41 protein-coding genes and 1 pseudogene are annotated in these 46952 nt (G+C 70.8%); 17 read left to right on the top strand and 25 right to left on the bottom strand.

Going from position 1 to position 46952, the window contains the following annotated elements:
- The 16 genes from ABZ297_RS26090 to pyrR form a co-directional block, all read right to left on the bottom strand.
- The coding region (locus tag ABZ297_RS26090; RefSeq protein ID WP_355350966.1) for an AAA family ATPase at positions 1-375 on the bottom strand (375 nt) is incomplete at its 3' end.
- A complete protein-coding gene (locus ABZ297_RS26085) occupies positions 372-2702 on the bottom strand; it encodes a LuxR C-terminal-related transcriptional regulator (RefSeq protein WP_355350964.1) in 2331 nt (776 codons plus the stop codon). The genes ABZ297_RS26085 and ABZ297_RS26090, both read right to left, overlap by 4 nt.
- A gap of 147 nt (positions 2703-2849) precedes the next feature.
- Complete coding sequence (gene metK, locus ABZ297_RS26080; RefSeq protein ID WP_355350962.1) at positions 2850-4037, bottom strand: methionine adenosyltransferase; 1188 nt, start codon at positions 4035-4037, stop codon at positions 2850-2852.
- A gap of 142 nt (positions 4038-4179) precedes the next feature.
- A complete protein-coding gene (locus tag ABZ297_RS26075) occupies positions 4180-4542 on the bottom strand; it encodes a hypothetical protein (RefSeq protein ID WP_355350960.1) in 363 nt (120 codons plus the stop codon).
- Positions 4543-4793: 251 nt separating this feature from the next.
- Complete coding sequence (gene coaBC / locus ABZ297_RS26070) at positions 4794-6113, bottom strand: bifunctional phosphopantothenoylcysteine decarboxylase/phosphopantothenate--cysteine ligase CoaBC (protein WP_355350958.1); 1320 nt, start codon at positions 6111-6113, stop codon at positions 4794-4796.
- A gap of 8 nt (positions 6114-6121) precedes the next feature.
- Positions 6122-6391 carry a DNA-directed RNA polymerase subunit omega gene (rpoZ, locus tag ABZ297_RS26065; RefSeq protein ID WP_214327606.1) on the bottom strand — a complete coding sequence of 90 codons (270 nt, stop codon included), beginning with the start codon at positions 6389-6391 and terminating at the stop codon, positions 6122-6124.
- A gap of 5 nt (positions 6392-6396) precedes the next feature.
- Positions 6397-6969: a guanylate kinase gene (gene gmk, locus ABZ297_RS26060; protein ID WP_355350970.1), complete on the bottom strand. Its 573-nt coding sequence runs from the start codon at positions 6967-6969 to the stop codon at positions 6397-6399.
- A gap of 140 nt (positions 6970-7109) precedes the next feature.
- Positions 7110-7433 carry an integration host factor, actinobacterial type gene (mihF, locus tag ABZ297_RS26055; protein ID WP_020541698.1) on the bottom strand — a complete coding sequence of 108 codons (324 nt, stop codon included), beginning with the start codon at positions 7431-7433 and terminating at the stop codon, positions 7110-7112.
- 764 nt (positions 7434-8197) lie between these two features.
- Positions 8198-8896 carry an orotidine-5'-phosphate decarboxylase gene (gene pyrF / locus ABZ297_RS26050; RefSeq protein WP_355350955.1) on the bottom strand — a complete coding sequence of 233 codons (699 nt, stop codon included), beginning with the start codon at positions 8894-8896 and terminating at the stop codon, positions 8198-8200.
- Positions 8893-9858 carry a dihydroorotate dehydrogenase gene (locus ABZ297_RS26045; RefSeq protein ID WP_355350953.1) on the bottom strand — a complete coding sequence of 322 codons (966 nt, stop codon included), beginning with the start codon at positions 9856-9858 and terminating at the stop codon, positions 8893-8895. The genes pyrF and ABZ297_RS26045 overlap by 4 nt, the downstream gene beginning before the upstream one ends.
- Positions 9859-9956: 98 nt before the next feature.
- Positions 9957-10823: a dihydroorotate dehydrogenase electron transfer subunit gene (locus tag ABZ297_RS26040; RefSeq protein ID WP_355350968.1), complete on the bottom strand. Its 867-nt coding sequence runs from the start codon at positions 10821-10823 to the stop codon at positions 9957-9959.
- Positions 10824-10845: 22 nt separating this feature from the next.
- Positions 10846-14133, bottom strand: coding sequence for a carbamoyl-phosphate synthase large subunit (carB, locus tag ABZ297_RS26035; protein ID WP_355350951.1), 3288 nt, complete (start codon positions 14131-14133; stop codon positions 10846-10848).
- Positions 14120-15226, bottom strand: coding sequence for a glutamine-hydrolyzing carbamoyl-phosphate synthase small subunit (gene carA / locus ABZ297_RS26030; protein ID WP_355350949.1), 1107 nt, complete (start codon positions 15224-15226; stop codon positions 14120-14122). The genes carB and carA overlap by 14 nt, the downstream gene beginning before the upstream one ends.
- A complete protein-coding gene (locus ABZ297_RS26025) occupies positions 15223-16527 on the bottom strand; it encodes a dihydroorotase (RefSeq protein ID WP_355350947.1) in 1305 nt (434 codons plus the stop codon). The genes carA and ABZ297_RS26025 overlap by 4 nt, the downstream gene beginning before the upstream one ends.
- Positions 16528-16547: 20 nt before the next feature.
- Positions 16548-17468: an aspartate carbamoyltransferase catalytic subunit gene (locus ABZ297_RS26020; RefSeq protein WP_355350945.1), complete on the bottom strand. Its 921-nt coding sequence runs from the start codon at positions 17466-17468 to the stop codon at positions 16548-16550.
- Positions 17465-18010 (bottom strand): bifunctional pyr operon transcriptional regulator/uracil phosphoribosyltransferase PyrR, encoded by a 546-nt coding sequence (gene pyrR / locus ABZ297_RS26015; protein ID WP_355350943.1) that lies wholly within the window; start codon positions 18008-18010, stop codon positions 17465-17467. The genes ABZ297_RS26020 and pyrR overlap by 4 nt, the downstream gene beginning before the upstream one ends.
- A gap of 378 nt (positions 18011-18388) precedes the next feature.
- Between pyrR and ABZ297_RS26010 the strand changes: the two genes are divergently transcribed.
- From ABZ297_RS26010 to ABZ297_RS25985, 6 genes are all read left to right on the top strand, one after another.
- On the top strand, positions 18389-19804 hold the full coding sequence (locus tag ABZ297_RS26010) for an amino acid permease (RefSeq protein ID WP_355350941.1): 1416 nt from the start codon (positions 18389-18391) through the stop codon (positions 19802-19804).
- The gene (locus ABZ297_RS26005; RefSeq protein ID WP_355350939.1) at positions 19801-21045 is read left to right on the top strand and encodes an arginine deiminase; all 1245 of its coding nucleotides are present in this window, start codon (positions 19801-19803) and stop codon (positions 21043-21045) included. Before ABZ297_RS26010 ends, ABZ297_RS26005 begins: the two co-directional genes overlap by 4 nt.
- Positions 21046-21057: 12 nt before the next feature.
- Positions 21058-21993: a carbamate kinase gene (arcC, locus tag ABZ297_RS26000; RefSeq protein ID WP_355350937.1), complete on the top strand. Its 936-nt coding sequence runs from the start codon at positions 21058-21060 to the stop codon at positions 21991-21993.
- Positions 21994-22003: 10 nt separating this feature from the next.
- Complete coding sequence (locus ABZ297_RS25995) at positions 22004-23425, top strand: amino acid permease (protein WP_355350935.1); 1422 nt, start codon at positions 22004-22006, stop codon at positions 23423-23425.
- Positions 23425-24291 (top strand): universal stress protein, encoded by an 867-nt coding sequence (locus tag ABZ297_RS25990; protein ID WP_355350933.1) that lies wholly within the window; start codon positions 23425-23427, stop codon positions 24289-24291. The genes ABZ297_RS25995 and ABZ297_RS25990 overlap by 1 nt, the downstream gene beginning before the upstream one ends.
- Positions 24292-24594: 303 nt before the next feature.
- A complete protein-coding gene (locus ABZ297_RS25985; protein ID WP_138711987.1) occupies positions 24595-25089 on the top strand; it encodes a transcriptional regulator in 495 nt (164 codons plus the stop codon).
- A gap of 114 nt (positions 25090-25203) precedes the next feature.
- Here ABZ297_RS25985 and ABZ297_RS25980 read toward each other — a convergent pair whose 3' ends face one another.
- From ABZ297_RS25980 to ABZ297_RS25965, 4 genes are all read right to left on the bottom strand, one after another.
- A complete protein-coding gene (locus tag ABZ297_RS25980) occupies positions 25204-26064 on the bottom strand; it encodes an NAD(+)/NADH kinase (RefSeq protein ID WP_355350931.1) in 861 nt (286 codons plus the stop codon).
- Between the two features lie 436 nt (positions 26065-26500).
- A complete protein-coding gene (locus ABZ297_RS25975; protein ID WP_355350929.1) occupies positions 26501-26824 on the bottom strand; it encodes an SAV_6107 family HEPN domain-containing protein in 324 nt (107 codons plus the stop codon).
- An 814-nt stretch (positions 26825-27638) separates the two neighbouring features.
- Positions 27639-27830, bottom strand: coding sequence for a ferredoxin (locus ABZ297_RS25970; RefSeq protein ID WP_355350927.1), 192 nt, complete (start codon positions 27828-27830; stop codon positions 27639-27641).
- A gap of 7 nt (positions 27831-27837) precedes the next feature.
- Entirely contained in the window at positions 27838-29034 is a 1197-nt protein-coding gene (locus ABZ297_RS25965; protein ID WP_355350925.1) for a cytochrome P450, read from the bottom strand.
- Positions 29035-29129: 95 nt separating this feature from the next.
- Here ABZ297_RS25965 and ABZ297_RS25960 point away from each other — a divergent pair, with 95 nt between their 5' ends.
- Entirely contained in the window at positions 29130-29732 is a 603-nt protein-coding gene (locus ABZ297_RS25960) for a helix-turn-helix domain-containing protein (RefSeq protein WP_355350923.1), read from the top strand.
- Positions 29733-29760: 28 nt separating this feature from the next.
- On the opposite strand, the gene ABZ297_RS25955 is transcribed toward ABZ297_RS25960, so the two are convergent.
- Positions 29761-31833 (bottom strand): alpha-galactosidase, encoded by a 2073-nt coding sequence (locus ABZ297_RS25955; RefSeq protein WP_355350921.1) that lies wholly within the window; start codon positions 31831-31833, stop codon positions 29761-29763.
- Between the two features lie 137 nt (positions 31834-31970).
- Between ABZ297_RS25955 and ABZ297_RS25950 the strand changes: the two genes are divergently transcribed.
- Both ABZ297_RS25950 and ABZ297_RS25945 read left to right on the top strand, forming a co-directional pair.
- Positions 31971-33137, top strand: a complete 1167-nt coding sequence (locus ABZ297_RS25950) for an ROK family transcriptional regulator (protein ID WP_355350920.1) — start codon at positions 31971-31973, stop codon at positions 33135-33137.
- Positions 33134-34885: a glycoside hydrolase family 36 protein gene (locus tag ABZ297_RS25945; RefSeq protein WP_355350918.1), complete on the top strand. Its 1752-nt coding sequence runs from the start codon at positions 33134-33136 to the stop codon at positions 34883-34885. Before ABZ297_RS25950 ends, ABZ297_RS25945 begins: the two co-directional genes overlap by 4 nt.
- On the opposite strand, the gene ABZ297_RS25940 is transcribed toward ABZ297_RS25945, so the two are convergent.
- Positions 34882-35496, bottom strand: coding sequence for an HNH endonuclease family protein (locus tag ABZ297_RS25940; RefSeq protein WP_355350916.1), 615 nt, complete (start codon positions 35494-35496; stop codon positions 34882-34884). The genes ABZ297_RS25945 and ABZ297_RS25940 overlap by 4 nt on opposite strands.
- A gap of 57 nt (positions 35497-35553) precedes the next feature.
- On the opposite strand from ABZ297_RS25940, the gene ABZ297_RS25935 reads away from it, so the two are divergent.
- Positions 35554-35742: a hypothetical protein gene (locus ABZ297_RS25935; protein ID WP_355350914.1), complete on the top strand. Its 189-nt coding sequence runs from the start codon at positions 35554-35556 to the stop codon at positions 35740-35742.
- On the opposite strand, the gene ABZ297_RS25930 is transcribed toward ABZ297_RS25935, so the two are convergent.
- The 3 genes from ABZ297_RS25930 to ABZ297_RS25920 form a co-directional block, all read right to left on the bottom strand.
- Entirely contained in the window at positions 35739-37325 is a 1587-nt protein-coding gene (locus tag ABZ297_RS25930) for a hypothetical protein (protein WP_355350912.1), read from the bottom strand. The genes ABZ297_RS25935 and ABZ297_RS25930 overlap by 4 nt on opposite strands.
- Before the next feature lie 61 nt (positions 37326-37386).
- Entirely contained in the window at positions 37387-38634 is a 1248-nt protein-coding gene (locus ABZ297_RS25925; RefSeq protein WP_355350910.1) for a hypothetical protein, read from the bottom strand.
- Complete coding sequence (locus ABZ297_RS25920) at positions 38631-40376, bottom strand: glycoside hydrolase family 97 catalytic domain-containing protein (RefSeq protein ID WP_355350908.1); 1746 nt, start codon at positions 40374-40376, stop codon at positions 38631-38633. The genes ABZ297_RS25925 and ABZ297_RS25920 overlap by 4 nt, the downstream gene beginning before the upstream one ends.
- 240 nt (positions 40377-40616) lie before the next feature.
- Between ABZ297_RS25920 and ABZ297_RS25915 the strand changes: the two genes are divergently transcribed.
- The 7 genes and pseudogenes from ABZ297_RS25915 to ABZ297_RS25885 all read left to right on the top strand — a co-directional run bounded on the left by ABZ297_RS25915 (position 40617) and on the right by ABZ297_RS25885 (position 46863).
- Positions 40617-41858 carry an alpha-L-fucosidase gene (locus tag ABZ297_RS25915; RefSeq protein WP_355350906.1) on the top strand — a complete coding sequence of 414 codons (1242 nt, stop codon included), beginning with the start codon at positions 40617-40619 and terminating at the stop codon, positions 41856-41858.
- A 16-nt stretch (positions 41859-41874) separates the two neighbouring features.
- Positions 41875-43302: a sugar ABC transporter substrate-binding protein gene (locus tag ABZ297_RS25910; protein ID WP_355350904.1), complete on the top strand. Its 1428-nt coding sequence runs from the start codon at positions 41875-41877 to the stop codon at positions 43300-43302.
- The gene (locus tag ABZ297_RS25905) at positions 43299-44213 is read left to right on the top strand and encodes a sugar ABC transporter permease (protein ID WP_355350902.1); all 915 of its coding nucleotides are present in this window, start codon (positions 43299-43301) and stop codon (positions 44211-44213) included. The genes ABZ297_RS25910 and ABZ297_RS25905 overlap by 4 nt, the downstream gene beginning before the upstream one ends.
- A gap of 10 nt (positions 44214-44223) precedes the next feature.
- A complete protein-coding gene (locus ABZ297_RS25900; RefSeq protein WP_355350900.1) occupies positions 44224-45117 on the top strand; it encodes a carbohydrate ABC transporter permease in 894 nt (297 codons plus the stop codon).
- 51 nt (positions 45118-45168) lie between these two features.
- Positions 45169-45699 (top strand): annotated as a pseudogene (locus tag ABZ297_RS25895) (aldo/keto reductase); the annotation flags it as partial.
- Complete coding sequence (locus tag ABZ297_RS25890) at positions 45692-45991, top strand: cupin domain-containing protein (protein ID WP_355350898.1); 300 nt, start codon at positions 45692-45694, stop codon at positions 45989-45991. The pseudogene ABZ297_RS25895 and the gene ABZ297_RS25890, both read left to right, overlap by 8 nt.
- A complete protein-coding gene (locus ABZ297_RS25885; protein ID WP_355350896.1) occupies positions 45988-46863 on the top strand; it encodes an aldo/keto reductase in 876 nt (291 codons plus the stop codon). The genes ABZ297_RS25890 and ABZ297_RS25885 overlap by 4 nt, the downstream gene beginning before the upstream one ends.
- Positions 46864-46952 lie beyond the last annotated feature (89 nt).

Below are 46952 nucleotides of genomic sequence, written 5' to 3'. Positions count from 1 at the left end.
ATCGAGAACCCGGCCACCAAGCACGCCCACTTCGGCGGGTCGGCGTTCCCGCTGGCCAAGCTGGGCCTCGACACCAAGATGACGACCCTCGGACGTGCTGACCTCCGGCCTGCCGAGCGCGCCCGCCACCTGCCCGACCAGCGCCCGCTCCCCGGTCACGGACGACAGCTCCGCGTACCAGAGGCCGCCGGGGAAGCGCCGCCTGGACTGCCTGGCGATCCTGGCGGCCAGCCTGCTCTTGCCCACCCCTCCGGGGCCCGTGACGGTGAGCAGCCTGCTCTCCGAGAGGGCGGCCAGGCCCTCGGCCACCTCGGACGCGCGTCCGACGAAGCTGCTGTACTCGGCGGGCAGGTTGCCCTTCGCCCGTCCCGTCATGCTTCCTCCCTCCGGAGGGCGCCGGGCCGCCGTCGCCTGATCACCCAGGCGGCGATCTGGCTGCGTCCGGAGAAGCCGAGTTTGGTGAGGATGTTCTCCACATGCGTGTCGACTGTGCGGCGGGCCACGACCAGGCGCTGCGCGATGAGCCGGTTGGTCAGCCCGTCGGCGACCAGTTCGGCCACGTCCGTCTCGCGAGGGGTGAGCGGCGCCCAGATCGACACATCCGCCGTCTCGTCCTGGCCAGGGCCGGACGACAGCGCGTAGGCGATCGCCTCCTCCGCGGGCATGGCTCTGCCCGCCTCGGCCTCCCTGGCGTACTGGGCGCCGAGCGCCGCGCGCAGCTCCCGGTGGTAGCGGGCGCCCTCGGCCGCGAAGTACGGCGAGCCGAACAGCGGGTTCACCTCGTACCCCCACAGCCGGTGCGCCGCGCTGAGCAGCCGCACCGCGCGCGACGGGTCACCCTGGTCGGCGGCCAGCCAGCCGAGCACCTCGACGCAGAACGCGCGGCCGAACGTGGCCTGCAGCGACGCCTGGGTGCGCAGCGCCGCCCGCGCCATCTCCTGCGCCGCCTCCAGCTCCCCGCACAGGCGGCGGACCAGCGCGAGCGCCAGCTCCGCCCACGCCGCCGTACCGCCGTCGCCCGCCTCCAGGCTGAGGGCGCGGGCCCGGGTGAGCACCTCGTCCGCCTCGCCGGTGCGCCCCGCGAGCAGCAGCGTGAGCCCGAGTTCGACGGTGGCGTTGCGCAGGAACATCCCGCCGCGCGGCGCCAGCCCCTCGACGCTCTCGCGCAGGTGCCGCTCGGCGGCCTCCAGGTCGCCCTCGCAGAAGCTCAGCGTGCCAAGCATCTTGGACGTGTGCAGCCCGCCGAGCGCCCCCAGGCGGGCCGCGGGCTCCTCGGCCTCGTCCAGTGCCCTGCGTGCGGCGGGCAGGTCGCCCTGCCCGAGCGCCAGGTGGGCCAGTTGCAGCCAGGCGCCGAGCCGCACCGGGCCGGAGCCCTGGGTGACGGGCAGCAGCCGTTCCAGGTAGCGCCTGCCGTACCCGGCCATGCCGCCGAACATCCACAGGTACCCGAGGCGCAGGCTCATCTCCAGGCCGCGCTCGCGGCTCTCCGGGTCGGCCGCGTAGGACTCCAGCGCGGCACTGAAGTTGGGCCAGTCGGCCCTGATCCGCGCGACCTCCTCCACCCTGTCGTGTTCGCCCCCGTCGCGTTCGCCCCCGTCGCGTTCACGCCCGTCGCGTTCGCCGCCGTCGTGTTCGCCGCTGTCGCTGCCGAACGTTCTGGCCAGTGCCGCGTAGTGGTCGCGGTGGCGGACCCGCAGCCGGTCCGCCTCCGCGGTGCCGTCAAGGCGGGCGGCGGCGAACTCGCGGACGCTGCCGAGCATCCGGTACCGGGTGCGCTCGCGGTCGGGCTCCCTGTTCACGATGGACTTCTCCACCAGGGCCGCCAGCGTGGGATACACCTGGGGGTCGGGCAGCGCCTCGTCCGAGCAGACGAGCTCTGCCGCCGCGAGATCGAACGTGCCCGCGAAGACGGTCAGCCGCTCCCACAGCAGGCGTTCCGCGGGCGTGCACAGGTCGTGGCTCCAGGCGATCGCGGCCTGCATGGTCGAGTGCCTGCCCCTGCGCCCGTCCGCCGGGCCGAGGGGTCCGCCCTCGTCCATGAGCTTCAGCAGCCGCTCGACGGGCAGCAGCCTGACGCGCACGGCGGCCAGCTCGATGGCCAGCGGGATGCCCTCCAGGCGGCGGCAGAGCTCCGCCACGTGCGGCGCGTTCTGCCCGGTCAGCTCGAAGGACGCCTCGACGGCCGTGACCCGGTCGAGGAAGAGCGCCACCGACTCCACGTGTGCGAGATCGGCCGACGGTTCGGCCCCCGGCACGGCCAGCGGCCTGACGATGACCGAGTGCTCCCCGGGGGCGCGCAGCGCGTGCCTGCTCGTCACCAGCACGTGCAGGCCCGGCGCGGCGGGCAGCAGCGCCTGCACCAGCGCCGAGCACTCCTCCGTCAGGTGCTCGCAGGTGTCGAGCACCAGCAGCAGCCTGCGTTCCGCCAGGTGCCCCGCCAGGTCGCCGGTGACCTCAAGGGCCTGGGCTACGGCCTGCTCGGGGTCGTTGTGCCCGGCCAGCTCGACGAAGTGCACGCCGTCGGTGAAGGCCCGCCGCATCAGCTGCGCCGCCCGGACGGCCACGCGGGTCTTGCCCACCCCGGCGATGCCGGTGATGGTGACGAGCCGGCTGCGCTGGAGCATCCGCCGGACGTCGGCGATCTCCTGGCGGCGTCCCACGAAGCTGGTCGTCGCGGTGGGCAGCGTGGCACGCCATGGCATGGTCCCAGTCCCTCGAACGCGTCTGCCTACCTCGACGATAGGCGCGGACTGATCCACGTTATAGGGATCTTCGGGGTGAAAGCACTTCCGGGAAAAGCACAGATGCCGCATCCCATCAGCGGGACGCGGCACCTGTAGGGGTGAATGTCACAGACCGGCGGCGGCCCTCAGCGCCTCGGCGCGGTCGGTGGACTCCCAGGAGAAGCCCTCACGGCCGAAGTGGCCGTACGCGGCGGTCTCGGAGTAGATCGGACGCAGCAGGTCGAGATCGCGGATGATCGCAGCCGGGCGCAGGTCGAAGACCTGGAGCACGGCCTCCTGGATCTTCTCCACCTGCACCTTCTCGGTGCCGAACGTCTCGACGAACAGCCCGACCGGTTGCGCCTTGCCGATGGCGTAGGCGACCTGCACCTCGCAGCGGTCGGCCAGCCCCGCGGCCACCACGTTCTTGGCCACCCAGCGCATCGCGTAGGCCGCGGAACGGTCGACCTTGGACGGGTCCTTGCCGGAGAAGGCGCCGCCACCGTGCCGCGCCATGCCGCCGTAGGTGTCGATGATGATCTTGCGACCGGTGAGGCCGGCGTCGCCCATCGGGCCGCCGATCTCGAACCGGCCGGTCGGGTTGACCAGCAGCCGGTAGCCCTCGGTGTCGATGTCGAGGCCGGCGAGCACCGGGTCGACCACGTGCTCCTTGATGTCGGGCGTCAGCATCTCGGCGAGGTCGATCTCGGCCGCGTGCTGGGTGGAGACCACCACCGTGTCGAGCCGGACCGGCGTGTCGCCGTCGTACTCGATGGTGACCTGCGTCTTGCCGTCGGGGCGCAGGTACGGAACCGTGCCCGACTTGCGGACCTCCGACAGGCGCTGCGCCAGCCGGTGGGCCAGCATGATCGGCAGCGGCATCAGCTCGGGGGTCTCGCGGCAGGCGTAGCCGAACATCAGGCCCTGGTCGCCGGCGCCCTGACGGTCGAGCTCGTCGATGTCACCGTCGACGCGGTGCTCATAGGCGTCGTCGACGCCCTGGGCGATGTCGGGCGACTGAGCGCCGATGGACACCGACACGCCGCACGAGGCGCCGTCGAAGCCCTTGTGCGAGGCGTCGTAGCCGATCTCAAGGATCTTCTCGCGGATGACGCCGGGGATGTCGACGTAGGTCTCGGTCGTGACCTCGCCTGCGACGTGGACCTGGCCGGTAGTGATCATCGTCTCGACGGCGACCCGGCTCTTGGGGTCGTCCTTGAGCATCGTGTCGAGAATCGCGTCACTGATCTGGTCGGCGATCTTGTCCGGGTGGCCTTCTGTGACCGACTCGGAGGTGAACAGGCGACGTGACAACTCAGTGGCTCCTCATGCAGCGGCTGCTGACGGATGTGCGGCTCGGACGGGCAGGACACGCCAGGGCCTCGCCGAAGTCTAGCCCTACCGGCCGCCAAGTCGCGAAACCATCCGCTATCCGACTTTATTAAAGATCCCTTTCTCAAAGATCGGGGAGTGGATCGGGAGGCAGGGTCTCCGGCGCGAAGATCTCCGCGTCGGCGGCCGCGACGACCGCGGCGTACTCCTCGTCGAACTCGAACGCCATCACCCCCAGCTCGATGACCGGGCCCGGCATGATCGGCCCGAGCCTGGTGTGGCGCGGGAACGTCACGTGCACCGAGACCGGGCGGTCGCTCCTGAGCGTCCTGGTGGCGAGGACCGAGATGGCCCTGTCGGTCACCACGACCAGGAAGTTCGCGGCCCCCGGCGGCCCCATGGACACCGCGGGGAAGACGTACCTGATCTCCCCCTGGCCTCCGAGCAGCGTCCTGCAACGATCCCTGACAGCGGAACTCACCGGCATTCCGTCCCCCTTCGAGCCCAGTATCAGCAGGCATCCGGGCTTGTCGCAACAGTCGATCTGGTACGACTCACCTCAAAGCGATCAGCCGGCCGGGGGGACGGAGAAGGACCTGGTGGATCGGCCGACGCAGAGTGACGAGAGCGAGCCGCGTGTCGTGGTCACGCGCGACCACGGCACGCCGAAAGCCGCACATGGCAGAGGGGGCGTTCAGGCCGGTCGGACAAGGCGGCCGGGGTGATCGTCGGGGCCGGTCAGGCGAGGCGGCCGGCGACCAGGTTCCAGACGGCGTCGGCGACGTCCTCCTTGGGGCCGCGCGGCACCTCGACCGGCTCCCCTCCCGCGACGAGCACGGTGGCCGCGTTGTCGGGCGTACCGAACGCGAGCCCGCGCCCGACCTGGTTGACGACGAGGAGGTCGCACCCCTTGCGGGCGAGCTTGGCCTGGCCGTTGGCGAGCACGTCGTCGGTCTCGGCCGCGAACCCGACGATGACCCGGGGCCCGGCGACCACCTGCGCCTCGCCCTGCGGCGGCGCGCCCCCCTCAGCGGGCGCTCCGGCCTGGGAGTGCACCCCGGCTCTCGCGTCCGCTCCGGCCTGCGGGCCCGCTTCAGCCTTCGCGGACGCCCCGGCTCCGGCGGCCCTGCGGCGCTCGCCGAGCTCGGCGAGGATGTCCGGATTCTTGGCCAGATGGATGGGCTCGGGCTCCCCATCCGTCTTCTTGATCTTGGAGTCGTGTGACGTCGCGGGCCGGAAGTCGGCCACGGCCGCCGCCATGACCACGACGTCGGCGTGGGCGGACGCGGCCAGCACCGCCTCACGCAGCTCCGCCGTGGACTCCACCCGCACCACCTTGGCCCCGGCCGGATCGGGCAGCTCGACGTTGGCGGCCACGAGGGTCACCTCGGCCCCCCGCGCCACAGCCGTACGAGCCAGGGCGTACCCCTGCAGCCCGGACGACCGGTTCCCGATGAACCGGACCGGGTCGATGGCCTCGCGGGTGCCGCCCGCGGAGACGACCACCCTGCGCCCGGTGAGGTCGCGCGGGCTCCCCCGCATCACCCGCCGGCACACCTCGAAGATCTCGGCGGGGTCGGGCAGCCGCCCGGGGCCGGTGTCGGCGCCGGTGAGACGCCCGACGGCGGGGTCGAGCACGACGGCGCCGCGCTCGCGCAGGGTCGCGACGTTCGCGCGGGTCGCCGGGTGCTGCCACATCTCCGTGTGCATCGCGGGCGCGAACACCACCGGGCAGCGCGCAGTCAGCAAGGTGTTGGTGAGCAGGTCGCCGGCGAGCCCGTGGGCGGCCCTGGCAAGGACGTCGGCCGTCGCGGGCGCCACCACGACGAGCTCGGCCTGCTGGCCGATGCGCACGTGGGGCACCTCGTGCACGTTCTCCCACACCTCGGTCGTCACCGGGTTGCCCGACAGAGCGGCCCAGGTGGGCTCGCCCACGAACCGCAACGCGTCGCGGGTCGGGACGACCCGCACCTCATGCCCGGACTCGGTGAACAGGCGCAGCAGCTCACACGCCTTGTAGGCGGCGATGCCGCCGCTGACACCCAGGACGACCTTCATCGAAGGGGTCAGACCGCGCCTTCGATGGGCTCGGCGTTGAGCAGGCCCTCGGAGACCTCGCGCAGCGCGATGGACAGCGGCTTCTCCTGGGCGTGCGTCTCGACCAGCGGCCCGACGTACTCCAGCAGGCCCTCGCCGAGCTGGGAGTAGTAGGCGTTAATCTGGCGAGCCCGCTTGGCGCCCATGATCACCAGGGAGTACTTGCTGTCGACGATGTCGAGCAGCGAGTCGATCGAAGGGTTGGTGATGCCCTCTGCGGCGGGGGCGATTCCTGCCACGATTGTCAGACCTCCCGGTTGGTGGTTGTCGTGACCCCCTGAGGGTCAGTCATCAAGGCTATCAGCCGGGCGCACACTTCTTGGACGCTCGTGTTCACCAGCGAGAGGTCGAACTCTTCCTCGGCCGCCATCTCGACACGCCCCGCGGCCAGGCGGCGCGCGATGACGTCCTCAGGCTCGGTGCCGCGTCCGCGCAGCCGCTTCTCGAGCTCCTCCCAGCTAGGGGGAGCCAGGAACACCAGCAGGGCGTCGGGCATGCTCTGCCGCACCTGCCTGGCGCCTTCGAGGTCGATCTCCAGGAGCGTGGGGACGCCCCCGGCGAGCTTCTCCTGGACCGGCTCGCGTGGCGTGCCGTACCTGTTGCCCGCGAACTCCGCCCACTCGAGCAGCTCTCCGGCCTGGACCAGCCGGTCGAACTCGGCGCCGTCGACGAAGTAGTAGTGGACCCCGTTCACCTCGCCGGGCCGGGGTCGCCTGGTGGTCACCGAGACCGACAGCCACACCTCGGGGTGTGCCCGCCGGAGCTCGGCGACGACCGTGGACTTGCCGACGCCTGACGGCCCGGACAGGACCGTCAGCCGTCGCTCGCTCGAGGGGAGGAAGTCGCCGACCTTCGTTCCAGGCCCAACTGCCTCGTAGGCCCTAACACTGCCGGACCGGGACCTGTCGGTCACTTCCTACCCCCCGTTTGAACCCGCGTTTTCGTGTGGAACCGAGACTAGCTCTCGTTGCCACCGAACTCGCGCTCGAGGGAGGCCCTCTGGTTCGCACCGAGACCCCGCACGCGGCGGGACTCGGCGATGGCAAGCCGCTCCATGAGCTGCTTGGCGCGGACCTTGCCCACGCCAGGGAGCGACTCCAGAAGCGCCGACACCTTCATCTTGCCGATGACGTCGTCGGTCTGCCCATCCTTGAGCACCTCAGCCAGAGAAACCGCACCATGCTTGAGCCGGTTCTTGACCTCGGCACGCTCTTTACGGGCCTTGGCAGCCTTCTCCAGGGCTGCGGCGCGCTGCTCAGGGGTCAGGGGAGGAAGAGCCACGCCGGGTCACCTCGAATTTCTGTCGATGTACTCGGACGGGAAGGGAAACTAGCTGGTCATCGCCCCCTAAGCAACGTCAATGGCGGTTTCTCTCATCACAAAGTCCACTTCATCACTCTCCGTGACCGTAAAACTACCTACTGCTGATCAAATCGCCCTCACTTCCCGCTTCGTATTGCCGCGCGTCGGGCACCGAACGGCTACCGTGGAGATCGTCGCCGCGTCGGCAGCAGTCGTCCGAAACCGTGCCGTCGCGGAGTCCGAAACCCTTGCTGGAGCGGGGATTCCGCCGTTTCGCGGGGTCCGCACGTGGGGTATTGTGGATCTTGTACGGCGCGGGACGGCGCCACCGGCGAGGCCGCCAACGCCTGGCTTCGCCGCTACGGCTTCTGACGCGTGCGCACGGCACCCCCGGCCCCGCTCGCGACCGATCCGGCGTCCCGCCCGCCGCGCACACTCCAGGCACAGCCGTCCGCTCCCGCGAACGGCCGGCAGCCGTCCGTCCCGCCGCAACCCGGCGCGCGTACGCATGCACGCCCGCGACAGCGAGCGGCACGCCGACGGCGCAGGCCGAAGGCCCTCACCGCGGGCCTCATGACGCGCCTCATGACGGAGGACATCGGCGACGGACCACGGAGGACGAGACGGGCTCAGCGCCTTCCCGGGAGCTCAGCGCCTTCCCGGGACGATCCGCCGCCCGCGGGGTCGCCTCCGGCGGCTCCGGCCGTCCACGACGCCGGAGCCTGAGCGCGCGGGACGGCGGCCTAGGACGGTGTGGTGCGGCGGAGGGAGGCGGCTATGGCGGCGGCCGTGGCTCCCGGGTCGGGGCTGGCGGTGATGGGGCGGCCGATGACCAGGAGGTCGGCCCCGTCGGCCACGGCCTGCTCCGGGGTGGCCACGCGGGCCTGGTCCTGGCTGTCGGTGCCCGCAGGGCGAACGCCCGGGGTGATCAGGGTGATGCCGGGGCCCACCTCCGCGCGCACGGCCGCCACCTCGTGGGGAGAGCAGACCAGCGCGGTCGCCCCCGACTCCACGGACATGGCCGCCAGCCGCCGGACGGCGTCGTCGGCCGGGCCCGCCAGGCCGATGCGGTCGAGGTCCGCCTCCGACAGGGACGTGAGGACCGTCACGGCGGCTATCTGGGTGTGCGGGGCCGCGTCCACGGCCGCGCGGATCATGGCGGGCCCCCCGGTGGCATGGACGGTGAGGATGGCCGGGCGCAGCCGGGAGACGGCCCTGGCGGCCCCTGCGACCGTGTTGGGGATGTCGTGCAGCTTCAGGTCCAGGAACACCTGGACGCCGCTGGCCCCCTTGACGGAGGCGATCACGTCCGGGCCGTAGCGCAGGTAGAGCTCCAGCCCTACCTTCACCGTGCTGACGTGCGGAGTCACCAGCCCGGCCCACCTGGCGGCGGTCTCCAGGTCGGGGGCGTCGAGGGCGACGGCGATGGGTGCGAGCGTCAAGGCGAGCTCTCCTCGGAGTCGACGAGCAGGTGCCGGGGGGCGCTCCCCGGCGGGCGGTGCGCCAGGCCGACGGCGTCGGCCAGCCGCTGGAAGCCGCGCGCCTGGAGCAGGTCCTCGAGCTCACGCTCGATGCGCAGGCACGCGTAGGGGTCGTGGAACAGCGCCGTGCCCACGCCGACGGCGCAGGCGCCCGCCAGGATGAGCTGGAAGGCGTCGCGGCCGGTCATCACGCCGCCGACGCCGATCAGCGGCACGCCGGGCAGCGCGGCGTGGACCTGCCACACGCACCGGACGGCGAGCGGGAGGATCGCGGGCCCCGAGAGCCCGCCCGTGACCGCGGCCAGCGACGGCCGCAGCGACTCGGTGTCGATGGCCATGCCCAGCGGGTTGTTGATCATGGAGAGGGCGTCCGCGCCCGCGTCCACGCAGGCCCTGGCGACCGAGACGATGTCGGCCACGTCGGGGGCGAGCTTGGCGACGACCGGGACGTCGTAGCGCATGATGGACCGCACCGAGGCGATCACCTCGGCCGCCGCGCTGCCTTCGCGGGCGAACACACGGCCGCGGTCCTCGATGTTGGGGCAGGACAGGTTGACCTCCAGCGCGGTGACGCCGGGCGCGTCGGCCAGCCTGCGGGCCAGTTCGGAGTACTCGGCGACGGTGCCGCCGCCGACCGAGACGATGGTCCTGATGCCGCGCTGGGCCAGCCAGGGCAGCTCGCGCTCCAGGAACGCCTCGATGCCCGGCCCCTGGAGGCCGACCGCGTTGAGCATCCCCGAGGGGGTTTCGGCCATGCGCGGCGTGGGACGTCCGGCGCGGGGTGCCATGGTGATCGAGCGGGTGGCGAGGGCGCCGAGGCGGTGCAGGTCGAAGAACTGCGCGAGCTCCCGGCCGGAGGCGGCGCAGCCGGCGGCGGTGGTGATCGGGTTGGCCAGCTCGACGTGCGCCAGAAAAGTCCGCATATCCACTGACACGTCACCCCACCCCCCGAGCGCGCGCAGCCACGCGCTCCCCGGAGGCAGCCGACCCTTCGGATGGACGGGAGACGAGCGCGGGTGGGTCAGCCCGCATGGCGAGCACCGCCTCCGGGGGCGCCCAGGGCGTCGAACGGGATCGTTCCTACGTCCTCGAACCGCACCCGCTCCCCCCTGAACACCGGCCCCTCGGCGCAGGCGCGGACCATCGTGGTCACCCCGTCGTCGCCGATGACCGGCAGCACGCACGTCATGCACACCCCGATCCCGCAGGCCATCGCCTCCTCCACCGCCACCTGCACGGGGATGTCGAACTCGATTCCCACCGCAGTCACCGCCCGCAGCGTCTCCATGGGCCCGCACGCGTAGACGGCGTCGGCCCGGGTGTCGGCCACCACGGACGGCAGCGCGTCCGTCACCTTGCCGCGCAGCCCGAGCGAGCCGTCCTCGGTGGTCAGGGTGGTGGTCTCGGCCATGCGCCTGGCCCGCATGGCGCCGAAGACGCGGTCGGCGCTGGCCCCGCCGAGCACGAAGTCCACCCGGCAGCCGCGCTCCATGAGCTGGTCGGCCAGCGGGAACAGCACGGCGGACCCGTACTCGGAGCCGACCAGGACGCAGTGCGCGGGGTCGCGCGGCAGCGGGAAGGGACGCCCGAGCGGCCCGACGAGGTCGAGCGTGTCGCGGGCGCGGCGCTCGGCCAGCCAGGAGGTGCCGGGGCCGCGCACGGTGAAGACGAGCTCCACCGTGCCGCCGTAGTCGGCCTTGACGTCGTGGATGGCGAGCGCGCGGCGTGTCACCATCGACGTCCGGGCTCCCCCGATCGCCACCGAGACGAAGTGGCCGGGACGGTAGCGCTCGGCGATGCCGGGCGCCACCACCGTCAGCGCATGGTAGGCGTCGACCCGGCGCGTCGTCAGCACCGTGCCCGTCACCTGCACCGGAGTGCCGGCCAGTCTTCTTCACCTCCTGCGGGAGCTAGCCCCGAAGTGCCTGCGCGTGCTCCTGGAGGGACCGTACGCCGACGTCGCCCCGCACGATGGCCTGGATGCCCGCCGCGGCGGCGGCCAGCCCGGCGACCGTGGTGATGCACGGGACGCCGCGCAGCACCGCGGCGGTGCGGATGTCGTAGCCGTCGAGCCGCGGCCCCGACTGCCCGGGGCTGCCGAACGGCGTGTTGACGATCAGGTCGACCTCGCCGTCGAGGATGCACTGCACGATCGTGGGCTCACCTCCCGGCCCGGTTCCCTCGCTCTGCTTTCGCACGATCTTGGCATGGACACCGTTGCGGCGCAGCACCTCTGCCGTGCCCTCGGTGGCCAGGATCTCGAAGCCGAGGTCGGCCAGCGCCCGCACAGGGAAGATCATGGCCCGTTTGTCGCGGTTGGCCACGGACACGAACGCGCGCCCGCTGGTGGGCAACTCTCCGTACGCGCCGGCCTGCGACTTGGCGTAGGCGACGCCGAAGAACTCGTCGATGCCCATGACCTCGCCCGTGGAGCGCATCTCGGGGCCGAGCACGATGTCGACGCCGCGGAACCGGTTGAACGGCAGCACCGCCTCCTTGACCGCGATGGACGCCTCCAGCGGCAGCGTGCCGCCGTCGCCGGTGGCCGGGAGCATGCCCTCGGCCCGCAGCGAGGCGATGGACGCGCCGAGCATCACCCGGGCCGCCGCCTTGGCCAGCGGCACGGCGGTCGCCTTGGACACGAACGGCACGGTGCGGCTGGCCCGCGGGTTGGCCTCCAGCACGTACAGGACGCCCGCCGACATCGCGTACTGGACGTTCAGCAGCCCGCGCACACCCACCCCGCGGGCGATGCCCTCGGTGGCGGCGCGGATGCGCTTGATGTCGTGGCCGCCGAGCGTGATCGGCGGCAGCGCGCACGCCGAGTCGCCGGAGTGGATGCCGGCCTCCTCGATGTGCTCCATGACGCCGCCGAGGTAGAGCTCCTCGCCGTCGAACAGCGCGTCGACGTCGATCTCGATCGCCTCGTCCAGGAACTTGTCGACCAGCACCGGGTGGCCGCCCTCCTGGGCGGCCATGTAGGTGGCGAGGGTCTGGTCGTCGTAGACGATGGCCATGCCGGCCCCGCCGAGCACGTACGACGGGCGCACCAGCACCGGATAGCCGATCTCCTCGGCGACCTGGAGCGCCTCGGCGACGGTGGTGGCGGTGCCGTGCTTGGGCGCGGGCAGGCCCGCCTGGGCCAGCACCCGGCCGAACGCGCCGCGCTCCTCGGCCAGGTGGATGGACTCGGGCGAGGTGCCGACGACGGGCACGCCCGCGTCCTTGAGCGCCTGCGCGAGCCCGAGCGGCGTCTGCCCGCCGAGCTGCACGATCACGCCTGCGACCGGGCCGGTCTGCTGCTCGGCGTAGACGACCTCCAGGACGTCCTCCAGGGTGAGCGGCTCGAAGTAGAGCCGGTCGGAGGTGTCGTAGTCGGTCGAGACGGTCTCGGGGTTGCAGTTGACCATGACGGTCTCGAACCCGGCCCGCGACAGCTCGAACGAGGCGTGCACGCAGGCGTAGTCGAACTCGATGCCCTGGCCGATCCGGTTCGGCCCGGAGCCGAGGATGATGACCTTCTGCCGATCGCCGCCGGGTACCTCGGTCTCCTCGTCGTAGGTGGAGTAGAGGTACGGGGTCTTGGCGGCGAACTCGGCGGCGCAGGTGTCGACGGTGTTGTAGACGGGACGCAGCCCGAGCGCGTGCCGCAGGTCGCGGACGCGGGCCTCGTCGATGCCGCGGATCTCGCCGATCTGGACGTCGCTGAAGCCGTGGCGCTTGGCCCGCTCGAGCACGTCGGGGCCCAGCTCGGGCGCGTCGCGCAGGGCCCGGGCCTCCTCGTCGAGCAGGTAGAGCTGGTCGAGGAACCACGGGTCGACGCTGGTGGCCTCGTACAGCTCGGCGGGGGTGGCGCCCGCCCTGATGGCCTGCTGCATGGTGCGCAGCCGGCCGTCGTGCGGGGTGCGGCACGCCTCCAGCAGCTCCTCCTTGCCGGCGACGTCGCCGGCCCAGGAGAACGACGAGCCCTTCTTCTCCATCGACCGCAGCGCCTTCTGCAGCGCCTCGGGGAAGGACCGGCCGATGGCCATGGCCTCGCCGACCGACTTCATGTGCGTGGTGAGGGTCTGGTCGGCGCCCCTGAACTTCTCGAAGGCGAACCTCGGCACCTTGACCACGATGTAGTCGAGCGTCGGCTCGAAGCTCGCGGGCGTCTCGCGGGTGATGTCGTTGGGGATCTCGTCGAGCGTGTAGCCGATGGCCAGCTTGGCGGCGATCTTCGCGATCGGGAAGCCGGTGGCCTTGGACGCCAGCGCGCTCGACCGCGACACCCGCGGGTTCATCTCGATGACGATCATGCGCCCGGTGCGCGGATCGACGGCGAACTGGATGTTGCAGCCGCCGGTGTCGACGCCGACCTCGCGGATGACCGCGATGGCGACGTCGCGCATGTTCTGGTACTCGCGGTCGGTCAGGGTCAGCGCGGGCGCGACGGTGACGCTGTCGCCGGTGTGGACGCCCATCGGGTCGATGTTCTCGATGGAGCAGACGATGACCACGTTGTCGGCCTTGTCGCGCATGACCTCGAGCTCGTACTCCTTCCAGCCGAGGATCGACTCCTCCAGGAGCACCTCGGTGGTCGGCGAGGCGTCGAGCCCGGCGCCGGCGATGCGCCGCAGGTCGGCCTCGTCGTGGGCGAACCCGGACCCGGCGCCGCCCATGGTGAACGACGGCCGCACCACCACGGGGTAGCCCAGCTCGGTGGCGGCGGTCAGGCACTCGTCCATGGTGTGGCAGATGGCCGAGCGGGCCGACTCGGCGTTCAGCCCGTGCTCGCGGGCGACCTTGGCGACGATCTCCTTGAACCGCTCGCGGTTCTCCCCCGCCTGGATCGCGTCGAAGTCGGCGCCGATCAGCTCGACCTGGTACTTCTCCAGGACGCCCGCCTCGTGCAGGGCGACCGCGGTGTTGAGCGCGGTCTGGCCGCCCAGCGTCGGCAGCAGCGCGTCGGGCCGCTCCTTGCTGATGATCTTCTCGACGTACTCGGGGGTGATCGGCTCGACGTAGGTGGCGTCGGCGAACTCGGGGTCCGTCATGATCGTCGCCGGGTTGCTGTTGACGAGGATCACGCGGAAGCCCTCGTCGCGGAGCACCCGGCAGGCCTGGGTGCCGGAGTAGTCGAACTCGCAGGCCTGCCCGATCACGATCGGCCCGGAGCCGATCACCAGGACCGACCTGATGTCCTCACGCTTGGGCACGGCTCATGACCTCACAGAACTCGTCGAAGAGATAGGCGGCGTCGTGCGGCCCGGCGGCGGCCTCGGGGTGGTACTGGACGCTGAAGGCGCGGCCGTCGATCAGGCGCAGGCCCTCCACGCAGCGGTCGTTGAGGTTGACGTGGCTCACCTCGGCGGGCCCGTACGGGGTCTCGAACGGCCCGCCGAGCGGCGCCTCGACGGCGAAGCCGTGGTTGTGCGCCGAGATCTCCACCTTTCCGGTGCGGACGTCCTGGACCGGCTGGTTGACCCCCCGGTGCCCGTAGCGCAGCTTGTAGGTGGACAGCCCGAGGGCGCGGCCGAAGAGCTGGTTGCCGAAGCAGATGCCGAAGAACGGCACCCGGGCCTCCAGCACCGCGCGGAGCGCCGAGACGTCGGCGGTGGCCGGGTCGCCCGGCCCGTTGGAGAAGAACACGCCGTCGGGGCGGACCGCCATGATCTGCTCGAACGTGGCGGTGGCCGGCAGGACGTGCACCTCGCAGCCGCGCTCGGCCATCCGGTGCGGCGTCATGCCCTTGATGCCGAGATCGACGGCGGCCACGGTGAACCGCTTCGCGCCGATGGCCGGCACGACGTACGGCTCGTCGGTGGCGACCTCGGCGGCCAGGTCGGCGCCCTCCATCGGCGGCGCCTGACGTACCCGCTCGACCAGGTTCTCGACCGGCTCGGACGGGGCCGTGAAGATGCCCGCGCGCATCGCGCCGCGCTCGCGCAGGTGGCGGGTGAGCGCGCGGGTGCCGGCGATGGCGATGCCGACGACGCCCTGCTCCTTGAGATAGTCGTCGAGCGAGCGGTTGGCGCGCCAGTTGGAGACCACGCGCGACGGCTCGCGCACGACGTACCCGGCGACCCAGACGCGACCCGACTCGGGGTCCTCGTCGTTGACGCCGGTGTTGCCGATGTGCGGGGCCGTCATCGCGACGATCTGGCGGTGGTAAGAGGGGTCGGTGAGGGTCTCCTGGTAGCCGGTCATGCCGGTGTTGAAGACCATCTCGCCGAACGTCTCCCCTTCGGCGCCATAGGGGGTTCCGTGGAAGACACGCCCGTCTTCCAGGACGAGCACCGCTTGATTCACACCAGCTTCCCTTCGAGGACGGTGGCCTTGCCACGCAGGAACGTCGCCGTTACCCGGCCGGGCAGTGTCATGCCCTCGTAGGGCGTGTTCCTGCTCTTGGACGCGAAGCCGGAAGGATCCACCTGAGTGCGGACGGACGGGTCGTAGAGGGTGAGGTTGGCCGGGGCGCCCACCTCCAGGGGCTGCCCATGAGCGGAGAGGCGGCCGATGCGGGCGGGCAGGTACGACATGCGTTCGGCGACACCCTGCCAGTCGAGCAGCCCGGTGTCGACCATGGCCTCCTGAACCACGCTGAGCGCGGTCTCCAGGCCGACCATGCCCATGGCCGCGGCCGACCACTCGGTCTCCTTGTCCTCGACCGGGTGGGGGGCGTGGTCGGTGGCGACGACGTCGATCGTGCCGTCGGCCAGCGCGGCGCGCAGCGCCTCGACGTCCTCGCGGGTGCGCAGCGGCGGGTTGACCTTGTAGATCGGGTTGTACGCGCCGACCGGCGACACCTCGACCAGCTCGTCGGTGAGCAGCAGGTGGTGCGGCGTGACCTCGGCGGTGACGTTCCAGCCCTTGGACTTGGCCCAGCGGATGATCTCGACGGAGCCGGCGGTGGAGACGTGGCAGACGTGCAGGCGGGAGCCGACGTGCGCGGCCAGCAGGCAGTCGCGGGCGATGACGGCCTCTTCGGCGACGGCGGGCCAGCCGGTCAGACCCAGCCTGCCGGACACCACGCCCTCGTTCATCTGCGCGCCCTCGGTGAGCCTGGGCTCCTGGGCGTGCTGGGCGACGACGCCGTCGAACGCCTTGACGTACTCCAGGGCGCGGCGCATCAGCACCGCGTCGGACACGCACTTGCCGTCGTCGGAGAAGACCCGGACCCCGGCGGCGGAGTCGGCCATCGCGCCCAGCTCGGCGAGCTGCCTGCCCTCCAGGCCGACGGTGACGGCGCCGACCGGCTGCACGTCGCAGTGGCCGAACTCGCGGCCGAGCCGCCACACCTGCTCGACCACCCCGGCAGTGTCGGCGACGGGCGAGGTGTTGGCCATGGCGTGCACGGCGGTGTAGCCGCCGCGGGCGGCCGACTGGGTGCCGGTCTGGACGGTCTCGGCGTCCTCGCGGCCCGGCTCGCGCAGGTGGGTGTGCAGGTCGACCAGGCCGGGCAGGGCGATCGCGCCGCCGCCGTCGACGACGTCACCCAGCCCCTGGTCGCCCGGCCCCTGGAGGCCGGGGCCGATCTCGGCGATGACGCCGTCGGCGATGCGGATGTCGGCCGGCTCGCCGCCCAGGACGCGGACGTTCCTGATGATCATCGTTCGCTCGTTTCGCTCGCTCACTGTGCGGTCTCTCCCCCGAGGAGCAGGTACAGGACGGCCATGCGGATGGTCACGCCGTTGGCGACCTGCTCGACGATGGTCGAGCGCGGGGAGTCGGCCACCTCGGCGGCGATCTCCATGCCCCGGTTCATCGGCCCGGGGTGCATCACGATGGCGTCGTCCGGCATCTTGGCGAAGCGGTCGCGGTCGAGGCCGTAGCGGCGGGAGTACTCGCGCTCGCTGGGGAAGTAGGCGGCGTTCATCCGCTCCTTCTGCACCCGCAGCATCATCACCGCGTCGGACTTGGGCAGCACCGCGTCGAGGTCATAGGAGACCGCGCACGGCCAGGTGTCGACCGAGACCGGCATCAGGGTGGGCGGTGCGACCAGGGTGACCTCGGCGCCGAGCGTGTGCAGCAGCAGCACGTTCGAGCGGGCCACCCGGCTGTGCAGGACGTCGCCCACGATCGCGACCCTGCGGCCGTCGAGGCCGCCGAGGCGGCGGCGCATGGAGAAGGCGTCGAGCAGCGCCTGCGTGGGGTGCTCGTGAGTGCCGTCGCCCGCGTTGACGACGCTGCCGTGCACCCAGGTGGCCAGGCGGTGCGGCGCGCCGGACGCGCCGTGCCGGATGACCACCGCGTCGGCGCCCATCGCCTCCAGCGTCAGCGCGGTGTCCTTGAGCGACTCGCCCTTGGACACGCTGGAGCCCTTGGCGGAGAAGTTGATCACATCGGCCGAGAGCCGCTTGGCCGCGGCCTCGAAGGAGATGCGGGTGCGGGTGGAGTCCTCGAAGAACAGGTTGACCACGGTGCGCCCGCGCAGGGTCGGGAGCTTCTTGATGGAACGTTCCGAGACTCTCGCCAGCTCCTCGGCGGTGTCGAGGATGAGCAGGGCGTCGTCCTTGGCGAGGTCGCCCGCGGAGATCAGGTGACGGTTCACTTGGCGGACTCCTTCATCAGCAGCACGGCGTCGCGCCCGTCGGTCTCGCGCAGGTAGACCTTGACCTTCTCGCTCTTGGCGGTGGGCAGGTTCTTGCCGACGTAGTCGGCGCGGATGGGCAGCTCGCGGTGGCCCCTGTCGACCAGCGTGGCGAGCTGCACGGCGATCGGCCTGCCGAGGTCGCTGAGCGCGTCGAGGGCGGCGCGGACGGTGCGGCCCGAGAACAGGACGTCGTCGACCAGCACCACGATCCGGTCGTCGACGCCGTCGGGCGGGAGCTCGGTGCGGCCGAGGGGCCTGGCGGGCTTGAGCCGGAGGTCGTCGCGGTACATGGTGATGTCGATCGAGCCGACGGGGATCTTGATCCCTTCGAACTGCTCGATGCGCTCGGCCAGCCGGTGGGCCAGGGTGGCGCCGCGGGTGGGGATGCCGAGGAGGACGACGCCGTCGGCGCCCTTGGTTCGTTCGAGGATCTCGTGTGCGATGCGGGTCAGCGCCCGGTGGATGTCCGGGCCTTCGAGTACGGCCCTGGAAACGGACATGAGAGATCTCACCGCCTTTCCCGCCTCACAGGACGGGTCTTAAAGGGTGTTGGTCGGCACACAGAGTACCAGGGCCTACCAGCCACAACAGGACAGGCCCGGTGGTGCGGTGACGTGGCGTGCGCGGAACGTTCCGCCCCTGGCGAGGAGACGTCTCGAAATTGGCAAAACCCGCCAAAAGGGCATAAAACCGCTCGTCGCGGTCACCCTGGGGGCGTTCGCGCTGACGCTGCTGCCGACCGGTTCACCCGAGGCCCTGCCACATCCCGTGATCAGGTAAATTTCCCGCCAAAGGCCGGATTGACCCCTTTCGTGCAGGGCACGTCCCCGTGAGTCGCAGGCGGTTCCGCCCGCGGCGTTCGGGGGACGGGGGCACGCATGGGACAAGCGCGACCACCGGCGGGCGGCATGACCGCCGCGGCGCGTGCGCGGGTCTCCCCAGCCCCCGGCGGGTTCGGCCTCGGCGCGGCGATGGCGCTGGTGATCGGCAACGTCGTCGGAATCGGCATCTTCCTGCTGCCCTCCGCGCTGGCCGTGTTCGGCGTGCTGAGCCTGGTGGCCATGGCCCTCGTGACCGCCGGCGCGGTCGCGATGGCCCTGGTCTTCGGCAGGCTCGGCGCGCGCATCCCGGTGGGCGGCGGCCCCTACGTCTACGCGCGTGACGCGTTCGGCGAGTTCACCGGCTTCTGGACCGCCTGGTCGTTCTGGCTGACGGCGTGGATCGGCAACGCCGCCGTCGCCGTGGCCTGGACCGGCTATGCGCGCTACCTCATCCAGCAGATGTTCAGGCAGGACGTGAGCGGCGTGGCCGCAGCGATCGCGATCGGGCTGGCCGGCCTCTGGATCCCGGCCGTGGTCAACCTGATGGGCATCCGGGACATGGCCGTCTTCCAGGTCGTCACCACGATCCTGAAGTTCGTGCCGCTGCTGTTCGTCGCCGTCGTCGGGCTGTTCTTCCTCAGCGCCGACAACTTCGGCCCCTTCAACGCCACCGGCGCCGGCTGGGTCAGGGCCGTCTCCATGGCGGGCGCGGTCGCGCTGTTCATCTACACGGGCGTGGAGAGCGCCGCCGTCGCCGCCTCACGGATGAGGGACCCGGCCCGCGACGTCGGCAGGGCCAGCATCCTCGGCGTTTCGGCGTGCGCCGTGCTCTACGTCCTCAGCACCGTCGTCGTCATGGGCACCGTCCCGCACCAGCAGCTCGTCCACTCCGCCGCGCCGTTCGCCGACGCGCTCAACCAGATGTTCGGCGGCTTGGCGGGCGGGCTGGTCATGGCCGCGTGCGCGACCATCTCCGGCATCGGGACCCTGAACGGCTGGACGCTGCTGGCGGCGGAGATGCCGATGGCCGCGGCCAGGGACGGCATGTTCCCCCCCGCCTTCGCCAGGCTGACCCGGCGCGGCGCCCCCTACACCGGCATCCTGATCGGCACCACGCTGGCCTCGCTGATGCTGCTGACCGGCTACACCTCCCAGAACGCCTTCGACACGATCGTGCTGCTGGCCTCCTTCACCACAGTGATCCCGTACTTCTTCTCGGCCGCGGCGCAGCTGTCCTGGCTGGTGACCGGCGCCCGGCGGGTCCAGGGCCGCAGGCTGGCCCGCGACACCACGATCTCCGTGATCGCGCTGCTGTTCGCGTTCTGGATGGCCTACGGCTCGGGCGCGCAGGCGGTGCTCGGCGGCACCCTGATGCTGCTCGTCGGGGTGCCGGTCTACATCTGGATGAAGGCGACGCGCGGGGAGTACGGACCGCGTGACGTCCACGTCTGGGAGGGGATAGACAGACCATGACCTTCCATGTCGATTCCGAGGTGGGCAGGCTCCACCAGGTCCTCCTGCACCGGCCGGACCTGGCGCTCAAGCGGCTCACCCCGACGAACACGGACGAGTTCCTCTTCGACGACGTCCTCTGGGTGCAGCGGGCGGTCGAGGAGCACGAGGAGTTCCAGCGGGTGCTGGAGGCCCGCGGCGTCCGCGTCCACCTGCTGGCCGACCTGATCGTCGAGACGGTCGACATCCCCGAGGCGCGCAAGCACATCCTCGACGCGATCATCGACGAGCGGTTCATGGGCCCCCTGGCCGTGGACGACATCCGCAACACCCTCGACGCCCTGGACTCCAAGACGCTGCAGACGTACCTGACGGGCGGCATCACCAGGCGCGAACTGGTCGCGATGGGCTGCGACCCGAAGTCGATGGCCTACCACTCCATCCCCGACGACGACTTCGTCCTGCCGCCGCTGCCGAACCACCTGTTCACCCGCGACACGTCCTGCTGGGTGTACGACGGGGTGTCGATCAACGCGATGAAGAAGAAGGCCCGCATGCGGGAGACGGTGAACATGGAGGCCGTCTACGAGTTCCACCCGACGTTCGCGGGCGGCTTCGACCATCAGGGGCCGGGCGGCTTCCGCGTCTGGATGCCCGGGCAGTCGGTCGCGCCCGCCACCCTGGAGGGCGGCGACGTGCTGGTCATCGGGCGCGGCGCCGTCCTGGTCGGGATGAGCGAGCGCACCCAGCCGCAGGCGATCGAGATGCTGGCCCGGCGGATGTTCAGGGCCGGCTCGGCGCGGAAGATCGTGGCGCTGCTGATGCCGAAGGCGCGCGCCTTCATGCACCTCGACACCGTGATGACGATGGTGGACGTGGGCGTGTTCACCAAGTACGCGGGCCTGGGCATGCTGCCGTCGTACACGATCGAGCCGGGCGACAACGACAAGGAGGTCAAGGTCACCGACCATCCCCCGCAGGACATGCACAGAGCCATCGCGCGGGCGCTGGACCTCGACGACGTCACGGTGCTCACCCCCACCCAGGACGTCTACGCCGCCGAGCGCGAGCAGTGGGACGACGGCTGCAACGTGCTGGCCGTCGAACCGGGCGTGGTCGTCGCCTACGAGCGCAACACGACCACCAACAACTTCCTGCGCGACAACGGCGTCGAGGTCATCACGATCCGGGGCAGCGAGCTGGGCAGAGGGCGCGGCGGCCCGCGCTGCATGAGCTGCCCCCTCGAGCGCGACGGCATCTGAGAGGGGAGCCGCATGCGGGTCATCGTCGCGCTGGGGGGCAACGCGCTGCTCAGACGCGGGCAGAAGCCGGACGCGAGACTGCAGGTCGGCAACGTGGCCGAGTCGGTCAAGACGCTGGCCAAGCTGGCCGAGAAGCACGAGCTGATCATCACGCACGGGAACGGGCCGCAGGTCGGCATGCTGGCGCTGGAGAGCACCGCCGACCCCAACCTGACCAGGCCGTACCCGTTCGACACGCTGGGCGCCGCGACGCAGGGCATGATCGGCTACTGGATCCTCCAGGCGCTGCAGAACGCGCTGCCCGGCAGGCAGGTCATGGCCATGGTCACGCAGACCCTGGTGTCGGCCGTCGACCCGGCCTTCGAGAACCCGACCAAGTTCGTCGGCCAGGTCTACGACCAGCAGGAGGCCGAGAAGCTGGCCAAGGAGTACGGCTGGACGGTCAGGGCCGACGGCGAGTACTGGCGGCGGGTCGTGCCCTCCCCCGCGCCGCAGCGCGTGGTGGAGACCCGGCTGATCCGCAGGTCGGTGCGCGAGGGCGTCGTCGTGGTCTGCGCGGGCGGGGGCGGCGTGCCGGTCATCCGCGACGCCCAGGGACGGCTGACGGGGGTCGAGGCGGTCATCGACAAGGACCTCACCGCGTCCATGCTGGCCGAGGCGCTGGAGTGCGACGCGTTCCTGATCCTGACGGACGTGCCGCGCGTCATGCGCGACTTCGGCACCCCTGGCCAGAGCGAGATCGCCAACACCACCCCGCACGAGCTTCGCGCCATCGACTTCCCCGCGGGCTCGATGGGGCCGAAGGTGGAAGCGGTCTGCCGGTTCGTGGAGACGACCGGCGACATGGCCGCCATCGGCCGGCTCGACCAGGCCGAGCAGATCCTCGAGGGCGCGGCGGGAACGATCGTGACGCCCAACGCCAGGTGGCCGCTCACCAGCACGCTGTAGGGGGTGTCCAGTGGCCCTGGCCGAACGCCTCTTCCGGACCAAGCCCACCGAGCGCATCATCGCCGAGGGCGGCCACGGCGAGGGCGGCGAGCTGCGCCGCACGATGTCGCTGTGGCAGCTCACGCTGTTCAGCGTCGGCGCGACGCTCGGCACCGGGATCTTCGTCATCCTCGGCCAGGCCGTGCCCAAGGCGGGGCCGTCCGTGGTCCTGTCGTTCGTGCTGGCCGCCATCACGGCGCTGTTCTCCGCGCTGTCGTACGCCGAGCTGGCCGGGACGATCCCGGTGTCCGGCTCGTCCTACTCCTACGCCTACGCCACGCTGGGCGAGATCGTCGCGTGGGTGTGCGGATGGTGTCTCATGCTGGAGTACGCGGTGTCGGTCGCGGCCGTCGCCGTGGGGTGGGGCGAGTACCTGAACGCGTTCCTGCGCAGCCTGTTCGGCTTCACCCTGCCCGACGCGATCACCCGGTCCCCGGGGCAGGACGGCGGGGTGGTCAACGTCGCGGCGATCGTGATCGTGGCGCTGGCCACCTGGCTGCTGCTGCGCGGAGCCTCGGAGAGCGCGACGGCCAACGCGGTCTTCGTGCTCATCAAGATCGCGGTGCTGGGGTTCTTCTGCGTGGTGGCCTTCACCGCGTTCACGTCCGGAAATTTCACGCCTTTCGCACCGATGGGGATCGCAGGCGTGACGGCGGCGGCCTCACAGGTGTTCTTCTCCTACATCGGCTTCGACGCCGCGTCCACGGCGGGCGAGGAGGCCAAGAACCCCAGGCGCGACCTGCCTCTGGCGATCATCCTCTCGCTGGCCATCGTCACGCTCATCTACGTCCTGGTCGCCGTGGCCGCCATCGGGGCCATGCCGTGGACCCAGTTCAACCCGCGCAGCACCGAGGCGAGCCTGTCGTACATCGTGGACCTCGCCAGCGGCGCCAGCTGGCCGGGCCTCGTCATCTCCTTCGGCGCGGTCATCGCGATCGCCAGCGTGGTGCTCACCGTCATCTACGGCCAGACCCGCATCCTGTTCGCGATGTCGCGCGACGGGCTGATCCCGCGCGTGTTCCAGAAGGTCGACCCGCGCCACCAGGTGCCGGTCGCCAACACGCTCATCGTCGCCGTGTTCATCTGCGTGCTCGCCGGGCTGGTGCCGCTCGGCCAGCTCGCCGAGGCCACGAGCATCGGCACCCTGTTCGCGTTCGGGATCGTCAACGTCGGCGTGCTCGTCCTGCGCTACCGCAGCCCCGAGCTGCCGCGCAGCTTCCGCACGCCGCTCTTCCCCGTCACGCCGGTGCTCGGCGCGGTGTTCTGCGTCGTCGTGATGGCCGGGCTCGCCTCCGTCACATGGGCGGCGTTCGGGCTGTGGATGCTCGTGGGCCTCGCCTGCTACTTCCTGTACGGCTATCGCCACTCGCGGCTGAATGCCGAGGTGTCCTGATGAAGATCGACAACGTCCTGGCCGGGGCCATCCCCGAGCCGCGGGGCCGCGACGGGCTGGTGCTGGCCGTGCTGCTCGCCAGGCAGGCCCAGGCGCGCCTGACCGTGGCGACCATCCAACCGCCCGTCTGGACCGCACCGGGGCCCGCCAGGGCCGACCAGAGCGCCTGGAGCGCCTACCTCAGGGAGCAGGCCGCCGCCACCCTGGCGCAGGCCCGCCAACTGGCGGGCGACGACGCCGACTGCGTCGCGCAGACCCACAGGGGCAGCGGGCGCGGCCTGGTGGACCTGGCCCGCAAGCTCGGCGCGGACGTCGTCGTGATCGGCTCGGCGCCGCGCGGCGGCAAGGGGCGCATCTCGGTCGGCAGCACCGCCGACCAGCTCCTGCACTCCTCGTCGGTGCCGGTGCTGCTCGCGCCCAAGGGCTACGCGGAGGCGCCTCCGCCCGCCTTCGCGCGGGTCACCCTCGCCTACCGTCGCGGACGCTGCGCCGACGCCGCGGTCAAGGAGGCCGCGCAGGCCGCGGTCTCGCTGGACGTCCCGCTGCGGCTGGTGACGCTGGTGCTCAGCAGCGGCCGTAGGGCCAGGATCGAGCGGGACATGCTGCTCCGGCTGCGTGAGCAGGCCGCGGCCGACCTGAAGGCGGTGGCCAGGGGGCAGCGGCGGCGGGTGCAGGTGGAGCTGGAGGTGCTGGAGGGCAGGAACGTGGGTCACGCCATGAGCACCACGCAGTGGCAGCCGGGCGAGCTGATCGTCTGCGCCTCCAGCGGGACGGGGCCGCTGCGGCGGGTTTTCCTGGGCGACACGTCCATTAAGATCGTTCAGGCGGCGATCAGGCCTGTCATGATTCTCACCCGGCAGGTCTGAGCGGAGTGCGTTACTCGTCGAACTGTGACGAAGTACAGATGCCTCTGGGGCAAGAGGGGCGATCGAGACGTTCCATCCCGGACCGGATTCGGCATCTTTTTTCCAATCAGCTTGACCTTAGGCGTCCACCCCTTTACCGTCACTGTGCGTAACCACACCGCGCGGCGTTCTGGGGTAAAACCCGGAACCTCGGCTACCGATGGTGCCGACCTTTCGGCACCGGACCCCCGGTGGCTCTGGCATACGCCGCAAGGGAGCACAATCTACTGATAGCGATACATACGAGAGCCGGGGGGCCACACGATGCCGTCTGAGTACGCAAAGTCGCTGGGTGCACGACTCCGCGCCATCCGCACCCAGCAGGGCCTGTCCCTGCACGGAGTCGAGGAGAAGTCGCGTGGCAGGTGGAAGGCCGTGGTCGTGGGCTCGTACGAGCGTGGCGACCGCGCCGTCACGGTGCAGAAGCTTGCCGAACTTGCCGACTTCTACGGGGTGCCGGTGTCCGAGCTGCTGCCGGGCGGAGCCGCGCCCAGCCCGCTCGGTCCGACGCCCAAGCTCGTGATCGACCTGGAGCGCCTGGCCACGCTGCCGAAGGAGAAGGCGGGTGCGCTCGCCCGCTACGCGGCGACGATCCAGAGCCAGCGTGGTGACTACAACGGCAAGGTCCTGTCGATCCGCCAGGAGGACCTGCGTTCCCTGGCCGTGATCTATGACAAGTCGCCGAGCGAGCTGACCGAGGAGCTCATCAGCTGGGGCGTGCTCGACGCCGAGGCCCGCAGGGCCGTCGAGGCCTTCTGAGAGCACCTTTGAGGGGCGTGCCACCCACCGGCGCGCCCCTTCCGCCACCCCGACCCACCTCCGGCCACCGCGACCACGGCCCGTCCAGCCGATGCGCGTTCGGCTGGTGTGTGTTCAGTAGGCTTCGATGCTGCCGTCCACGCGGAGTTTGCGGCGGGCGCGCTCGTAGAACGTCGTGCCCAGCCGTACGACCTGGGCCGCGGCCGGAAGGGCGGTGACCGTGATGCTGTCGCCTGGACACAGGTGGCCGACCACCGCTCCGTCGACCTCGACGGCCAGCCTGCCGCTGCTGTGCAGCACCTCCAGCGTCACCGCCTCGTCGGCGGGCAGGACCAGCGCCCGGTTGAACGCCGAGTGCGCCGCCGCCGGGACGACCAGCACCGCCGCCACCCTCGGCGAGACGACAGGCCCGCCCGCCGAGAAGCTGTAGGCGGTGGACCCGGTGGACGTGGCCACGATCACCGCGTCAGCCGCGTACCGGACGAACGGGTCGCCCGCCGGGGTGACCAACACGGCGGCCAGCCCCTCACCCGGGATGCGAGCCAGCGCGATGTCGTTGAACGCGATCACGTCCAACGGGCCGCCGAGCGTGGTGCGCACCGCCATCCGGGGCTCGATCGTGTAGTGGTGACGGTCGATGGCCGACAACGTCGCCGGCAACTCCTCCACGTCGATCTCGGCGAGGAAGCCCAGCTTTCCGAGGTTCACTCCGAGGACGGGCGTGGGACGTCCCGCGATGAGCCGCATGGTGCGCAGCATCGTGCCGTCGCCGCCCAGGCTCACGAGCAGATCGGCACGATCCACCAGCGTGCAGGCATCGACCGCGACGGCCGTGCAGTCGATCCGTCCGACCTCCTCGTGCAGCCCGAGAACGGTGACCCCGTGGCCGGCGGCCCACCTCACGATGGTGTCGATCGCCTCTTTGGAGTCGCGCTTCGGATGCAGCACCAGCCCAACCGTCCCAACCATCCCCATATGCCCACTGTATGGTCTCGGCCCTATCCCGCCATCGGCCCCGCGCACCCACTTGCCCAGCCCGCCGATAAGTGCCCGAACGCGCCTGCCGGGAGAACACCAGAACAATCACCGAGCGCTTGACCGCTGCCCGGACTCTCCTATCAGGCCGGCGTAAACAACCCGGGGCACCGCCAGAGGGGAAACATCTGAACATCGAGCCCCGGAGCGCTCTGACCTCGCTGAGTAAGCACCTGAGGTCCAGTCCGTAAGCACTAACCGTGCCGTCTTCGAGTACCTGAAACATCACCCCGAAGCGCCCATGCGTTCAGGCCCGAGTGCATGGCGTGCGACTTCGCCTGGTGCAGCACGGCCAGGGAACGCCCACGCCTGACGGACGCGCTGTGCCCCGAGGCCCGGGGAGCCACAGCGGGCTGGAGCGGGCCGGAGGGGGATATCAGCCGGCCAGGGGGACGTTCACCGGGAGTTGGGACTGGGCGGGGGCACCGAGGAGAGTCTCCACCGCAGTGACGAAGGTCTCCGCCTCCGCCAGGAGTTCGTCGGCGTCGGTGGCACTGACGCCACGAACCATGCCCGCTTCGGCGGCCGCGCGCTTGGCGGCGCTCACCGAGAAGAACGCAGCCCACTCCGCCAGCCGGGGCTCCGCCTCCGGCAGCAGCTCCCAGGCGCTACGGAGGCGCCGCCTGCGGCCCTCCATGGGACGCGGTCGGGCGGCCAGGATCGCCGCCGCCGCCCGCAACGCCGCGAGGTGTGCTGCCACATAGCGCGACGCCGGGGTGCGAGCTGTCGCCGCCTCGGCCAGACAGGAACGAGAATCCGTCAGATGTGCCCGGACCGCCGGCGACAACCGGGGCCCTGGCGTATCGCTGAGCCTTGGTGCCATCTTGCGCGCCTCCTTGGAGTCATGGCGGCTCCCGGCGTCCCGCCGGTGAGGCCAACAGTTGCAGACCCCACCGACATTTCCGCCGGGCTGGCCGGACGAGGAGCTTCCCCTCACCCCGTCCGGCCAGGACGCGCCCGATCGTCTCCGCCGACGACGAGGACACGCCCTTCGCCCGTGGAGCCTGATCGCGGGTCTCGCTTGGGGGAAGCGTGGCCCGCGACCAGGTCCTTCGACGTGAGCCGCGAGCCTCACGTCACTAGGTCGAACATAATTTCGATCACGCTCGGTGTCAACCACTTCCACGAACACAGGTTCGACGAAGTCGCGTCGTGAGAGTGCCCGCACGCCTCACGACGCCCCGACCCGGTTGCGGGCAGGCGGGGGCGGGGGACGGGGAGGCACCGCAGCGCGGAGGCAGCAGATGAAGGCACCCGGGCAGCGCAACGGGCCACGCGGCGCCGCCTAATCGGACGGCAGCAGCAGCGGGCAGCAGATGGCCGGGGGCGGCGGCGGGCGACGCGGCGGCCCTGGGGGCGCTGACGTCCAGCGCGCGGGCGCGGCATGGCACCGGTTCGGGCTCACCGGTCGGAGGAGCTACGCGGCGCAGCGCCTCCGACCGCCCGGACACGGCCGTCACGATCGGGTGGTCACGCGGCGGCCGGTCGTCTGGCGACGCGAGGTCGCCGGAGTGCTAGGACACCGAGATCGCGCCCGACGGGCAGAGGGTCACGGCGCGCTGGACCGCGGCCTCCTGCTCCGCCGGCGGCGTCTCGTCCAGAACCACCACGGTTCCTTCGTCCTCGCTCTGGTCGAAGATCTGCGGCACTGTCAGGGCGCACATGCCCGCGCCGATGCATACCGTCGTGTCTGCCGTAATTTTCATCGTTGACCTACCAGGTGACAGGGAGGCTGTGCACGCCGTAGATGCTCATGTCGGAGCGCATCGGCACCTCCTCGGGTGGTACGGCCAGGCGGAGGCCTGGGAAGCGGCGCAGCAGCGCTGGATAGCCGATGCGCATCTCGACCCTAGCCAACTGCTGACCGAGGCATTGATGGATGCCGTGGCCGAACGTCAGGTGGCTGCCGGCCGGCCGGGTGACGTCGAGGTGGTCGCCGCCGGGGAAGCGCTCGGGGTCACGGTTGACCGCCCCCAGGGAGATCGTGACGGTCTCCCCCTCCTTGATGAGCCGGCCTTCGATCTCGACGTCCGCCAGGGCGTTCCTGACGGGGCCGAGGTGGATGATCGTGAGGTAGCGCAGCAGTTCCTCGACGCCGTTGTCGACGGTCGAGGGGTCGTCGCGCATGAGGGCGAGCTGGTCGGGGTTGGTGAGCAGGGCGTAGGTGCCGAGGCCGAGCATGTTGGCCGTGGTCTCGTGGCCCGCCACCAGCAGCAGGAACGCGACTCCCGTCAGCTCCTCGTCGTTCAGCTCGCCACTCTCCACGAGGCCGCCGAGCAGGTCGTCGTCGGGCTTGGCGCGTTTGCGCTGGATCAGCCCGTACAGGTACGCGGAGACGCGTTGCATCGCGGCGATCGCGTCCACGGCCTTGGTCTCGAGGTTGACGAGCACCTTGGTGTCGTTCTGGAACTGGTCGCGGTCCTCGTACGGGACGCCGAGCAGCTCGCAGATGACCAGCGACGGGATGGGCAGCGCGAAGGCCTGTACCAGGTCCACGGGCTTGCCGGAGGCGGCCATCCGGTCCAGGCAGGCGCCGGTGATCTCCTCGATCCTGGGTTCCAGCTGCTTCATCCTGCGCACGGTGAACTGGCCGGTGAGCAGCTTACGGAAGCGGGTGTGCTCGGGCGCGTCCATGCGCAGGAAGAAGCCGGGCGGGACGCGGAACTGTTCGCGCATCTCTTTGGTCAGGTCCAGGCGCGCGGGGATGGGTGGGTGCATCCGTTCCGGACGGTTGCTGAAGCGGGGGTCGGCGAGCACGGCCCGGGCGGCGGCGTAGCCGGTGACGAGCCAGCCCTGGTGGCCGTCGGCGTAGGTCATGCGGTGGATGGGCGCCTGTTGTCGTAGCTCGGCGAGTTCGTCGGGTGGGTCGAAGGGGCGTTGACGGGCAAGGGGGTAAGTGAGTTCGGACATGCGGTGCGCTCCTTTCGGCATCAACTCCAGAAAAGCTCGTCGAATGCAAAATTTCAATGGATGAAAAACCCAAAGATGTGCAGTAGAGTTCCGACATGGTGGGACTGCGGGAGCGCAAGAAGCTGCGCACGCGCCAGGCGCTGATCGAGGCCGCACTCCGCCTGTTCGACGAGAGGGGTTACGAGGAGACCACGCTCGCCGAGATCGCCGCCGAGGCGGAGGTGTCGACGCGGACGTTCTTCAGCTACTTCGCGAGCAAAGAGGACGTGATCTTCTTCGACAGCGACGAGCGGATGGAGCGGACGCTCGAGATCCTCGCGTCCAGGGAGCCCGGCGAGCCGCTGGCCGACCTGCTGCTGAGGCTGATCCGGTCGGCGCTGATGTGGGCGAGCGCGGACGACTTCTCGCTGGAGCACAGCGCGGTGCGGATGCGGCTCCTGTCGACGGTCCCCGCGCTCCAGGCCAGGGCGCTGCACCTGCTGTTCGACACCCAGCTCAGGCTCGCCCAGGCCCTCCGCGACGCCTACCCCGACGAGCTGGACGAGGTCGAGGCGGCGACGGCGGTGGGCGGTCTGATCGGCGCGGTGAAGCTGGCCGTCATGGTCAGCCTCAGCAGAGGCGACTCGCACGAGCAGATCCGTGAGACCGTCAGCCGGGCCGCGGACATCGCCATCCGCGGCCTGCACACCATCGGCTGAGCCGCGCACGCTCGCCCGCCGCGTCGCGTCACGGGTTCTCCTTGCGCAGGCGGACGAGGGCGCTGGCGTAGTCGCCTCTGGGCAGGTCGGGGGCGAGCCCCGACGACATGAGGACGGCCCCGTGGTGGACGCGCCCGGTGTCCTCGTCGCGATAGCGGCCGAGCGGGTCGAGCGCGCGGAGGCGGAGCGGGACGAGCGGGGCGCCGTGCGCCACGGGCCCGCGCCAGGCGAGCACGACCACGCGGTCGCCGAACGTGTGCTGCACGCCGTACTCCAGCCTGTGCTGCGTACCGAACTGGACGACGGGCCTGATGTCCTTGTACGCGGCCACCAGCGCGGCGGCCTCGTCGAGCTCGGCGGAGCTCCACTCCAGCAGGTTGCCGCCGAGCCCGAGCGCCCCGGCCATGGCCACGTGGAAGCGGAAGGCGAGGGGGGTGCGGCGGCGGGTGAGCGGGTTGGGGCTGTCGGTCACCCAGGCGGCCATCGCGCGGGCGGGGTAGATCTGGCTGAAGCCGCGCTGGATCGCGATGCGGTCGTGGGCGTCGGTGTTGTCGGACGTCCACACCTGGTCGGTGCGGGACATGATGCCCAGGTCGGTGCGCCCGCCCCCGCCGGCGCACGCCTCGATGCGCAGGTGCGGGTGGTCGGCGCGGAGCCTGTCCATGATCGAGTAGACGGACCTGACGTGCTCGATCCAGAGCCGGTCCTGGTCGGGGCCGCCGGGCCAGCCCGCCTCGGTGAAGGCCCGGTTGCAGTCCCACTTCAGGAAGTCGATCCCGTGCTCGCCGACGAGCTTGTGCAGCCACTTGTGCGCCCAGTCGGCGACGTCCTGCCGGGCGAGGTTGAGCACGAGCTGGTTGCGCAGCAGCGTGCGGGGGCGTCCCGGCATGTGCAGCACCCAGTCGGGGTGCGCCCGGTACAGGTCGCTGTCGGGGTTGACCATCTCGGGCTCGACCCACAGCCCGAACCGCATGCCGAGCCGGTGCACCTCGTCGATGAGCGGCGTCAGCCCCTGGGGGAAGCGGGCGGGGTTGGGCCACCAGTCGCCGAGCCCGGCGCGGTCGCTGGTCCGTCCGCCGAACCAGGCGTCGTCCATCACGAACAGCTCGGCTCCGACCCGGGCGGCGAGCGCGGCGAGCTCCTTCTGGTTGTCCTCTGCGGCCTCGAAGCCGACGGCCTCCCAGGCGTTGTAGAGCACCGGGCGCGGCTCGTCGGGGACGGGCAGGACGTGCCTGGCGACGTGCTCGTGCCAGCGACGGCTGGCTCCGCCGAACCCGTCGGGCGCGTACACGCCCGAGAACACGGGCGTGGTCCACTCCTCGCCGGGTTCCAGCCGCCAGGTGAGCCCCTCGTGGCCGGCTCCGCCCGTCCAGGTCGCGTGCCCGGAGGGGGTGTGGGTGACGGTTACGCGCCAACTGCCGCTCCAGGCCAGCGCGCCGCTCCACACCTCGCCGTGCTCCTCGGTCGCGTCGCCGCCGTCGAGCATGAGCCACGGGTTGGCGTGGTGGCTGCTCAGCCCGCGCCGGCTCGTCAGGACGGTCTCCCCCACGGCCAGTTCGACGCGGCGCAGCCCGTTCTCGGCGCTCCACCCGCCGACGGCGTGGCTCAGCCGGTAGCCGGGCAGCGCGGGAACGCTCCAGGCGGCGGAGTCGCAGCGCAGGACCGTCACCGGCACCTCGGTGCGCAGGGTGGTCCAGCGTTCCACGGCGTCGCTGTCGGGGTGCACGCGGTAGTGCAGGTCCACCTCGAAGGGGTGCAGCGCGTCCCTGAACCGGACGGTCAGCCCTCCCCCGTCGATGGTGTGGCCGAGGTGGCGCCAGTCGACGCCGCGCACGCCGTCGGGGAAGGCGATCTGCAGCGAGGGCGGGTCGAAGCGGGCGCCCGCCTCGGTGACCAGCTCCTCCCCTGCCCTTCTGCCGTCGAAGCTGCTGGCGGGGGGCGCCTGCTCGCGGGGCAGCGTCACGGCCTGCTCCACGGTCAGCTCCGGCCCCCAGTGCAGGTGGACGGGCACGTCGCCGTCGTCCAGGCCGAGGACGTAGCAGGTGGAGGGGGTGCGCAGCACGTACGTGCGGCTGGCGGCGTCGAAGGTCACCGAAGACATGCCCCGGAGCCTAGGTTCAACCCGTCGGCAATTCAATTCTTGACGAAGTTAATTACCTCGACTATGCGTTGGCAGCCCCCCTTTGGCGGCTCGCCAAATTCCTTTCCTAACGAAGTTAATTTGATACGATGCCTGCCATGCTCGCACCGCTCACCACACCCGCGGCGGCCACCGTGTTCACCATGGTCCTGACGCAGGGGCCCGTCTCCAGGGTGGAGATCGCCAGGCGCACCGGGCTGTCCTCGGCCGCCGTCACCAAGGCCGCCCGCCCCTTCATCAAGGCGGGCTACCTGGAGGAGCTGGAGGCCACCGAGCGCCCGGGGCCCGGCGCCGGGCGTCCGGCGAGCCCGCTGGCCATCAGGCCCGACCGCGAGTTCTTCACCGGCGTGAAGATCACCGACGACGAGCTGATCGGCGTGGTGACCGATCTGCGCGCCCAGGTGCTGGTGTCGGCGCACCGCCCGCTCTCGGCCTCGACGGTCGAGGGCGTGCTGGCACAGCTGACCGAGCTGGTCGCCGACCTGCTCGCCACCGACCCGGCCTACGGCCAGCGCTGCCACTCGCTCGGCCTGGCCGTCTCCGGCGACGTCGACAAGGCCGGCGGGCTGGTGCGCTACTCCCCCTTCCTCGGCTGGCGGCAGGTGCCGCTGGCCCGGCTGGCCGCCGAGGCGACCGGCCTGACCGTCACGGTCGAGAACGACGTCAAGGCGCTCACCGTGGCGGAGCAGTGGTTCGGTGAGGGCGTCGGCGCGTCCTCGTTCGCGCTGGTCACGGTCGGCGTCGGCGTCGGCTGCGGGCTGGTGGTGAACGACCGGGTGGTGGCCGGCTCGCACGGCGTGGCCGGGGAGATCGGGCACATCCCGGTGAGCGGCGATGAGCCCGTGTGCCACTGCGGCGGGCGCGGCTGCGTGGAGGCCGTCGCGGGCACCGCGCCGATCGTGGCGGCGGTCCGGGCGGCCTGCGGCGACCCGACGCTGACCATCGACGGCGCCATCGACGCCGCGCACGCGGGCGACCCCGCGGCCGGCGAGGTGTTCGCCCGCGCGGGCCACGCGATCGGCCTGGCCATGGCGGCCATGGCCAACCTCGTCGGCCCCGAGCGGATCATCGTGACCGGCGACGTCCAGGGGCTGGCGTCCTACGACCGGTTCGAGGAGCAGATCAGCCGGTCGTTCGCGAGCCAGGCGTTCGGCGCGGCGGCCGACTGCACGCTGATCCTGCGGCCGCGCCCCTTCGAGCAGTGGGCGCGCGGCGCGGCCGCCGTCGCCATCCAGACCCTCTTCACCCTCCAGGAGCGTCAGTGACGACAGCGCCGGGCATCTGGCAACCGCACGACAGCGCGCCGGCCGAGAGCCAGGAGGTGCGCGTTCCCACGGGGCTGGGGGTCACGCTGGAGGTCTCGGCCGCGGCCGAGCCGGCGTGGACGGTCACCGAGCTCGCCGACGGGGTCGTGGAGGTGGAGATCACACCCGACAGGCCCGCCGTCGTCCGGGTGGCCTGGCGGGTGCCCTGCGTGGACGTGACGGCGTTCTGGGCCGCCGACGGCGGCGAGCACCGGGGCCTGCCGCCGTTCTGGCGCAAGCCGCGCACGGCGGCGCTGGAGAAGAACGCCCCGGTCGGGTGCCTGGTGGGCGCCGGCGACGTGGCCGTGTGCACCTACGCGGTGGGCGAGGTGGTCAGGCCGGTGCGCACGCGCACCGGGGTGGTGGAGGAGACCGGCGACTTCGGGTTCTGGGCCGAGCACGACGCGGCCCCCGCGGCCGGGCTGGTGCTCCGGCTGGACCTGAGCCGCCGCCCCTTCGCCACCACGCTGGCCGACGTGGCCGCCTGGTGGCGCTTACGCGCCGAACCCGTGCCGGACGTGCCACGCCTCGCCCGGATGCCCGCCTACTCGACGTGGTACGCGATGCAGCAGCACGTGGACACGGCCGGCGTGGAGCGGCAGGCCGGCCCCGCGGCCGGGCTGGGCTGCGAGATGATCATCGTGGACGACGGGTGGCACAGCGACGACCGGGGGCGGGGGTACGGCTACGTCGGCGAGTGGGAGCCGTCGGCCGCGGCCTTCCCCGACATCTCCCGGCACGTCGCCCGGGTCAGGGACGAGGGGCTGGCCTACCTGCTGTGGTACGCGCTGCCGTTCGTCGGCCGCCACACCGCCCTGTGGGACCGCGTCCAGCCGTACACGCTGACGTACAAGGAGCACATGAACGCGGTCATCGTGGACCCGCGCTACCCGTACGTCCGCGAGCTGCTGGCGGGCCATCTGTCGCGGGCCGTCCAGGAGTGGGGCATGGACGGCCTGAAGATCGACTTCATCGACCAGTTCGCCGTGGACGACCCGCCCGCGCCCGGGCCCGAGGCCGACTGCGAGACGGTCAACGAGGGCGTGCGCAGGCTGCTGGCCCTGCTGCCGCGCGAGTGCCTCGTCGAGCTGCGCCAGCCGTACGTGAGCCCGGGGCTGTGGCCGCACGCGACGATGATCCGGGCGTCCGACTGCCCGCTGAGCCCCGCGCACAACCGGCAGCGCACGGTGGACCTGCGGCTGATCGCGGGGCCGCTGGCCGTCCACGCCGACATGCTGATGTGGCACCCGTCGGAGAGCCCGGAGCAGGTCGCGGCGCAGCTCGTCAACGTGCTGTTCGCGGTGCCGCAGATCTCGGTGGACCTGACCGCCCAGACACCGGAGCAGACCGAGACGCTCCGCTTCTGGCTCGCCTTCTTCAGGGAGCACGCGGACGTGCTCCAGCACGGCGACTTCCAGCCGGCCCGCCCCGACCTCGGCTACCCCCAGGTCACCGCGAGCGCCGGCGATCAGGTGATCACGGCCCGCTACGCCCCGCTGCCCGTCGAGGCGCCCGCCACGGGCACGCTCTGGGTGGCCAACGCCGACGCCTGCACAGACGTGCTCCTCAGGGTCCGCACGCCCGGCACGGCGCAGGCCACCGTGTTCGACTGCCAGGGCCGGACCGTGAGCTCCGGCCCCGTGTCGCTCTCCCCCGGCCTGCACCCCGTCACCGTCCCCACCGGAGGGCTGCTCAGGCTCGATCGCTAGCGGCAGGTGCGGAGCATGTTGCCCAGGGCCTTCTTCTCCCGGGGCGTCACGCGCAGGTCGTAGTGGTGTTTGACGGTGATCCAGGAGCGGGCGTAGGTGCACCAGTAGCCCCTCACCGGCGGACGCCAGTTGGCGGGGCTGTGGCCGCCCTTGGCGAGGTTGACCTTCTCGCTGACGGCGACGAGCTCGGGGCGCTTCAGGTCGTTGGCGAAGGCGCGGCGCCGGGCGGCGTTCCAGGTGTTCGCACCCGAGATCCAGGCGTTGGCCAGCGGCACGAGGTGGTCGACGTCGATCTGGGCCGTGCTGGTGAGCTTCCTGCCGTCGTAGCGGCTGTACCAGACGCCGCGGACCGCGCGGCAGGAGCGGTCGCGGCGGACGCCGCGGCCGTCGCGCTTCAGCACGATCTCCCGGGTGTCGCAGGCCCCGTACTGCCTGCCCCACCCGGGCAGGAACCGGTCGTGACGGTAGCCCTTCAGCGAGCCCGCCCGGCCCACCCTGAGGTCTGTGAGCAGGCTGCGGGAGTCGGCCAGCCCGGCCGGTTCCGGCAACGCCGGCGGCGGCGGAGCGACGTGGACGTACGGGATGAGCGCGATTACCAGGAGGTTGCTCATGCTTCACCAGTATCAACCACGTCACAATCTGTCACGTGAAGTAGTCAAGCTACGACGATGAGTCAACAAAGGTGTGGCGATCACGGCATCACCGCCGCCGTGTCGTGCGTGTGCGGCGCCCGCTCCTACGCGTCCTGGGCGGCGTCGAGCAGCAGCCGCCGGTTGCGCGCGGCGTCGGCGCGCAACCCGCCCGTCTCCCTGACCATGGCCGTACCCGACCGCCGCCGGACCAGTCGGTCACATTAGCTGGGAGCCTTCCGCAGCCGGTCGAGGAACTGGGCCTCATACAGCGAGGGCGGCGTCAGGCCGGGCTGGTTGGCGCCCTCGATGTAGCCTTCGGGCTGCTTGAAGGGGCCGTCGCCGGTGATCGTCCCGCGGCAGCCGATGGCGTAGTTCTGCGCCGTCGGCGGCTTCTGCACGATCAGCCTGCTGGTCGAGACGTCGCAGTTCCAGGCCACCGAGTGCGCGGCCGACCAGCCGTGCGAGGTGCCGTAGCGGCCCCGGTTGTACAGGCCGAGCGTGTAGTCGTAGTGCGGGTCGATGTCGCGGTGCCCGTCGTAGAGCAGGCCCTGCGACCAGCGGCGATGCCCTTCGCTGGAGTTGAGCGCGTACTCGGCCGTACCGCGCAGGAAGACGACGCCCGACACCGTGCTGTGGCCGTTGGTGACGAAGGCGTGCCTGGACTTGTAGGCGTAGCAGTCGCGGAACAGGATCTGCTGCGAGTGGACGTAGGTGTTGAAGTTGTAGCGCCTGCTGCCCGTGACGATGCTGACGGGGTCGATCGCACGGCAGTTCTGCACGGTGGCCCGCGTCGTCTCCTGGGTGGCGACCCCGGCCTGGGTGAAGTGCAGCATCGTGCAGTCGCGCACCCAGGAGTCCTCGGTGCGCAGCAGCAGGATCGCGTTGTAGGCGTGGTCCTCGTCCTGCTCGGGGTCGCCGTGGTACTCGATGTCCACCCGGAGCCGTTCCACCCCGACCTGGGTGACGAGCCCGGCCCGGTCCCACGTGTAGACGGAGGACGTGGCGAGCGCGCGATTCAGGTGATTGAACACCGGAACATCGATCTTCACGACATTTCCGGAAATCTCGCGGATGTAGCGGTTGTAGATGATCGGGTGCTCCCCCACCTTCCACGCCGGGCCGACGTCGTGGCCGCCGTAGTCGACGGCCTTGAGCCACTCCTCCGAGCAGGGATGGTAGATCACGACGTTGTCCCCGGGGCGCAGCCCTCCCGCGTTCGCCACCTCGAACTCACGCGACCCCACCTGGACGAAGTCCGTGGTGATGTCGGTGCGGGTTCCCGGCACCTCCCCGGCCCAGCCCCCGCCCCCGGCCCCACCGACGACGATCACGTCCCGGTCCTTCGGGTTGTTCCCGGTGGCCCTGATGATCGTGTTGCCGGCAGGGTCCTCGCCGTCACCGACGCCGCGCAGCACCATCCCGTCGGCCCGCACGTACAGCGTGCCGGCGACCGGGTAGAGGCCCGGCAGCAGGAGCAGCGCGCCGCGCCGCTCCCTGGGCAGGGCCGCGACGGCGTCCAGCGCCGCCTGGATGTGCTGCGTGTTGTCGCCTTCGACCGGTCTGATCGTCCTGACGACCGGGACGTGCGGGATCGGCCGCTCCCCGTTGCGGTAGCCCGCGTGGCTGAAGTCGGGGATGCGGTTGCCCTCGGCGTCCTGCCCGTAGCCGAGCCGTCCGCGCTTGTCGTAGTACACCAGCTTGGACTGCCAGAACGTCGCCGCGCTCGCGGGCGTGCCGCCGGCCGCCGCCGTGAGCGCCAGCGCGCCACCGGCCACGAGCAGCCCGCGCCTGGTGAGGTCGAGTGCCATGAGGGTGCCTCTCTCTGGGGGGACGGCCCGCGCCCGGCCGGGCGCGGGCCGCGCAAGGGGGCTACTTGATGACGATCTTGTCCAGCTCCGGCCCGCGGGCGTTGAGGTCGAAGAAGCGGAGCGTGTTGACCCCGGCCACCAGGTTCACCGGGACGGTGGCGGTGGTCACGGCGTCCTTGGTCCCGGTCATCGGCACCTCGAAGGAGTCGGCGCCGTTGACGCTGACCCGGAACGACTGCGCGCCGTCCACCAGCGCGTGCACGGTCATCTGCCTGGTGCCGGTGGTCTCCGACAGCACGCCCTTGACCACGGCGTAGTCGTAGACGTTGCCGCCGATCAGGATCACCTTGCGCCCGCCGGAGCAGACCGCGCAGTAGGCGGGTTCGGCCGCGCCCTCCCACACGTTGCCGACCCGCTCGGCCTCGTACGCGCCGGGGCTCCTGTCGGGTGGCGGCAGCGTGACCGGCGGGGTCGCCGGGCCGAGCTGCCACGCCTTGAGGTCCCTGACGAGCAGGTAGGTCTCCTGCAGCCCGGCGCTCTTGATGCTGCGGTAGATGCCCCACTTGGGCCGGTTGTACTGCTCCTGGGTCCACCACAGGTCGATGTTGTCGGCCCGCTGGTCGACGATGGTCCGGCGGCCGTCCTGGAGCACCCAGCGCAGGTAGCCGTCGTCGCCCGAGTTGAACTCGATCGTGGTGGTGACCCACTTGTTCTGGATCGGCTCCAGGTCGGTGGTGGCGAAGTCGTGCGACTTGTTGTCCTCCAGCGTCCAGTAGCGGGCGGCGATCTTCTGCACGCCGCCGATGACCGGCAGCGAGATCTGCGCGATCGGGGTGCCGACGTCGGAGTTCTTGAGCTGCCAGATGTGGGTGAAGCCGGTGGTGGCGTCCAGGGTGTCGGGGATGTACATCTGGTAGGAGATCCGCCAGGTCTGGTCCTTGCGGATCTCCAGCGGCGTGCCGTCGTGCGCGCGCATCCCGCGGACCTCGTTGCGCATCCGGTCGGAGCCGTCGCGGTCCTCCAGATGCGCGGTGAACCGCCAGGCGTCCCTGCCGGCGCTGACGTGCGGCAGCCCCTCCGGGTGCGAGCCGCGCCGGTCGTCCTCCAGCGCCTCGAAGGCGTTGACGCCGTCCTTGGCCGGGCTCGGGTTCCAGCGCAGCTCCCAGCGGGGCTGGTGGACGTCCGGATCGGCCGACGCCGGCAGGGCGGTGGCTGGCAGGGCGGTGGCTGGCAGGGCGGTGGCTGGCAGGGCGGTGGCGGTCAGCGCGAGGGACAAGGCGGCCAGGGTGCCGCTCCGGCGCTTGCTCATGTGGTCGGTCTCCTCAGGTGGAGGGTGAACCCGCCGTTGGCGGATACGGCGAGGTCGAGCTCGCCCCCGGCGGCGACCGTGACCGTCTCGGCGAGGATGCCGTCGTCAGGGGCGTCCTGGTAGATGTCCGCCTCCCACTCCCCCTCGCCGAGGAAGTCGAGCGGCACGGTGAGCGTGCGGGCCTCGCCCGACACGCCCGCGCCGACGAACCACTCGCCGCCGCTCCTCCTGGCCAGGAGGATGTGGTCGGCGGGGTCGCCGGAGAGCAGCCGCGTGTCGTCCCATGCGGCGGGGACGGCGGAGAGCAGCCGCAGCGCGTCCGGCCGGGCCTGGTAGGCCTCGATGCCGTCGGCGAAGTGCTGGATCCCGGATTCGAAGATCACGGATAGCGCGAGCTCGAACCCGGCCGAGATGGTGCGAACCGCGGTGAAGGTGCACGGGGTGAAGTCCATCGGGCCCTGCACGTTGCGGGTGAACGCGAGCGACAGGTAGTGGGTCGGCTGGTAGAGCGGCAGCTTGCCGGGCTTCGGCTTGATCCACTCCGCGCCCTTGACGGCCTCGGCGGTCATGAACTGCGGCCAGGTGCGTTCGGTGCCGCGCGGGATGGTGCCGCCGTGGAAGACGACCATGAGCCGGAGCCTGGCGGTGGCGGCCAGGATCGCGTCGAACCAGCGCATCCGGTCCTGGCCGTCCGACTCGGTGAAGTCGATCTTCACGCCGACCGCGCCCCACTCCTTCCACAGGGCGAGCTTCTCGCGGTGCTCCAGCTCGGTGTCGACGTGCTGCCAGTGCGACCAGAGCCAGATCCCGACGTCCTTGCCCGCGGCGTAGGCGATCAGCTCGGGCATCCACTCCTTGTTCCAGCCGGCGTCGGCGAGCACGTACGGCCAGCCGTTGGCGGCGGCGAAGTCGACCCAGCGTTTCTGCGCGTCCAGGTCGCGGGTCGAGGGCCCGTCGGACCACCACGACCAGGCCGCCGCGCCCGGCCTGATCCAGGACGTGTCCTCGATCTCAGACGGCGCGGCCAGGCTGGTCACCAGGTCGCTCTCGACGATGGCGGCCAGGTCGCCGAGGATCATCGTCCGCCAGGGCGTGACCAGGGGGCTGGCCGAGGTCACGTACGGGTCGGGCAGGTCGAGCCTGAAGGCGTCGCCGTCGAAGCGCAGCCGGGAGCCGGCGTAGCCGCTGTCCAGGTTCGACTCGGTGACGAGCATCCAGGTGTCGCCGATCTGGAACAGCGACGGGTAGCCGTACAGGATGCGCTCGGCCTCGCCGACCGTGGTGTGGTGGTGGATCTCCTCGTAGTCGCTGCGCCCGTTCTCGTACGGCAGGAGCACCGCCCGCGCCTCGTCCGAGACGACATACTCCGAAATTTCCTCGCAAACCGTGACGGGTCCGGTCCAGGGCACCGTGTAGCGGTACGCCACCCCATGTCCGCCGATCCTGACCTGCAGGTCGAGCCGGTCCCCGCCCTTGGTGAACGACAGCGTCCACTCCTTGGCGGTGTAGCGGTGCTCGCGCCGCTTGCCCGTCACCGTCCGGTAGGTCTCGTCGACCTCCTGCTCCGACAGCCCGGCGAAGACCAGCCCCTCGCCCAGATCGGCGTGCGCGGCCCGGATCCCGAGCCGCGACGGCCGCACCACGACGTGGCCGCCGCGCCGCACCTCCAGCGTCAGCTCGCCGGCGCCGGAAAGCGCCACGACCGCTTCCAGGTCTTCGTCACCGAGCGTCCAGTTCGACATAAGGCCCTCCAGAAGAGATAGGAGGAGTGAACGACGCTCGCCAGCGCTCGCCCCAGCCACGGGAGGCCGTGCGCACCGGGCCCGCAGCGCTCCTCACAGTGGGCCTGAGCTTAGGTTGCAGGCGATTGCAATTCAATTCTTGACGAAGTTAATTACCAGGTCTACGGTACGGCCATGCCCCACGGACTGGATGAAGAAGGGCCCATACACGCCCCTAGTCATCGGATCTCTTCAGCAAGATTGGCCGAATTCAGGGAGCAACGGTTCGGGTTGTTCATCCACTGGGGGCTGTACGCGCCGGCCGCCCGTCACGAGTGGGTGAAGCAGCGCGAGCGCCTGACGGACGAGCAGTACCAGCCCTACTTCGACCACTTCGCCCCCGACCTGTTCGACCCGGACGCCTGGGCCGAAGCGGCGGCGGGCGCGGGCATGCGGTACATGGTGCTGACCACCAAGCACCATGACGGCTTCTGCCTGTGGGACTCGGCGCTCACCGACTACTCGGCCGCGAACACGCCGCACGGCAAGGACCTCGTCGGCCCGATCGTCGACGCCTTCCGCGCCCGCGGCCTCGGGGTGGGCTTCTACCACTCGCTGATCGATTGGCACCACCCGCACTTCCCTGTCGACGGGCTGCATCCCGCCTGGACTGGCGATTTATCCAATAAAGACCGAAACATCGAGAAATATCAGGCCTATTTACATGGCCAGGTCGAAGAGCTGCTGACCCGCTACGGCCGCATCGACACCATGTGGTTTGACTTCTCCTACGCCAAACGGGTCCGCAACGGCCGGCTCACGCCCGGCGGCAAGGGCGCGGTCGACTGGCGGTCGGAGGAGCTCGCGGCGCTGGTCCGCCGGCTGCAACCAGGGATCCTGATCAACGACAGGCTGGAGATCCCCGGCGACTTCACCACCCCCGAGCAGTACCAGCCCACCTCCCCTCCCGCGCAGGCCTGGGAGGCCTGCCAGACGCTCAACGGAAGCTGGGGCTACGACCGCGACAACCTCGACTACAAACCCGTCGACCTGCTCGTGCGCATGCTGGTCGACACCGTCTCCAAGGACGGCAACCTGCTGCTCAACGTCGGCCCGAACGGGCGCGGCGCCTTCGACCCCCGGGCGCTGGAGACGCTGCGCGGCATCGGCGACTGGACGCGCCTGCACGGCCGCTCCATCTACGGCGCGGGGCCGAGCGCCTTCGAGGCGCCACCGGACTGCCGCTACACGCAACGCGGCGACCGGCTCTACGTCCACCTCTTCGCCTGGCCGTACCGGCACCTGCACCTGCCGGGGCTGGCGGGCAAGGTCCGCTACGCGCAGCTGCTCAACGACGCCTCGGAGATCCGCACCCTGGTCCCCGACCCGGCCCAGGACAGCGGGCACACCAAGCTGGGCGCGCTGCCACCCGGCACCTTCACCCTGCAGCTCCCGGTCCAGCGCCCGGACGTGGCCGTGCCGGTGATCGAGCTCTTCCTCTGAAAGGCCCCCCATGGAGATGAACCGTCGCCAGATGCTGGCCCTCGCGGTGGCGGCCGCTGCCGTGCCCGTCCTGTCAGCCTGCGCGGGCGACACCCGCCGGCAGAAGCAGGCCGCCGCCCCGGTCAAGTCGGGCGTGCAGACGCTCGACCCGAACCGCCCGGGCAACGACTCCTGGCCGTTCGCGGAGGCCGAGCAGCTCAACAACGCGCTGACGTGGCCGAAGACGAACGTGCCGGACCCGGCGTCCAAGGTCGTCCTCACCGTCGCGCAGACCGCCGACGTGCTGGCGGAGGTGCGCAACGTCCAGTTCGACTTCTTCTTCAACAAGCGGCACCCGAACATCGAGATCAAGCGCGAGACCACGGCGACCGTCGACGACTTCCTCACCAAGTACATGGCGCAGGCCGCCGGCGGCACCCTGCCCGACGTGCTCTACAACCACTACTCCTGGACGCAGAACTTCATCTCCAACGGCATCATCGACCCCCTGGACTCCTACATCGCCAAGACGCCGGACTTCGGTATGAAGGACCTGCCGGAGAGCGGCCTGGCCTACTTCAAGCGCGACGGCAAGCTGTACGGCCTGCCCACCGACATGGCTCCCAAGCTGCTCTTCTTCAACAAGACCCTGTTCGACAAGGCCGGGATCGCCTACCCGGACAAGGACTGGGACTTCGACAAGCTGATCGAGGTCGCCAAGAAGATGACCAGCGGTTCCGGTGTGGAGAAGATCTTCGGCCTATCGCCGTCGCCCACGATCTCACCGGACCTGTCGACCGTCTTCCTCATGGCGTTCGGCGCCCGCTTCCTCAGCGGCGACGAGTCACAGGTGCTCATCGACCAGCCCGAGGGCGTGGCGGCCATGAGCAGGTGGCTCGACCTGCTGACCAAGGACAAGGTCACGCCGAGCCTGGCCGACCAGCAGCTCCTGCAGAAGGTCGAGCCGTTCAAGACCGGGCACGCCGCCATGCACATCAACGGCGCGTGGCTGATGACCGAGCTGGCCAAGCAGAAGGCGTTCCAGTGGGGCGCCACGCACATCCCCAAGGGCCCCAAGGGCCGCTTCAGCCCGGCCGTGGGCAGCGCGCTGGTGATGGCGTCCAGCTCCAAGAACAAGGACGCCGCCTGGATCTACATGCACGAATACCTGTCCGCGTCCGGCTACCAGTTCCGCCGGATCAGCTCGCCCGCCCGCCAGTCGGCGTGGCTGCCCAACGCCGAGGCCCTGGGCATCCCGAAGGAGACGGCGGAACTGGTCAAGGAGATCCTGGCCGACTACGCCACCAGTGACGGCGTACTGCACCTGGCCGCGACCAAGAAGGTGGTCGACATGGCCAAGCCCATCTGGGAGCGGGCCATGATCGGCAAGGTCGACGCCAAGACGGCGCTCCAGGAGATCGCCGGCAAGGTCACCCCCCTCCTGGCCCAGAACAAGATCGCATGACCTCCCTCGCTGTCGGCGGGCGCCGCCAGAACACCCTGGCCCGGCGCGAGGCGCGGCGCTTCCACCTGTTCGTCTCGCCGTGGCTGATCGGGTTCGTCCTGTTCACCGCGGGCCCCATCCTGGCCGCCGTCGCGATCAGTTTCACCGACTGGAACCTGCTGAAGTCGCCCAAGTGGGTGGGGCTGGCCAACTATCGGCGGATGTTCAACGACGCGGACTTCTGGGAGTCGATCCAGCACACCTTCCAGTACGGCCTCGGGTCGGTCGCGCTCGGCGTCACGTTCACGTTCCTGCTGGCACTGCTGCTCAACCAGCCGCTGCGCCTGCAGGGGCTGTTCCGCACCGTGATGTACATGCCGTCGGTGCTGTCGGGCCTGGCGACCGCGCTGCTCTGGATGAACATCCTGCACCCCGACTACGGCCTGATCAACAAGCTGCTGGCCTCGGTCGGCATCCAGGGCCCCGGCTGGCTGGCCTCGCAGGAGTGGGTGATTCCGGGCCTGGTGCTGATGAGCGTGTGGGGCGCCGGCAACACCATCGTCATCTACCTCGCCGGACTCCAGGGCATCCCGAAGACGCTCTACGAGGCGGCCGAGATCGACGGCGCGGGCTGGTGGAGCCGGTTCTGGCACGTGACGGTGCCGATGATGTCGCCGGTCATCTTCTTCAACCTGGTGACCGGGTTCATCGCCGCGCTCCAGGGCTACGTGCTGATCCTGGTGATGACCGAGGGCGGCCCGGCCAACGCCTCGATGGTGCTGGGCCTGTACATCTACCGCAACGCCTTCGTCTACTTCGACATGGGCTACGCCGCCGCCCTGTCGTGGGCGATGTTCGTCATCATCATCGCCGTCACCCTGATCCAGTTCGTCCTGGCCAGACGCTGGGTCCACTACGAGTTCGACAAATGAGGTGCCGACCATGCTCGTAGCCACCAAGGCGCCCGCCGTGGTCAACCGCAACCTCACCTCCGAGCAGGTGGAACGGATCAGGAAGGTCCGGCGGGCCGGCGCCTACGTCCTGCTCGGGTTCGCCACGGCGATCTTCGTGCTGCCGTTCATGTGGATGCTCACCACGTCGCTGAAGTCGGACGAGGCCAACCTGGCCTTCCCGCCCCAGTGGTTCCCCGACTCCTACCACTGGGAGAACTACTCGCGCGCCTGGTCGGGGTCGCTGCCGTTCAGCCGGTTCCTGCTCAACACGGTGGTGATCACCGCGCTGTCGATGCTGGGCAACCTGATCTCCTGCATCCTGCCCGCGTACGCGTTCGCCCGGATGCGGGCCCGCCTGGCCGGGGTGATGTTCGCGGGGCTGCTGGCCACCATGATGATCCCCCGAGAGATCACGCTGGTGCCGAAGTTCATCCTGTTCTCCAAGCTCGGCTGGGTGGACACGTACCTGCCGCTGGTGGTGCCCGAGTTCTTCGGCGTGGCCCTCTACATCTTCCTGTTGCGCCAGTTCTTCACCACGGTCCCGCAGGAGCTCATCGACGCGGCGAGGATCGACGGCGCGTCCGAGCTGCGGATCCTGTGGAGGATCATGCTGCCGCTGTCGAAGCCGGCGATCGCCGCGATCTGCCTGTTCTCCTTCGTGAGCAACTGGAACCAGTACCTGGAACCGGTCATCTACCTGCGCACCACGGAGAAGTTCACGCTGCCGCTGGGCCTCGGCATGTTCTCCGACCAGTACGCGACGCAGTACAACCAGATGATGGCGGTCGCCATCATCGCGCTGGTCCCCATCCTCGTCCTGTTCTTCATCGCCCAGAAGACGTTCATCAGGGGCGTCACCCTCACCGGCATCGCGGGAAGGTAGCACGTGGACACCGCTGGAAAGTACGAGCGCCAGCCGTACCGGAACTGTGGCAGGAGCGGGCTCAAGCTGCCCGCCGTTTCCAACTACTCGCCGGAGCGCACGGCTGAGGAGGCCGGGCTGCTGCGCGCGCTGGGCACCCCGCTGCTGGTGCACCAGCCGCCGTACTCGCTGCTGAACCGGCGCATCGAGGACGGCCTGCTCGGCGTGCTCGAACAGGAGGGTGTCGGCTGCGTGGTGTACTCGCCGCTGGCGCAGGGCCTGCTCACCGACCGCTACCTCGACGGCATCCCGGCCGATTCCAGGGCGGCGGAGGGCCGGTTCCTCACGCCGGAGCGGGTCACGCCCGAGGTGCCGGCGTTCGTCCGCGGGCTGGGCGAGCTGGCGGCCTCGCGCGGGCAGAGCGTGGCACAGCTCGCCCTGGCGTGGGCGCTGCGCGACCCGCGGGTCACGTCCGTGCTGGTGGGAGCGTCCAGTCCGGAGCAGCTCGAAGCCAACGTCGCGGCCGTGGACCGGCTCGACTTCACCGACGACGAGCTGGCCGCCATCGACCGGGCGGCCAAGGAGGCGGGTGTCCATGCGTAGGAGCACGCTGGCCGACTGGGGAGCGGGGGTCTCGCTGCCGGGGTACCGGGTCGACACGGGCGGCGTCTCGACGCTGGCCCCCGGCGACATCAGCCACGACAAGGGCCCGCACACCCACCCCGCCCCCGAGATCTTCCTCATCCTCGCCGGGTCCGGTCACGTCCACATCGACGGCGAGACCTCCCCCTTCGCCGCCGGTGACGTCCTCATCGTCGAAGCGGGCGAGGACCACCACCTGGAGGCCGTCACGGAGGTGGTGACCACCTGGCTCCACCTGGAGCCCGCCTCATGACCCTGGCACTCCCGCGGGTGGGCCTCGGCGGCGGCCCGCTCGGCAACTACCTCCACCCCATCTCGGACGAGCAGGCCGAGGCGGTCGTCGACACGGCCTGGCAGGCCGGGGTCCGGTACTTCGACACCGCCCCCTTCTACGGCCTCGGCCTGTCGGAGCAGCGGATGGGCCGGGCCCTGCGCGGCCGTCCCCGGGCCGAGTACGTCCTGTCGACCAAGGTCGGCCGTCTGGTCCGCCCGGGGCCCGGCGGCCCCGGCATCTTCGCCGTCAGCGACGACCGGCACGTCGAGTGGGACTTCACCCGGGACGGCGTGCTGCGCAGCGTCGAGGAGTCCCTGGCCAGGCTCGGCCTGGACCGCGTCGACATCCTCCTCATCCACGACCCCGACCGCCACTGGCCCCAGGCCCTCGACGAGGCCTACCCCGCCCTGGCGGACCTGCGCTCCCAGGGCGTCGTACGCGCCATCGGGGTGGGCATGAACCAGTCGCGCATGCTGGTGGACTTCGTCAAGCACGCCGACCCGGACGTGCTGCTGGCCGCCGACCAGTGCACCCTGCTGCGGCGCTCGGCCTTCGAGGAGCTGCTGCCGCTCTGCTGGGAACGCGCCGTCCCGGTCGTCGCGGCCAGCCTGCTGCACCGCGGCGACCTGGTCACCCCGCCCCCGGACGCCTCACCGGAGATCAGGCGGATCGCCCGGGCGTGCGACGAGCACGGGGTGCCGCTGACGGCCGCTGCCCTGCGGTTCCCGCTGCGGCACCCGGCGGTCCGCTCCGTCCTGGTGGGCGCGCACGAACCGGAGCAGGTCACGTCCGACCTCCGGGCGCTGGAGCACCCCGTGCCGGACGGCCTGTGGGCCGCCCTGGACCGCTAGTGGCCCGTCACCGAATCTCGGACGGGTAATTGATCTCCGGCCGTAAACCCGCCAGGCTGGCTGCCTCTTCAACGTTGGGAGGTGGTCGT

It is taken from the genome of Nonomuraea sp. NPDC005983, from assembly GCF_040614375.1.
Lineage (GTDB): Bacteria > Actinomycetota > Actinomycetes > Streptosporangiales > Streptosporangiaceae > Nonomuraea.
This window is presented reverse-complemented; position numbering and strand designations above follow the sequence as displayed.

What these genes read in the sequence shown, in the direction of transcription:
- ABZ297_RS25985 (WP_138711987.1), top strand. Translation starts at nt 24,595, where the DNA reads ATGCCGTCTGAGTACGCAAAGTCGCTGGGTGCACGACTCCGCGCCATC.
- pyrR (WP_355350943.1), bottom strand. Translation starts at nt 18,010, where the DNA reads ATGTCCGTTTCCAGGGCCGTACTCGAAGGCCCGGACATCCACCGGGCG.
- ABZ297_RS26010 (WP_355350941.1), top strand. Translation starts at nt 18,389, where the DNA reads ATGGGACAAGCGCGACCACCGGCGGGCGGCATGACCGCCGCGGCGCGT.
- ABZ297_RS25970 (WP_355350927.1), bottom strand. Translation starts at nt 27,830, where the DNA reads ATGAAAATTACGGCAGACACGACGGTATGCATCGGCGCGGGCATGTGC.
- ABZ297_RS26085 (WP_355350964.1), bottom strand. Translation starts at nt 2,702, where the DNA reads ATGCCATGGCGTGCCACGCTGCCCACCGCGACGACCAGCTTCGTGGGA.
- ABZ297_RS25930 (WP_355350912.1), bottom strand. Translation starts at nt 37,325, where the DNA reads ATGGCACTCGACCTCACCAGGCGCGGGCTGCTCGTGGCCGGTGGCGCG.
- ABZ297_RS25990 (WP_355350933.1), top strand. Translation starts at nt 23,425, where the DNA reads ATGAAGATCGACAACGTCCTGGCCGGGGCCATCCCCGAGCCGCGGGGC.
- ABZ297_RS25980 (WP_355350931.1), bottom strand. Translation starts at nt 26,064, where the DNA reads ATGGGGATGGTTGGGACGGTTGGGCTGGTGCTGCATCCGAAGCGCGAC.
- ABZ297_RS25885 (WP_355350896.1), top strand. Translation starts at nt 45,988, where the DNA reads ATGACCCTGGCACTCCCGCGGGTGGGCCTCGGCGGCGGCCCGCTCGGC.
- ABZ297_RS25905 (WP_355350902.1), top strand. Translation starts at nt 43,299, where the DNA reads ATGACCTCCCTCGCTGTCGGCGGGCGCCGCCAGAACACCCTGGCCCGG.
- ABZ297_RS25950 (WP_355350920.1), top strand. Translation starts at nt 31,971, where the DNA reads ATGCTCGCACCGCTCACCACACCCGCGGCGGCCACCGTGTTCACCATG.
- ABZ297_RS26025 (WP_355350947.1), bottom strand. Translation starts at nt 16,527, where the DNA reads ATGATCATCAGGAACGTCCGCGTCCTGGGCGGCGAGCCGGCCGACATC.
- ABZ297_RS25890 (WP_355350898.1), top strand. Translation starts at nt 45,692, where the DNA reads ATGCGTAGGAGCACGCTGGCCGACTGGGGAGCGGGGGTCTCGCTGCCG.
- ABZ297_RS25955 (WP_355350921.1), bottom strand. Translation starts at nt 31,833, where the DNA reads ATGTCTTCGGTGACCTTCGACGCCGCCAGCCGCACGTACGTGCTGCGC.
- ABZ297_RS25900 (WP_355350900.1), top strand. Translation starts at nt 44,224, where the DNA reads ATGCTCGTAGCCACCAAGGCGCCCGCCGTGGTCAACCGCAACCTCACC.
- ABZ297_RS25940 (WP_355350916.1), bottom strand. Translation starts at nt 35,496, where the DNA reads ATGAGCAACCTCCTGGTAATCGCGCTCATCCCGTACGTCCACGTCGCT.
- ABZ297_RS25960 (WP_355350923.1), top strand. Translation starts at nt 29,130, where the DNA reads ATGGTGGGACTGCGGGAGCGCAAGAAGCTGCGCACGCGCCAGGCGCTG.
- coaBC (WP_355350958.1), bottom strand. Translation starts at nt 6,113, where the DNA reads ATGAAGGTCGTCCTGGGTGTCAGCGGCGGCATCGCCGCCTACAAGGCG.
- ABZ297_RS26045 (WP_355350953.1), bottom strand. Translation starts at nt 9,858, where the DNA reads ATGCGGACTTTTCTGGCGCACGTCGAGCTGGCCAACCCGATCACCACC.
- ABZ297_RS26075 (WP_355350960.1), bottom strand. Translation starts at nt 4,542, where the DNA reads ATGCCGGTGAGTTCCGCTGTCAGGGATCGTTGCAGGACGCTGCTCGGA.
- ABZ297_RS25935 (WP_355350914.1), top strand. Translation starts at nt 35,554, where the DNA reads ATGAGTCAACAAAGGTGTGGCGATCACGGCATCACCGCCGCCGTGTCG.
- ABZ297_RS25925 (WP_355350910.1), bottom strand. Translation starts at nt 38,634, where the DNA reads ATGAGCAAGCGCCGGAGCGGCACCCTGGCCGCCTTGTCCCTCGCGCTG.
- arcC (WP_355350937.1), top strand. Translation starts at nt 21,058, where the DNA reads ATGCGGGTCATCGTCGCGCTGGGGGGCAACGCGCTGCTCAGACGCGGG.
- ABZ297_RS25910 (WP_355350904.1), top strand. Translation starts at nt 41,875, where the DNA reads ATGAACCGTCGCCAGATGCTGGCCCTCGCGGTGGCGGCCGCTGCCGTG.
- ABZ297_RS26005 (WP_355350939.1), top strand. Translation starts at nt 19,801, where the DNA reads ATGACCTTCCATGTCGATTCCGAGGTGGGCAGGCTCCACCAGGTCCTC.
- ABZ297_RS25965 (WP_355350925.1), bottom strand. Translation starts at nt 29,034, where the DNA reads ATGTCCGAACTCACTTACCCCCTTGCCCGTCAACGCCCCTTCGACCCA.
- ABZ297_RS25920 (WP_355350908.1), bottom strand. Translation starts at nt 40,376, where the DNA reads ATGTCGAACTGGACGCTCGGTGACGAAGACCTGGAAGCGGTCGTGGCG.